At 73.8% G+C, this 55,446-nt stretch carries 51 protein-coding genes, 4 tRNA genes and 1 pseudogene (1 of these 56 only partly in view); 26 read left to right on the top strand and 30 right to left on the bottom strand.

The window, feature by feature from the left end:
* Positions 1–60: 60 nt before the first annotated feature.
* Entirely contained in the window at positions 61–588 is a 528-nt protein-coding gene (locus ABD350_RS33780; protein ID WP_030618650.1) for a universal stress protein, read from the bottom strand.
* Between the two features lie 315 nt (positions 589–903).
* Between ABD350_RS33780 and ABD350_RS33785 the strand changes: the two genes are divergently transcribed.
* The 4 genes from ABD350_RS33785 (at position 904) to ABD350_RS33800 (ending at position 3,682) form a co-directional block, all read left to right on the top strand.
* Positions 904–1,173: a hypothetical protein gene (locus tag ABD350_RS33785; RefSeq protein WP_344352868.1), complete on the top strand. Its 270-nt coding sequence runs from the start codon at positions 904–906 to the stop codon at positions 1,171–1,173.
* A gap of 379 nt (positions 1,174–1,552) precedes the next feature.
* Positions 1,553–2,776 (top strand): helix-turn-helix domain-containing protein, encoded by a 1,224-nt coding sequence (locus ABD350_RS33790; RefSeq protein ID WP_344352870.1) that lies wholly within the window; start codon positions 1,553–1,555, stop codon positions 2,774–2,776.
* Between the two features lie 123 nt (positions 2,777–2,899).
* Complete coding sequence (gene orn, locus ABD350_RS33795; protein ID WP_344352871.1) at positions 2,900–3,502, top strand: oligoribonuclease; 603 nt, start codon at positions 2,900–2,902, stop codon at positions 3,500–3,502.
* 107 nt (positions 3,503–3,609) lie between these two features.
* Positions 3,610–3,682, top strand: a tRNA-His gene (locus ABD350_RS33800).
* Between the two features lie 109 nt (positions 3,683–3,791).
* Here the strand turns inward: ABD350_RS33800 and ABD350_RS33805 are convergent.
* From ABD350_RS33805 to ABD350_RS33825, 5 genes are all read right to left on the bottom strand, one after another.
* Positions 3,792–4,847 (bottom strand): LacI family DNA-binding transcriptional regulator, encoded by a 1,056-nt coding sequence (locus ABD350_RS33805; protein WP_344352873.1) that lies wholly within the window; start codon positions 4,845–4,847, stop codon positions 3,792–3,794.
* A gap of 85 nt (positions 4,848–4,932) precedes the next feature.
* Positions 4,933–6,375, bottom strand: coding sequence for a GH1 family beta-glucosidase (locus ABD350_RS33810; protein ID WP_344352875.1), 1,443 nt, complete (start codon positions 6,373–6,375; stop codon positions 4,933–4,935).
* A 359-nt stretch (positions 6,376–6,734) separates the two neighbouring features.
* Positions 6,735–7,658, bottom strand: a complete 924-nt coding sequence (locus ABD350_RS33815; RefSeq protein ID WP_344352877.1) for a carbohydrate ABC transporter permease — start codon at positions 7,656–7,658, stop codon at positions 6,735–6,737.
* Positions 7,659–7,672: 14 nt separating this feature from the next.
* Entirely contained in the window at positions 7,673–8,665 is a 993-nt protein-coding gene (locus ABD350_RS33820) for a carbohydrate ABC transporter permease (RefSeq protein ID WP_344352879.1), read from the bottom strand.
* 404 nt (positions 8,666–9,069) lie between these two features.
* The gene (locus tag ABD350_RS33825; RefSeq protein WP_344352881.1) at positions 9,070–10,392 is read right to left on the bottom strand and encodes an ABC transporter substrate-binding protein; all 1,323 of its coding nucleotides are present in this window, start codon (positions 10,390–10,392) and stop codon (positions 9,070–9,072) included.
* 493 nt (positions 10,393–10,885) lie between these two features.
* Between ABD350_RS33825 and ABD350_RS33830 the strand changes: the two genes are divergently transcribed.
* Entirely contained in the window at positions 10,886–11,935 is a 1,050-nt protein-coding gene (locus ABD350_RS33830) for a LacI family DNA-binding transcriptional regulator (protein WP_344352883.1), read from the top strand.
* 120 nt (positions 11,936–12,055) lie between these two features.
* Entirely contained in the window at positions 12,056–13,480 is a 1,425-nt protein-coding gene (locus tag ABD350_RS33835; RefSeq protein ID WP_344352885.1) for a GH1 family beta-glucosidase, read from the top strand.
* A gap of 311 nt (positions 13,481–13,791) precedes the next feature.
* Here ABD350_RS33835 and ABD350_RS33840 read toward each other — a convergent pair whose 3' ends face one another.
* Positions 13,792–14,655: a spermidine synthase gene (locus ABD350_RS33840; RefSeq protein ID WP_344352887.1), complete on the bottom strand. Its 864-nt coding sequence runs from the start codon at positions 14,653–14,655 to the stop codon at positions 13,792–13,794.
* Between the two features lie 164 nt (positions 14,656–14,819).
* A complete protein-coding gene (locus tag ABD350_RS33845) occupies positions 14,820–15,227 on the bottom strand; it encodes a hypothetical protein (RefSeq protein WP_344352889.1) in 408 nt (135 codons plus the stop codon).
* Positions 15,228–15,501: 274 nt separating this feature from the next.
* Between ABD350_RS33845 and ABD350_RS33850 the strand changes: the two genes are divergently transcribed.
* Positions 15,502–16,977 carry an NsdA family TPR-like regulatory protein gene (locus ABD350_RS33850; protein WP_344352890.1) on the top strand — a complete coding sequence of 492 codons (1,476 nt, stop codon included), beginning with the start codon at positions 15,502–15,504 and terminating at the stop codon, positions 16,975–16,977.
* A gap of 68 nt (positions 16,978–17,045) precedes the next feature.
* On the opposite strand, the gene ABD350_RS33855 is transcribed toward ABD350_RS33850, so the two are convergent.
* Positions 17,046–17,642, bottom strand: coding sequence for a histidine phosphatase family protein (locus ABD350_RS33855; RefSeq protein ID WP_344352892.1), 597 nt, complete (start codon positions 17,640–17,642; stop codon positions 17,046–17,048).
* Between the two features lie 249 nt (positions 17,643–17,891).
* Between ABD350_RS33855 and ABD350_RS33860 the strand changes: the two genes are divergently transcribed.
* The 5 genes from ABD350_RS33860 to ABD350_RS33880 all read left to right on the top strand — a co-directional run bounded on the left by ABD350_RS33860 (position 17,892) and on the right by ABD350_RS33880 (position 24,348).
* A complete protein-coding gene (locus tag ABD350_RS33860) occupies positions 17,892–18,836 on the top strand; it encodes a phosphatase PAP2 family protein (RefSeq protein WP_344352894.1) in 945 nt (314 codons plus the stop codon).
* Positions 18,733–19,968: a hypothetical protein gene (locus ABD350_RS33865; RefSeq protein WP_425584212.1), complete on the top strand. Its 1,236-nt coding sequence runs from the start codon at positions 18,733–18,735 to the stop codon at positions 19,966–19,968. The genes ABD350_RS33860 and ABD350_RS33865 overlap by 104 nt, the downstream gene beginning before the upstream one ends.
* Positions 19,959–21,548 (top strand): hypothetical protein, encoded by a 1,590-nt coding sequence (locus ABD350_RS33870; protein WP_344352896.1) that lies wholly within the window; start codon positions 19,959–19,961, stop codon positions 21,546–21,548. Before ABD350_RS33865 ends, ABD350_RS33870 begins: the two co-directional genes overlap by 10 nt.
* On the top strand, positions 21,545–22,882 hold the full coding sequence (locus ABD350_RS33875; protein WP_344352898.1) for an AAA domain-containing protein: 1,338 nt from the start codon (positions 21,545–21,547) through the stop codon (positions 22,880–22,882). The genes ABD350_RS33870 and ABD350_RS33875 overlap by 4 nt, the downstream gene beginning before the upstream one ends.
* A gap of 368 nt (positions 22,883–23,250) precedes the next feature.
* Positions 23,251–24,348, top strand: a complete 1,098-nt coding sequence (locus ABD350_RS33880; protein ID WP_344352900.1) for an LLM class flavin-dependent oxidoreductase — start codon at positions 23,251–23,253, stop codon at positions 24,346–24,348.
* Here ABD350_RS33880 and ABD350_RS33885 read toward each other — a convergent pair.
* Complete coding sequence (locus tag ABD350_RS33885; RefSeq protein WP_344352901.1) at positions 24,327–26,135, bottom strand: putative bifunctional diguanylate cyclase/phosphodiesterase; 1,809 nt, start codon at positions 26,133–26,135, stop codon at positions 24,327–24,329. The genes ABD350_RS33880 and ABD350_RS33885 overlap by 22 nt on opposite strands.
* 322 nt (positions 26,136–26,457) lie before the next feature.
* Between ABD350_RS33885 and ABD350_RS33890 the strand changes: the two genes are divergently transcribed.
* Positions 26,458–27,717 carry a M6 family metalloprotease domain-containing protein gene (locus tag ABD350_RS33890; RefSeq protein ID WP_344352903.1) on the top strand — a complete coding sequence of 420 codons (1,260 nt, stop codon included), beginning with the start codon at positions 26,458–26,460 and terminating at the stop codon, positions 27,715–27,717.
* Positions 27,718–27,794: 77 nt separating this feature from the next.
* On the opposite strand, the gene ABD350_RS33895 is transcribed toward ABD350_RS33890, so the two are convergent.
* The 4 genes from ABD350_RS33895 to ABD350_RS33910 all read right to left on the bottom strand — a co-directional run bounded on the left by ABD350_RS33895 (position 27,795) and on the right by ABD350_RS33910 (position 29,781).
* Positions 27,795–27,868, bottom strand: a tRNA-Lys gene (locus tag ABD350_RS33895).
* A complete protein-coding gene (locus ABD350_RS33900) occupies positions 27,859–28,440 on the bottom strand; it encodes a bifunctional DNA primase/polymerase (protein ID WP_344352905.1) in 582 nt (193 codons plus the stop codon). The genes ABD350_RS33895 and ABD350_RS33900 overlap by 10 nt, the downstream gene beginning before the upstream one ends.
* A 135-nt stretch (positions 28,441–28,575) precedes the next feature.
* On the bottom strand, positions 28,576–28,944 hold the full coding sequence (locus ABD350_RS33905) for a hypothetical protein (RefSeq protein WP_344352906.1): 369 nt from the start codon (positions 28,942–28,944) through the stop codon (positions 28,576–28,578).
* 105 nt (positions 28,945–29,049) lie between these two features.
* Complete coding sequence (locus ABD350_RS33910) at positions 29,050–29,781, bottom strand: maleate cis-trans isomerase family protein (RefSeq protein ID WP_344352908.1); 732 nt, start codon at positions 29,779–29,781, stop codon at positions 29,050–29,052.
* A gap of 205 nt (positions 29,782–29,986) precedes the next feature.
* On the opposite strand from ABD350_RS33910, the gene ABD350_RS33915 reads away from it, so the two are divergent.
* The 8 genes and pseudogenes from ABD350_RS33915 to ABD350_RS33950 all read left to right on the top strand — a co-directional run bounded on the left by ABD350_RS33915 (position 29,987) and on the right by ABD350_RS33950 (position 36,561).
* Positions 29,987–30,940, top strand: coding sequence for a D-2-hydroxyacid dehydrogenase (locus ABD350_RS33915; protein WP_344352910.1), 954 nt, complete (start codon positions 29,987–29,989; stop codon positions 30,938–30,940).
* A gap of 30 nt (positions 30,941–30,970) precedes the next feature.
* Positions 30,971–32,371 carry an amidase gene (locus ABD350_RS33920; RefSeq protein ID WP_344352911.1) on the top strand — a complete coding sequence of 467 codons (1,401 nt, stop codon included), beginning with the start codon at positions 30,971–30,973 and terminating at the stop codon, positions 32,369–32,371.
* A gap of 109 nt (positions 32,372–32,480) precedes the next feature.
* Positions 32,481–33,395, top strand: a complete 915-nt coding sequence (gene ehuB, locus ABD350_RS33925) for an ectoine/hydroxyectoine ABC transporter substrate-binding protein EhuB (RefSeq protein WP_344352913.1) — start codon at positions 32,481–32,483, stop codon at positions 33,393–33,395.
* Positions 33,392–34,039: an ectoine/hydroxyectoine ABC transporter permease subunit EhuC gene (gene ehuC / locus ABD350_RS33930; RefSeq protein ID WP_344352915.1), complete on the top strand. Its 648-nt coding sequence runs from the start codon at positions 33,392–33,394 to the stop codon at positions 34,037–34,039. The genes ehuB and ehuC overlap by 4 nt, the downstream gene beginning before the upstream one ends.
* Entirely contained in the window at positions 34,036–34,686 is a 651-nt protein-coding gene (ehuD, locus tag ABD350_RS33935; protein WP_344352917.1) for an ectoine/hydroxyectoine ABC transporter permease subunit EhuD, read from the top strand. The genes ehuC and ehuD overlap by 4 nt, the downstream gene beginning before the upstream one ends.
* Positions 34,676–35,458, top strand: a complete 783-nt coding sequence (ehuA, locus tag ABD350_RS33940; protein WP_344352919.1) for an ectoine/hydroxyectoine ABC transporter ATP-binding protein EhuA — start codon at positions 34,676–34,678, stop codon at positions 35,456–35,458. Before ehuD ends, ehuA begins: the two co-directional genes overlap by 11 nt.
* A 188-nt stretch (positions 35,459–35,646) precedes the next feature.
* A pseudogene (locus ABD350_RS33945) lies at positions 35,647–36,391 on the top strand (IclR family transcriptional regulator).
* 96 nt (positions 36,392–36,487) lie between these two features.
* Positions 36,488–36,561, top strand: a tRNA-Lys gene (locus ABD350_RS33950).
* A gap of 46 nt (positions 36,562–36,607) precedes the next feature.
* On the opposite strand, the gene ABD350_RS33955 is transcribed toward ABD350_RS33950, so the two are convergent.
* The 3 genes from ABD350_RS33955 to ABD350_RS33965 all read right to left on the bottom strand — a co-directional run bounded on the left by ABD350_RS33955 (position 36,608) and on the right by ABD350_RS33965 (position 39,844).
* Positions 36,608–37,213 carry a lytic polysaccharide monooxygenase auxiliary activity family 9 protein gene (locus tag ABD350_RS33955; protein WP_344352921.1) on the bottom strand — a complete coding sequence of 202 codons (606 nt, stop codon included), beginning with the start codon at positions 37,211–37,213 and terminating at the stop codon, positions 36,608–36,610.
* Between the two features lie 122 nt (positions 37,214–37,335).
* On the bottom strand, positions 37,336–38,472 hold the full coding sequence (locus ABD350_RS33960; protein WP_344352922.1) for an SPFH domain-containing protein: 1,137 nt from the start codon (positions 38,470–38,472) through the stop codon (positions 37,336–37,338).
* A 97-nt stretch (positions 38,473–38,569) separates the two neighbouring features.
* Positions 38,570–39,844, bottom strand: a complete 1,275-nt coding sequence (locus ABD350_RS33965) for a peptidoglycan-binding protein (RefSeq protein ID WP_344352924.1) — start codon at positions 39,842–39,844, stop codon at positions 38,570–38,572.
* Positions 39,845–40,030: 186 nt separating this feature from the next.
* Between ABD350_RS33965 and ABD350_RS33970 the strand changes: the two genes are divergently transcribed.
* Positions 40,031–40,104 (top strand) — tRNA-Lys (locus ABD350_RS33970).
* Between the two features lie 76 nt (positions 40,105–40,180).
* Positions 40,181–40,870 carry a FadR/GntR family transcriptional regulator gene (locus tag ABD350_RS33975; RefSeq protein WP_344352925.1) on the top strand — a complete coding sequence of 230 codons (690 nt, stop codon included), beginning with the start codon at positions 40,181–40,183 and terminating at the stop codon, positions 40,868–40,870.
* A 4-nt stretch (positions 40,871–40,874) separates the two neighbouring features.
* On the opposite strand, the gene ABD350_RS33980 is transcribed toward ABD350_RS33975, so the two are convergent.
* The 13 genes from ABD350_RS33980 to ABD350_RS34040 all read right to left on the bottom strand — a co-directional run bounded on the left by ABD350_RS33980 (position 40,875) and on the right by ABD350_RS34040 (position 53,559).
* Positions 40,875–41,546 carry a class F sortase gene (locus tag ABD350_RS33980; RefSeq protein WP_344352927.1) on the bottom strand — a complete coding sequence of 224 codons (672 nt, stop codon included), beginning with the start codon at positions 41,544–41,546 and terminating at the stop codon, positions 40,875–40,877.
* 6 nt (positions 41,547–41,552) lie between these two features.
* Positions 41,553–42,110 carry a hypothetical protein gene (locus tag ABD350_RS33985; RefSeq protein ID WP_344352929.1) on the bottom strand — a complete coding sequence of 186 codons (558 nt, stop codon included), beginning with the start codon at positions 42,108–42,110 and terminating at the stop codon, positions 41,553–41,555.
* Between the two features lie 98 nt (positions 42,111–42,208).
* Complete coding sequence (locus ABD350_RS33990) at positions 42,209–42,988, bottom strand: HAD-IIA family hydrolase (protein WP_344352931.1); 780 nt, start codon at positions 42,986–42,988, stop codon at positions 42,209–42,211.
* 88 nt (positions 42,989–43,076) lie between these two features.
* Positions 43,077–44,606 (bottom strand): alkaline phosphatase family protein, encoded by a 1,530-nt coding sequence (locus ABD350_RS33995; protein WP_344352933.1) that lies wholly within the window; start codon positions 44,604–44,606, stop codon positions 43,077–43,079.
* 66 nt (positions 44,607–44,672) lie between these two features.
* On the bottom strand, positions 44,673–45,725 hold the full coding sequence (locus ABD350_RS34000) for a 2-aminoethylphosphonate ABC transporter substrate-binding protein (RefSeq protein WP_344352935.1): 1,053 nt from the start codon (positions 45,723–45,725) through the stop codon (positions 44,673–44,675).
* 46 nt (positions 45,726–45,771) lie between these two features.
* On the bottom strand, positions 45,772–46,569 hold the full coding sequence (locus ABD350_RS34005) for an ABC transporter permease (protein WP_344352937.1): 798 nt from the start codon (positions 46,567–46,569) through the stop codon (positions 45,772–45,774).
* Positions 46,556–47,404: a 2-aminoethylphosphonate ABC transporter permease subunit gene (locus ABD350_RS34010; RefSeq protein ID WP_344352938.1), complete on the bottom strand. Its 849-nt coding sequence runs from the start codon at positions 47,402–47,404 to the stop codon at positions 46,556–46,558. Before ABD350_RS34010 ends, ABD350_RS34005 begins: the two co-directional genes overlap by 14 nt.
* The gene (locus tag ABD350_RS34015) at positions 47,394–48,446 is read right to left on the bottom strand and encodes an ABC transporter ATP-binding protein (RefSeq protein WP_344352939.1); all 1,053 of its coding nucleotides are present in this window, start codon (positions 48,444–48,446) and stop codon (positions 47,394–47,396) included. Before ABD350_RS34015 ends, ABD350_RS34010 begins: the two co-directional genes overlap by 11 nt.
* A gap of 1 nt (position 48,447) precedes the next feature.
* Positions 48,448–49,182, bottom strand: a complete 735-nt coding sequence (locus ABD350_RS34020; protein WP_344352940.1) for a phosphonatase-like hydrolase — start codon at positions 49,180–49,182, stop codon at positions 48,448–48,450.
* A gap of 7 nt (positions 49,183–49,189) precedes the next feature.
* Positions 49,190–50,314: a TIGR03364 family FAD-dependent oxidoreductase gene (locus ABD350_RS34025; RefSeq protein WP_344352941.1), complete on the bottom strand. Its 1,125-nt coding sequence runs from the start codon at positions 50,312–50,314 to the stop codon at positions 49,190–49,192.
* A gap of 135 nt (positions 50,315–50,449) precedes the next feature.
* The gene (locus ABD350_RS34030; RefSeq protein ID WP_344352942.1) at positions 50,450–51,205 is read right to left on the bottom strand and encodes a GntR family transcriptional regulator; all 756 of its coding nucleotides are present in this window, start codon (positions 51,203–51,205) and stop codon (positions 50,450–50,452) included.
* 93 nt (positions 51,206–51,298) lie between these two features.
* Positions 51,299–52,117: a hypothetical protein gene (locus tag ABD350_RS34035; protein ID WP_344352943.1), complete on the bottom strand. Its 819-nt coding sequence runs from the start codon at positions 52,115–52,117 to the stop codon at positions 51,299–51,301.
* Between the two features lie 305 nt (positions 52,118–52,422).
* Positions 52,423–53,559, bottom strand: coding sequence for an ROK family transcriptional regulator (locus tag ABD350_RS34040; protein WP_344353080.1), 1,137 nt, complete (start codon positions 53,557–53,559; stop codon positions 52,423–52,425).
* Between the two features lie 83 nt (positions 53,560–53,642).
* Between ABD350_RS34040 and ABD350_RS34045 the strand changes: the two genes are divergently transcribed.
* The 3 genes from ABD350_RS34045 to ABD350_RS34055 form a co-directional block, all read left to right on the top strand.
* On the top strand, positions 53,643–54,716 hold the full coding sequence (locus ABD350_RS34045) for a Gfo/Idh/MocA family protein (protein ID WP_344352945.1): 1,074 nt from the start codon (positions 53,643–53,645) through the stop codon (positions 54,714–54,716).
* Positions 54,716–55,195, top strand: a complete 480-nt coding sequence (locus ABD350_RS34050; protein ID WP_344352947.1) for a heme-degrading domain-containing protein — start codon at positions 54,716–54,718, stop codon at positions 55,193–55,195. Before ABD350_RS34045 ends, ABD350_RS34050 begins: the two co-directional genes overlap by 1 nt.
* Positions 55,196–55,290: 95 nt before the next feature.
* A protein-coding gene (locus ABD350_RS34055; protein ID WP_344352948.1) for an LLM class F420-dependent oxidoreductase crosses the window boundary here: on the top strand, positions 55,291–55,446 show its 5' end (the start). 711 nt of this gene lie beyond the right edge of the window; the window shows 156 of its 867 coding nt (coding positions 1–156); its start codon is at positions 55,291–55,293; the stop codon falls past the right edge of the window.

The following is a 55,446-nucleotide window of genomic DNA, read 5'->3' on the forward strand; positions in this document are numbered from 1 at the left end:
GCCGGACTCCACCTCGCCGCCATCTTCATCTGGTCGGCGAGGTGATCCGAAGGAAACGGCCTAGGGGATGACGATCACGGGCCGCCGCGCCCGCTTGGCGAGCCGTCCGGCGACGGAGCCGAAGATCCGGCCGACGATGCCGTGCGTGGAGCCGACCACGATCGCGTCGGCCTCGTACTCCCGCCCGACCTCTTCGAGTTCGTGGCAGATGTCCCCGCCCCGCTCGACCAGGATCCACGGGACCTCGGCCAGATAGTCCGCACAGGCCAGTTCGAGCCCCAGGACCTCGGTGCGGTGGTCCGGCACGTCGACGAAGACGGGCGGTTCGCAGCCGGCCCACACGGTCGTGGGCAGCCGGTTGGCGACATGGACGATGATCAGTCCCGAGCGGGAGCGGTGGGCCATGCCGATCGCGTAGGCGAGGGCGCGCTCACTGGAGGTGGAGCCGTCGAAGCCGACGACGACTCCGTGCCGGAAGGCGGGGTCGCAGGAAGGACGTGACTCTTCCGCCGCCAGGGGATCGGCCGCCGTGGGGTCGGCGACCGGCCGCTTGCGGTCCGCTGGTTCGAAGAATTCGTGACCGGCCATGGCTGTCTCGGCGTTGTGATCCTTTATGGGAAGGGACGACAGTGTGCGGCGGAGCTGTGTCCGGGAAACATCTTCCCAAGCCCATACCCCCAAGGGTACGGCGGCACGCCTCCTGAGCCCAGATCCCGCGCACGCTCCGTAAGCGGTCCCCCGACATCCGTAGGGGTTCACCGGAGCATGCACGAGCCGCGCCCGTAACGCAATGGTTGCTGTCCCGTACAGGCGGTTTGCACACCGTTCACAGATGTACGGTCGGTGACCGGCCGGTCGAACGCGCGTTGAACCGGGGTGAGCCACCGCCACAGGGAGTACGAGATGCCCGGACCTCGATCCAGCACCGAGTCCCGCCCCGCGCAGGACACCGTCGGCGAGGTGATCCGGTGGGCGGCCTTCAGCTGCGTGCTCGTACCGGTCGTCCTGCTCTGGTACGGCACCTCGCTGGCCGGCGCCGCCGGCACCGCGCTGGGTCTCACCGCCGTCACGGCCGTCTGCCGACTGCTCCTGCGCCGGTCGGAGCGGTGTGCCGCGCGTTGCGCCACGCAAAGAGGCGGACGTCACACCCGGGGCCAGACACCGGTCGACTGACCTGTTTTCGCGCCTCCGAACGCTGCTTTTCAGCCAACTTCTGGATATCGACCCAGAGGGCTCCGACCCACCCTCCAATCGCCGTTCGACCTGCAAGGAAAGGGTCCGCGAGCCGTCGCGCACCCTATGCGGTTTGGCCACGACGACAAGGCGCACTTCCCTGCACGCCTCGTGAGTGCAACGCTTCGTGATCGAATGCTTCACGCCAAGTTGTCATGTCGACAATGTCCGGCGTGTCGAACTGGCCACCGCGTGTTCGCGGGAACCAGTAAATTCGATCTTGACTGTCTTTACGGCGGGGGACTCGTGCAGGACCGAGGGGAAACGTGCAGGAGCGACACAACCGAGGAGCCGCGACCACCGAGGGGGGCTTAGCAGTATGAGCCACGACTCCACTGCCGCGCAGGACGCCGCAGCCCGGAAACTGTCCGGGCGACGCCGTAAGGAAATCGTCGCGGTGCTGCTGTTCAGCGGCGGCCCCATCTTCGAGAGTTCCATTCCGCTTTCGGTGTTCGGCATCGACCGCCAGGACGCCGGCGTACCGCGCTACCGGCTGCTGGTGTGCGCGGGCGAGGAGGGCCCGCTGCGGACCACAGGGGGCCTGGAACTCACCGCACCGCATGGGCTGGAGGCGATCTCCCGCGCCGGGACGGTCGTCGTGCCGGCCTGGCGGTCGATCACCTCGCCGCCGCCGGAGGAGGCGCTCGACGCGCTGCGCCGGGCGCACGAGGAGGGTGCCCGCATCGTCGGGCTGTGCACCGGTGCCTTCGTGCTCGCGGCGGCCGGGCTGCTGGACGGCCGCCCGGCGACCACCCACTGGATGTACGCGCCGACGCTGGCCAAGCGCTATCCGTCGGTGCACGTCGATCCGCGGGAGCTGTTCGTCGACGACGGCGATGTGCTGACGTCGGCGGGCACGGCGGCCGGGATCGACCTCTGCCTCCACATCGTGCGGACGGACCACGGCAACGAGGCGGCCGGCGCGCTCGCCCGGCGCCTGGTGGTCCCGCCGCGCCGGTCGGGCGGGCAGGAGCGCTACCTCGACCGGTCTTTACCCGAGGAGATCGGCGCCGACCCGCTCGCCGAGGTCGTCGCCTGGGCGCTGGAACACCTCCACGAGCAGTTCGACGTGGAGACGCTGGCGGCACGCGCCTATATGAGCCGCCGCACGTTCGACCGCCGGTTCCGCTCGCTCACCGGGAGCGCGCCGCTGCAGTGGCTGATCACGCAGCGGGTGCTCCAGGCGCAGCGGCTGCTGGAGACGTCGGACTACTCGGTGGACGAGGTGGCGGGCCGCTGCGGCTTCCGCTCCCCGGTGGCCCTGCGCGGCCACTTCCGCCGTCAGCTCGGCTCCTCCCCCGCCGCCTACCGGGCCGCCTACCGGGCCCGCCGGCCGCAGGGCGACAAGCCGGGCGAGCCGGAGCCGGCGATGCCGGTGGCCGGCCCGCAGGGCACCCCCACGGGGCTGTCCGGGCCGGGACCGGTGAGCGGCCCCGCCCCCGCGCTGCTCCACGAGCACCGCGACGGCGGAGTACCGCTGCAGAGCCGCCGCGCCCCGGCCGGCGCGGTGGGCCTGCTACCGGGCCCGCGCAGCGGTAACTGAGGGCACTGGAAGGGGGCGGACTGTCCGCCCCCTTCCGGTTTCCGGCCGGGCGGCGCCCTTCTCCCGCCCTTTCCGCGGAGCACCGGTCGCCTGAAAAGCTCAGGTGCGCTTTAGGGTGGTCGCATGAACGATCGCATGGTGTGGATCGACTGCGAGATGACCGGCCTCTCGCTGTCCGACGACGCGCTCATCGAGGTGGCCGCCCTCGTCACCGACTCCGAGCTGAACGTACTCGGCGAGGGAGTGGACATCGTCATCCGTCCGCCGGCCCGCGCGCTGGAGACGATGCCGGAGGTGGTGCGTCAGATGCACACCGCGTCCGGGCTGCTCGCCGAGCTGGAGCGGGGCACGACCCTGAAGGACGCCGAGGAGCAGGTCCTGGCGTATGTGCGCGAGCACGTGAAGGAGCCCGGCAAGGCCCCGCTGTGCGGGAACTCCGTGGGCACCGACCGCGGCTTCCTGCTGCGGGACATGCCGACCCTGGAGGACTACCTCCACTACCGGATCGTCGACGTCTCCTCGGTCAAGGAGCTGGCCCGCCGCTGGTACCCGCGGGCGTACTTCAACAGCCCGGAGAAGAACGGCAACCACCGGGCCCTCGCCGACATCCGCGAGTCGATCGCCGAGCTGCGCTACTACCGCGAGGCCATCTTCGTGCCCCAGCCCGGCCCGGACTCCGACACCGCCAAGCAGATCGCCGCCCGGCACGTCGTACCCGCGCCGTAGCCGCCCCGTGGCGGCCCGCGCGAAAACGTGTGCGCGAGCACCCCTGAGAACCCTGTAGACTTCTTCTCGGCCGGTCGGGGAAACGACAAGTTCCACCGCCGGTCGTGGTGGGTGTAGCTCAGCTGGTAGAGCACCTGGTTGTGGTCCAGGATGTCGCGGGTTCGAGTCCCGTCACTCACCCTGAGTGATCAGCCGGTGACTTACGTCGGAAGACGTAAGTCACCGGCTGATTCGTTTTCCCGTCCCTCCACCGGCCGGGGTCCGGTCGGAGCCCGGCCGGTGAGCCGCGTCACGACGACGCCCGCACCACCAGCTGCACCGGCAGCACCGCCCGGCGGGGGGCGGTGTCCCGCGACGCGGCCGGGCCCCGGCCGGCGATCTCCGTGAGGAGCAGGTCGATCATCGCGCGGCCCATCTCCTCGATGGGCTGCCGGACGCTGGTGAGCGGCGGGTCCATGTGGCGGGCGATGGCCGAGTCGTCGTAGCCGACCAGCGCCACGTCCTGGGGGATCCGGCGGCCCGCCTCGCGCAGCACCTGGCGGGCGCCGGCCGCCATCACGTCCGAGCCCGCGAACACCGCGTCCAGGTCGGGGTGGCGGGACAACAGCGTGGCCATCGCGCGCCGGCCGCCCTCCTCCGTGAAGTCACCCGGCTCGATGAGGAGTTCATCCGCCGGGCGGCCCGCGTCGGCGAGGGCGTCGCGGTAGCCGTCGGCGCGCCGCTGGGCGCCGTAGACGTCCAGCGCGCCGGTGATGTGCGCGATCCGGCGGCGGCCCCGGGACAGCAGGTGCTCCACGGCCGCGCGGGCACCGGCGTAGTTGTCGGAGTCCACCGAGGTGAGCGACTCGGCCGCCGAGCGCGGGCCGCTGATCACGGCTGGGATCTCCAGCTGGGCCAGCAGATCGGGCAGCGGGTCGTCGGCGTGCACGCCCACCAGCAGGACGCCGTCCACCCGGTGGGCGGCCAGATACTGGGCCAGCCGCTGCCGCTCCCGGTCGCTGCCCGCGAAGATCAGCAGCAACTGCATCTCGGTGTCGGACAGTTCCGCGCCGACCCCGCGCAGCATGTCGGAGAAGTACGGCTCGGCGAAGAACCGGGTCTCCGGCTCGGGGACGACCAGCGCGATGGCGTCGGTGCGGTTGGCCGCGAGGGCGCGGGCGGCGGTGTTGGGGACGTAGCCCAGCTCGGCGACGGCCGCCTCGACGGCGGCGCGGGTGGCGTCGCTGACCCGGGGCGAGCCGTTGATGACCCGGGAGACCGTGCCCCGTCCGACCCCGGCCCGGGCGGCGACCTCCTCCAGGGTCGGCCGCCGGCCGCCCCGGCCCCTCACACCGCTGCCTGCCATGGTCGCCGCCTTCCGTTCACCGGTCAGGCCAGGAATGTAACAGCGTGACGGCGGCGCCTTCGATTCCGCGGGCGACGGGGGACCGTCAGGCGGGCAGGGCGTTGTTGCGGATCACCTCGGCGTACCAGCGGGCGCTGGCCTTGGGGATGCGGCGCTGGGTGGGGTAGTCGACGTAGACGGCGCCGAAGCGCTTCGAGTAGCCGTAGGACCACTCGAAGTTGTCCAGCAGGGACCACAGGAAGTACCCGCGCACATCGGCTCCGTCGGCGATGGCGCGGCGGACGGCGTCCAGGTGGGAGTGGAGGTAGGCGATCCGCTGCGGGTCCTCGACCCGTCCCTCCGGCGAGACGTAGTCGTCGAAGGCGGCGCCGTTCTCGGTGACCATCAGCGGCAGTCCGGGGTACCGGGCCGACATCCCGGTCAGCAGGGTGTGCAGTCCGCTCGCGTCGATGGCCCAGTTCATGGCGGTCAGGTCGTCGTTGGCGAGGTGGAAGGCGACCTGCTCGGAGCCGGTCCACGGGGAGTGGTCGCTCGCGCCGTGGCCGTCGTCGCGGGTGCTGGCGGCGCCGTCGGCGGGCAGGGAGACCACGGTCGGCGCGTAGTAGTTGACGCCGAGCACGTCGAGGGGGCGGGAGATCTCCGCGAGGTCCCCGGCGCGCACCAGCTCGTCCCAGTCGACCAGGTGCGCGGTGTCGCGCAGCAGGTCCTCGGGGTAGGCGCCGTCCAGCAGGGGGCCGGTGAAGATCCGGTTGCCGACGGCGTCGATGCGGCGGGCGGCCTCGGCGTCCTCGGGGCTGCCGGTGAGCGGGCGCACCTGGTGCAGGTTCAGGGTGATGGAGACCTGCGCCGAGGAGGGCAGGTTGGTGCGCAGGGCGCCGACGGCCTCGCCGTGGGCCAGGTTCAGGTGGTGGGCGGCGCGCAGGGTGGCGGCCGGGTCGGTCCGGCCCGGGGCGTGCACGCCGGAGCCGTAGCCGAGGAACGCCGAGCACCAGGGCTCGTTGAGGGTGGTCCACATCCCGACCCGGTCGCCCAGGGCGCGGGCGGCGAGGGCGGCGTAGTCGGCGAACCGGTGGGCGGTGTCGCGGTGCGGCCAGCCGCCCGCGTCCTCCAGCTCCTGCGGCAGGTCCCAGTGGTAGAGGGTGGCGACCGGGGTGATGCCCGCCTCCAGGAGGGCGTCGGTCAGGCGGCGGTAGAAGTCCAGGCCGCGCTCGACGGCGGGGCCCCGGCCGGTGGGCTGGACCCGGGGCCAGGAGATGGAGAACCGGTAGGCCTTGAGGCCGAGGTCCTTCATCAGCGCCACGTCGTCCCGGTACCGGTGGTAGTGGTCGGCGGCGATGTCACCGGTGTCGCCGTTGCGGACCTTGCCGGGGGTGTGGCTGAAGGTGTCCCAGATGGAGGGGGTGCGGCCGTCCTCGGTGGCGGCGCCCTCCACCTGGTAGGCGGCGGTGGCGGCACCCCAGACGAAGCCGGTCGGGAAGGAGGTGTCCGAGGCAGGCTGGACGGTGGTCTCGGGTCGTACGGCGGTCATGACGAGAGCGCTCCCAAAGCGAAGAGTGACGGGACCCCGGACGGCGGTCCGGCGGTGCGGCAGAGGGGGTACGGCCCCGGCGGGGCCGGGGGGTGCCCGGTCCGGTACGGCCCGCTGCGGGGCGGATGGAGGGCTGGGCGGTACCGGACCGGGCACGAGGGGCGGGCCGGCGGTGGGACGCGGTTCCGACGGTGGGACGGGGACGGCGGGCCAAAGCATGGGCCGGCCGAACGGGGCGGTGCGGTGGGCCGGTGAGGCCTGCTGGGCCAGTGCGGCCTGATGGGCCGGTGAGGCCTGGCGGGCCGGACCGGCGGCGGGGTGCCGGCCCCCGCGGCGGGGGCCGGACCGGCGGCCGGGGCTCAGCCCTTGACCGCGCCCGCCATGATCCCCCCGACGATCTGCTTGCCGAAGATCACGAAGACCACCAGCAGCGGCAGGGTGCTGATCAGCGCGCCGGCCATGACGATGCTCTGGTCGGGCGTGTAGGAGGCGCTGAGCTGGCCGAGCGCCACCTGGATGGTGGGGTCCTGCGGGCTCAGCGCGAGGAAGGGCCAGAAGAAGTCGTTCCAGGCCTGGACGAAGGTGAGCATGCCCAGCACCATCATCGCGGGCCGGGCCACGGGCAGCACCACGCTCCACACGATGCGGATGTTGCTCGCCCCGTCCACCTTGGCCGCCTCGATCAGCTCGTACGGCAGCGCCTCGATGAGGTACTGGCGCATGAAGAAGACGCCGAACGCGCCGACCAGGGTCGGGAAGATCACCGACTCCAGCTTTCCGCCCCACCCGATGTCCGACATCATCATGAACAGCGGGACGACGCTGAGCTGGGGCGGGATCGTCAGAGTGGCGATGACCGCGGTCATCAGCACGTTGCGGCCACGGAAGCGCATCTTGGCGAAGGCGTAGCCGGCAAGGGTGCAGAAGAACAGGGTGGCGACGGTGATGCTGCCGGCCACGATCACGCTGTTGACGATGGCCTTGCCCAGGTGTGCCTGGTCCCAGGCCGCCTGGAGGTTGCTCCACAGCCGGCCGCCGGGCACCAGCGGCGGCGGGCTGTCCAGCACCCGCTGCTGGTCGTGCGAGGCGGCCACCAGGGTCCAGTACAGCGGGAAGACCGAGCCGAGGCCGACGACGATCAGGGCGGCGTAGGTGAACGGGCCGCCCCGCAACTGCTGGCCCGCGCCCATGCGGAGGCGGCCCCGGGCCTTGCCGGGGGCGGCGGGAGACGGTGCCGGGACGAGGCCCGGCGACGAGGTCTTGGTGGGACTGGTCGTGGTCATCTATGTCGCTCCCGTCAGGCCGCGTTCTTGCGCACGAACCGGCCGACGATCCAGTTGATCAGGGCGATCAGCAGCAGCAGGACGAGCATGGCCCAGGCCACGGCCGCCGCCGGTCCCAGATGACCCAGCTTCCAGCCGTAGTTGAACAGGTAGATGCTGAGCGTCTCGTACTGGTGCTCGCTGCCGCCGATCGAGCCGAGGGTGCCGCCCTGGAGCAGCAGCGGCTCGCCGAACAACTGCATCGAGCCGATGGTCGAGATGACGATGGTGAACAGGATCGTCGGCCGCAGCGAGGGAATGGTCACCTTGCGGAACTGCTGCCAGCGCGACGCCCCGTCGATGGAGGCGGCCTCGTACAGATCGGTGGGGACCGCCTGCATCGCGGCCAGGTAGATGAGGGCGTTGTAGCCGGTCCACCGCCAGATCACGATGACCGAGATGGCGATCTTGGAGGTCCAGTTCCCGTTGCCCCAGTCGATGTTGCCGACGCCGAAGAAGTGCAGCACCCAGTTGAGGATGCCGCCGTCGGCGCGGAAGACCAGCGCGAAGACGAGGGCGGCGGTGGCGACCGAGGTGGCGTACGGGGTGAGGATGACGGTCCGCCAGAAGGTGCTGGCGCGCAGCTTGTAGTTGAGCAGGTGGGCGAGGCCGAGGGCCACCAGCAGCTGCGGCACGGTGGAGATGACACCGATGACGAAGGTGTTGAAGACGGCCGTCCAGAACTCGGAGTCCTGGAGGATCCTGGCGAAGTTGTCGAAGCCGACCCACTCGGACTGGTCGAGGCCCGTCATCTCCACCCGGTGCAGGGCGATCCAGCCGGTGTAGAGGAGCGGGTAGAGCCCGAAGGCGCCGAAGATCAGGAAGAAGGGGGCGATGTAGGCGTACGGCGACGCCTTGTCGTCGAAGCGCCACAGCCGGCTGCGCCATGTGCCGCGTCCGTTCGACGCGGCACCGGAGCCGCCGGACGGCGGGGTGTAGGCACCCCGGGCGGGGGTTGTCGTTGCCACGGAGGGAGTCCTTCCCTGAAGGTTTCGGCCGGTGGGGCGTACGGCGCGGTCCGGACCGGGACCGGTCCGCCGCTCCCCGCGCGGATCGGTACGGTGGCGGACGACCCGTGCCGCGGCCTGACGTGCGTGTGGGGCGGAACCCGGCCGTCGGCCGCCGGTCCCCGCCGGTGACGCCGCGGCGGTGCCCTGTGCCGGGCACCGCTCCACGTCGTCGGGCGCTCACCCGCACGGGCCCGGGTCCTGTCGTCGGGCTCCCGTCGCCGGCGCGGAGGCCGGGCCCGGCGGGAGTGGGACGACCGGGCCGGGATCCCCGTGCCGCGCGCCGGTCTGCGCTGCCGGCGGCGGAAACGGGGTGCCCGTGCGGGCGGGGTGCGGGCGACCGGGGCCGCCCGCACCCGGGCCGGTCAGCCGATCGCCTTGTCGAGCGTCTCGGTCGCGGCGTCCCAGGCCTCGTCGGGCTTGGTGCCCCGCTTCTCCATGTTGTTGATCTGGGTGGAGATGGTGTCCTTGATGACGCCGTCCTTCGGGCCGAGCACCGCCTCGGGGATGGACTTGGCCTCCTCGGCGTAGATCTGGCCGATGGGGGCGTCGCTGAAGTACGGGAGCTTGGCGTTCTTCACGTCGGCCAGTTCGTAGGCCTTCTGGTTGGACGGGAAGATACCGGCGGCCTTGAACACCGCGGCCTGCTGCTCGGGCGCGGTCAGCCACTTCACCAGCTCGGTGGCCTCCTTGACGTGCTTGCCGCTCTTGGGAACGGTCAGGAAGGAGCCGCCCCAGTTGGCCGCCGTGGAGCCGGGCGCGCGGGAGATGTCCCACTTGCCCTTGTAGGTGTCACCGGAGTAGGTGACGATCTGCGTGGACATCCAGGCGGGGCAGGCCACGGTGGCCACGCTGCCCTTGCGCAGCGCCGCGAACCAGGCGTCGGTGAACTGCGGCAGGCCCTGGGAGAGCTTCTTCTCGGCGGCTTCCGCGGCCAGGTTCCAGCCCTGCTTGACGGACGGACTGTCCTTGTAGACGGGCTCGCCGTCGGCGTCGTAGTACTGCTGGGAGGACGAGGAGACGACCGCGTTGTACATCGCGGAGGCGGAGTCCATGAAGTAGGTGCCGGACGGCGCCTTCTTCTGGTACTGCTCGCCGAGCTTGAGGTAGTCCTCCCAGCCGCCGGCGACGGCCTTGGCGACGGCCTCGCGGTCGGTGGGCAGGCCGGCCTTCTCGAAGAGGTCCTTGCGGTAGCACAGGGACATCGGGCCGATGTCGGTACCGGCGCCGATCACCGCGCCGTCCTTGGTGGTGGCCTGCTTGGCCTTCCAGGACACCCAGTCGCCGACGTTGATGTCCTTGCTGAGATCGGTGAACTTGTCCGCCTGGGTGTCCACCACCTCCTTGATGCGCCCGACCTCGATGCCGGTGACGTCCGCCAGGCCGCTGCCCGTGTTCAGCTGCTGAAGGAGCTTCGGGTAGTAGTCCTGCTCGCTGGCGGTGGTCTCTTCCTTGACCGTGATGTTCGGGTGCAGCTCGTGGTACTTCTCGAACAGCTTGGCTTCCTTGTAGCCGAACTGCCCGTAGTCGGCGACCGTGAGGGTGATGTTGCCGTTCGCGTCCGCGCTGTCGGAGTCGCCGTCGTCGCTGCTGCAACCGGTCAGCAGCAGGGCGGAGGCGGTCAGGGCCGTCGTGGCCACGATCGCCGCTCTGCGGCCGTGGCCACCGCCGGTACGGGTGATGCGCATTCCACTACTCCTTGTTCCAGTGGGGAACGGGACCTCAGGATTCGGACCGCCGGGCCGGGCGGTGTGGACCTGCCCTCTCGGATCGAGCAGCGGCTAGCCAACAGCACACGGTGTGCGATGGAAACGTGCTGGTCAACGGTGTGCCATGCAAGGTAGAGGGGAAGGCCATGGGTGGTTTCGTCCACACGGAAGAGAGCCACGGTCACCCCGTGGGACCGCTCCCACGCGGCATGCCGGAAGACTCGTCGGTGCCGGGGCCGGGTGTCAAGACTTGAAGACGGCGTTGTTGCGCAAGCGTGTTCCGTACGTCACGGGAACGTGTCGCCCCGCTCACCTCGGCGGGCCCGTCATCCGGCCGTTGAGGCCGGCGTAGGCCCAGGTCACCCGCGGTCCGGCCGCTCTACCCGGTCATCTGCCCGCCGCCGTGGGGCGGTTGCGGGAATTCCTGGGCCAGAATGAAGCGCCCCCGACCCGGACCGCCGGAAGGTGAACGATGAGTTCTGCCGAACAGCCGCAGCCGCGCCGGACGGCGGACGCGCGGCGACCGACCCTGAACGCCGTGGCCGCCCGCGCCGGCGTGGGCCGCGGCACGGTCTCCCGGGTCATCAACGGCTCCCCCAAGGTCAGCGACCGCTCCCGGGCGGCCGTCGAGCGGGCGATCGCGGAACTCGGCTACGTCCCCAACCCCGCCGCCCGCTCGCTGGCCACCCGCCGCACGGACTCGGTGGCGCTGGTCGTGCCCGACGCCGAGAGCCGCCTGTTCGCCGAGCCGTACTTCTCGGAGATCATCCTCGGCGTGTCCGCCGGGCTCTCCAGCGCGGGGATGCGGTTGCTGCTGGTCCTCACGGGCGACGAGACCGAGTACGGCCGGCTGGCCGGCTACCTGGCCGCGCAGCGGGTGGACGGGGTGCTGCTGATGGCCGTGCACGCCGAGGACACCCTGCCCGACCGGCTCGCGGAACTCGCCGTGCCGACCGTGCTCGCCGGGCGCCGCGGCGAGGCCGAGCGGCTGGGCCACGTCCGCGCGGACAACCGGGGCGGGGCCCGGCTCGCCGTACGGCACCTGCTGGCGGGCGGGCGGCGGGCCGTCGCCACCATCACCGGCCCGCTGGACATGGACGCGGCGCGGGCCCGGCTCGACGGCTACCGGGACGCGCTGCGGGAGGCCGGGGTGGCCGTCGCCGAGGAGCTGATCGCGGCCGGCGACTTCACCGAGCAGGGCGGGCGCGCGGCCATGCGGGAACTGCTGCGCCGGCGCCCGGATCTCGACGGCGTCTTCGCCGCCTCCGACGTGATGGCCTCCGGCGCGGTGCAGGAACTGCGCGCGGCGGGCCGCCGGATACCCCGGGACGTGGCGCTGGTCGGCTTCGACGACTCCATCGTGGCCCGGCACATCGATCCGCCGCTGACCAGCGTCCGCCAGCCGCTGGCGGAGATGGGCCGCACGATGGCGAGCCTGCTGCTGGAGGAGATCGCGCAGCGCGGCACGGGGCAGCGCGGGGTGGTGCTGCCCACGGAACTGGTGGTGCGGGAGTCGGCTTGACGAGGGGCGCCCGCACTCTCGCGCGCCCCCCTGTCGCCACCACGCCACCGCACGTTCCCCCTTCCATCGTGGGAGCGCTCCCATGCATAATGCGTGCACTCGACCCCTGGGAGAGCCTCCATGCCCGAACCGATGACACAGACCTTTCCGCCCGCCTTCCTCTGGGGCGCCGCGACCTCGGCGTACCAGATCGAGGGGGCGGTGGGGGAGGACGGCCGCACCCCGTCGATCTGGGACACCTTCAGCCATACGCCGGGCCGCACGGCCGGCGGGGAGACCGGGGACATCGCGGTCGACCACTATCACCGCTACCGCGACGACGTGGCGCTGATGGCGGAGCTGGGCCTGACCGCGTACCGCTTCTCCGTGTCCTGGACCCGGGTGCAGCCGACGGGCCGGGGCCCGGTGGTCCAGCGCGGCCTGGACTTCTACCGCCGGCTGGTGGACGAGCTGCTGGAGCACGGCATCAAGCCGACGCTCACGCTCTACCACTGGGACCTGCCCCAGGAGCTGGAGGACGCGGGCGGCTGGCCGGAGCGGGACACCGCGTTCCGGTTCGCCGAGTACGCGCGGCTGGTCGGTGAGGCGCTCGGCGACCGGGTGGAGCAGTGGATCACCCTCAACGAGCCCTGGTGCAGCGCCTTCCTGGGCTATGGCTCCGGGGTGCACGCGCCCGGCCGCACCGACCCGGCGGCCTCCCTGCGTGCCGCCCACCATCTCAACCTCGGGCACGGGCTGGCGGTGTCCGCCCTGCGCGCGGTGATGCCGGCCCGCAACCGGATCGCGGTCAGCCTCAACTCCTCGGTGGTGCGCCCCCTCAGCCAGGACCCGGCCGACCTGGCCGCCGTCCGCCGGATCGACGATCTGGCCAACGGGGTCTTCCACGGGCCGATGCTGCACGGGGCGTACCCGGAGTCGCTGTTCGAGGCCACGCGCTCGGTGACGGACTGGAGTCACGTCCTGGACACCGACGTCCGCACGATCAACGCGCCGCTGGACGCGCTGGGCCTGAACTACTACACGCCGGCGCTGGTCTCGGCCGCGTCCGGCGAGACGAAGGGTCCCCGGTCGGACGGGCACGGCGCCAGCGAGCACTCCCCCTGGCCGTGCGCCGACGACATCGTCTTCCACCAGACGCCGGGCGAGCGTACGGAGATGGGCTGGACCATCGACCCGACGGGCCTGTACGACCTGATCACGCGCTACGCGCGCGAGGCGCCCGGCCTGCCGCTGTACATCACCGAGAACGGCGCGGCCTACGACGACAAGCCCGATCCCGACGGCCGCGTGCACGACCCCGAGCGCATCGCCTATCTGCACGGCCACCTGTCGGAGGTGCGCCGGGCCATGGCCGACGGCGCCGATGTACGCGGCTACTACCTGTGGTCGCTGATGGACAACTTCGAGTGGGCGTACGGCTACGGCAAGCGGTTCGGTGCGGTCTACGTGGACTACGCGACGCTGGAGCGGACCCCGAAGTCGAGCGCCCTCTGGTACGGCGAGGCGGCCCGCACGGGCGCGCTGCCGCCGCTGCCGGCCGCCTGACCCGAAGGGCGCGGCCCGTCGTGGGGGGCGGGCCGCGCCCTTCGCCGTCCCCGGCGGGGGACGCGGACGTCAGGCGATCGCTTCGAGCTTCGAGCTTCGAGCTTCGAGCTTCGAGCGCGGAGTACAGCACGCAGAGGAGGGCCGGGAGGGCTCCGGCGAGCCCGGCCGGCGCCGCGATCACCACGGGCAGCCGGTGCCCCGGCTTCAGCGCCCGGGCGGGACAGGCCACGCGTGCACGAGGGCGCCGCGTCGGCGCCGGCCTCCTGACCCGGCACCGTCCCGCGGTGGCCCGCGCCTGCCGAGCCGCCGCCCTAGCGGAACACCGAGGGCGGCGGGGCCGGGGACGCCACCGCGGCCGCGTCCGTCACCGGCACCGCGCCGCCGGTGAAGTCGGTGAGCGCCCGGCCGTGTTCGACCCGGCCGGGGTGCGGGTCGGAGGCGGCGCGGCGGGTGAGTTCGGCGAGCGGCAGCGGGGCGTCGGAGGCGACCAGGACGGCGTTGCCGAAGCGCTTGCCGCGCAGCACGGCCGCGTCGGCGATCAGCGCGAGTTCGCCGAACCGGGCGGCGGCGGTGGCGATCTGGCCGCGCAGGTGGGCGAGCGGCGGGCCGTCGGCGAGGTTGGCCGCGTAGCTCCCGGAGGGTTTCAGGGCCCGGCGGACCTCGTCGAGGAACTCGGTGGAGGTGAGGTGGGCGGGGGTGCGGGCGCCGCTGAACACATCGGCGACGACCAGGTCGGCCCAGCCGTCCGGCACCTTGGCCAGACCCGCCCGGGCGTCCACCGCGCGCACCCGGACGCGCGCGTTCGAATCCAGCGGCAGCTCGCGGCGGACCAGCCCGACCAGGCTCGCGTCACGCTCCACGACCTGCTGGGTGGAGCGGGGCCGGGTCGCGGCGACGTACCGGGCGAGAGTGAAGGCGCCGCCGCCGAGGTGCACGGCGTGCACGGGCCGGCCGGGCGGGGCGGCGAGGTCGATGACATGGCCGAGGCGCCGCTGGTAGTCGAAGGAGAGGTAGGCCGGGTCGTCCAGGTCGACGTGCGACTGGGGCGCACCGTCGATCAGCAGCGTCCAGGCCCGGCCGCGATCGGGGTCGGGGACGAGCTGTGCGAGACCGCCGTCGACCGGCTCCTCGACGGTTGCGGCCGGCCTGCGCCGGGTGTTCCTGGACCTGCCCATCCGCCCATTTTCGCAGGTGTCACGGGAGGGCGCGGCAGCGGTGGCGGCGGCCGGTCAGGGCGCGGGGCACGCCCTTCCGGCAGCACGTGCGCCCGCACCCCGGCAGCACGTGTGCCCGTACCCCGGCAGCACGTGTCCGGCACCCCGGCACGCGTGCACGCGCCTCAGCAGCACTTGTCCGCCACCTCGATCAGCCGGGCCGCCTCCCCCAGGGCCCGGCGCAGTACCGCCGGGTCCGTGGCGGGGTCGGCCTCGCCGGGGGGCAGCAGCCAGTCCGAGCCCGCCACCGGGGGGCCGGGGTCCAGGCGCAGTCCGCGCCCGTCCGTCTCGGTGCAGGTGCTGCCCGGCACGTCCCAGCAGGCCGCCGTGCCGGCCGGCACCAGGAAGCCGAGGGTGTCGCGGTCGTCGTCGTGCAGAACGGGCCCCACCGCGTCCGCTCCCGCGCGCCGCAGGATGTCGACCGCCTCCAGCCCCTGCCGGGCCGGTACCGTCACGAGGTCGCATGCCGGGTCGCCCGCGCACGGGGACGACGACGGCGACATACAAGGTTCGTTGCTCTGGCTGGTCTCCATGCCGGCCTCCACACAGCCCTGTTGCGGTCCATGGGGTTCAACGCGCGAGCACGTCAACGGGCACGGCCCAAGTGCGCCGTAAAGGATGGCACTTCATGGCAGATCGCGCGGGAGTTATCCGGTTCGCGGCCAAACACCGCGTGCCGGACCCCGTACAGCGGGTACGTTCGTGCCCGCCGGAACCGGAGCGCCACCCAGGCTTTCGGTCCCGGTACCGCCCCGGAACCGCCCCGGTCCCGGCATGGTTCGACGGTTCGCACGAGAGGACCCGGCCATGGCGTCGTCAACGGTGACCTCGTCACAGCCCGACCGGCCGCCCCGGCCGAACCTCGCCTTCCGCCGGCTGCGGGGCCCGCGCTCCCCGGCCGAGTTCGCGGCCCTGGTGCGGCGGGCCGCGCGCGAGATCGGCGAGCGGGTGAGCTGTGACGCGCGCTACATCGGCCGGGTCGAGGCGGGCGAGATCCGCTGCCCCAACTACGCCTACGAGCGGGTGTTCCTGCATATGTTCCCCGGCCGCGCCCTCACCGACCTGGGCTTCGTGCCCCGTTCGTCCGTCCGCGGCCGGGCGGCGCGTACGGCCGTGGCGCCTTTCCGGGGGCCCGCCCCCGAGGAGATCCCCGAGGAGACCCCCGGTGAGTCGCCGGGGACCGCCGGGCCGTACGACCTGTGGGGCCCCCGGCAGAACGACCCCCTGAACCACGAGGAGAGCGACGTGCTGCGTCGCGCATTCATGACCGGCGGAGGCGCCACGGTGGCCGCCGCCACCCTGGCCCCGCTGGGGCTCACGCCGTCCGCCGCGGCGGCGGACCGGCTGCCGCCGCGCGCCGGACTTCCCGAGGCCATGGCCCTGGAGGAGGCCGTCCGCCGCATCCGGCTGCTCGACGACCGGCACGGCGCCGACGGCCTGTACCGGCGCGCGGCGGCCCCGCTGCGCGCCGCCTACGCGCTGCTCGACGCCGGAGCCACCCGGCAGACCACCGCCGACCGGCTGCACGCGGGCGCCGGTGAACTCGCCATCTCCGTGGGCTGGCTGGCCCACGACTCCGGCCGCTTCGACGACGCGCGCTCGCACTACGCGGAGGCGCTGGCCACCGCCCGGATGACCGGGGACGCGGGGCTGGAGGCGCACGCGTTCTGCAACACCGCCTTCCTCGCCCGGGACGCGGGCCGCCCCCGGGAGGCGGTGCGGGCCGCGCAGGCCGCGCAGCGCGCCGCCCGGCCGCTCGGCTCGGCCCGGCTGCTGTCCCTGCTGGCGCTGCGCGAGGCGGGCGGCTGGGCGGGGCTCGCCGACCGCACCGGCTGTGAGCGGGCGCTGGCGCGCGCCCAGGCCCTGTTCGAGCGGGGCCGCGCGGACGCCGACCCGGAGTGGATGAGTTTCTACGGCGAGGCCGAGCTGGCGGGCCTGGAGGCGCAGTGCTGGTCCGCGCTGGGCGACTGGCGGCGGGCGTCCCGGCAGGCCCGGCGCGCCGCGCAGGCGCAGGATCCGCACTTCACCCGCAACATCGCGCTCTACACCGCCGAGCTGGCCGACGACCTCGCCCGCGAGGGCCGCCCCGACGAGGCGGCGCAGGCGGGGCTGCGGGTGCTCGCGCTGCTGGACCAGGTCCAGTCCTCGCGGATCCAGCAGATGCTGGCCGGGACGGCGCGGGTACTGCTGCCGCACCGGCGGGCCTCGGGGGTGGCGGATTTCCTGGACCGGCACGCGGCGTACAAGGGGTCGAAGCCGGACCGGGGCGGGGGGCCGGTGTAGTCACCGGTCGGCTCACCCTCCGGTCCCCCGCGCCCGCGCCGCCCGCACCGCGTCACCGCGTCACCGCGTCAGCCGGTCAGGTGCCCCACGTCGTTCCAGTTCTCGATCGCCGGTTCGCCGTACGCCCAGCCCAGGACGGACAGGGACGTGGGGTTCAGCCGGATGCGCGCCGCGAAGTCCAGCCCCAGCCCCAGCCACCGCGCCCCGATCGACCGCAGGATGTGCCCGTGGGCGAAGACCAGGACGTCGCGGTCGGCCGAGCGGGCCCAGGACACCACCTCGTCCGCGCGCGCGGCGACCTCGGCGACGGACTCGCCCCCCGGGACCCCGTCCCGCCAGATCAGCCAGCCCGGGCGGACCGCCTGGATCTCGGCCGGGGTCATCCCCTCGTACGCGCCGTAGTCCCACTCCATGAGCGTGTCCCAGCGCTCGGCCCGCTCGCCGAACCCGGCGAGTTCGCACGTCTCGCGCGCGCGGGAGAGCGGGCTGGTGCGTATCTCCACGTCCGCCAGCCCGTCCAGCGGAGCCCGGTGCAGCCGCTCGCCGAGCAGCTTGGCCCCGTGCCGGCCCTCCTCCAGCAGCGGCACATCGGTCCTGCCGGTGTGCTTGCCGGACAGCGACCAGGCCGTCTGCCCGTGCCGGGCCAGCAGGATGCGCGGTGCCATGGGAGACCTCTCCGGACGGGGCGGCGCCCCGGAGGGGCGCCACGGAAACTACGACTGTTTTCGGTCTCCCCATCATCGCTCACCCCACCGACACGCAACCCCGCGGGCAGTCCCGGCGTCTTCCAGCAACGTGTACCCGGGGCCTGGCCGACGGGCCCCTCTCGGGCGCGGTAGGGACACCGTAAAGTGGCACGGTCGCCCGCCGGGGGCGCGCGTACCGCACACAGCAGAAGGGGGAGGGCGATCGGATTGCCGCAGACCGAGACACCGGGCACCGAGGTGGCCCTCCGTCCCCGTCCGCGCTGGTGGACCGAGCTGCCGCTGATCCTGCTGGTCTACGGCTGCTACTCGGCCGGCCGGCTCCTCGCGCGCGGTGACGTCGCCGGCGCCGTCGACCACGGCCTGGCGCTCCTGCGCATCGAGAAGGCCCTGCACCTGAACGCCGAGCACCCGCTGAACCGGCTGTTCACCCGGGAGGCCTGGCTCGGCGTGCCGGCCGACTTCTGGTACGCCTCGCTGCACTACCTGGTCACGCCCGCCATCCTGGTGTGGCTCTTCCGCGCGCGTGCCCCGCACTACCGGGCGGCCCGCACCTGGCTGCTCGCGTCCACCTTCATCGGCCTGATCGGCTTCACCCTGCTGCCGACCTGCCCGCCCCGGCTGCTCGACGCGAGCCACGGCTTCGTGGACACCATGGCGCAGTACAGCTCGTACGGCTGGTGGGGCGGCGAGGCCAGCGCCCCGCGCGGCATGGGCGGCATGACCAACCAGTACGCGGCGATGCCGAGCCTGCACGTGGGCTGGGCGCTGTGGTGCGGGGTGCTGCTGTGGCGCCACGGCGGCACGCGCCTGACGAAGGTCCTCGGCGTGGTCTATCCGCTGGTGACCGCGATCGTGGTCATGGGCACCGCCAACCACTACTTCCTGGACGCGGTCGCGGGCGTCGCCGTGATGGGCGTCGGCTACCTGCTGGCGCCGCCCCTCATGCGGGCGGTGGAGCGGCTTTGGACCCGGATGGCGCGCCCCGTCGCACCGGCGGCCTCCGGCTCGGGTTCCCCGATTGTCAGTGCCGGATGCCAGACTTCGGCGGGTGAGCGAATTCCACGGCAGCGTAAGTCGCGGCTCGAACCCGCGGCCGGACCGGACGCCTCCGCCACCGACGCGGGCGAAGGGGCTCCGACACCGGCTCGCTGAGCTGCGCGGCCCCGACGTACCGGCCAAGGCCCTGGACGCGCGCGCCCTCGCGGCGCTCGCCGCGAACCCGGGGTGCGCCCGGCGGGCGATCCTGGACGGCGCCGGGGTGGACAAGGCCCGGCTGGCGACCGCGCTGGGCGCGCCGTCCGGCTTCGGGCAGTCGCAGTTCGCGCTGACCCGGGGCAACGCGTTCGAGGCGCGGGTGAAGGCGGACGGCGGCGCGGAGCTGCTGCGGCTGGTGCACGCCCGGCTCGACCCGGGCGCCGAGCCGCCCGCCGGCGCGGCCGTGCCCGACCTGACCGCGCACGGCCCCGAGGGGCGTACGGCCCGCACGGCGCTGGCGCTGCGCGAGGCCACCCGGGCGGGCGGCTGGACGCTGCTGGACCATCCGATGCTCGCCCTGGACGTGGCCGGTTCGCTCGCCTTCCTGGAGCCGGACGCGGTGGTGGTGCACCCGGACGGCGCCTGGTCGGTGGTGGAGATCAAGTCCTTCCCGATGGTGGACGGCGCCGCGGACCCGGCGAAGGTGGGCGCGGCGGCCCGGCAGGCGGCGGTGTACGTGCTGGCGCTGGAGCAGGTCGCCGCCCGCCTCGACCCCGTGCCCGAGGTGCGCCACCGGGTGCTGCTGGTGTGCCCGAGGGACTTCTCGAACCTGCCCGCGGGCTCCGCCGTGGACGTCCGCAAGCAGCGCGCGGTCACCGCCCGCCAGCTCGCCCGGCTCACCCGGATCGAGGAGATCGCCGGCACGCTGCCCGAGGGCACGTGCTTCGCGCCCGACCGGCCCGCCGAGGAGCTGACGGCGGCGGTGGAGGCGGTGCCGGCGGCCTATGCGCCGGAGTGCCTGTCCACCTGCGAGCTGGCCTTCCACTGCCGGGACCGGGCCCGCGCGGCCGACGTGGTCACCCGCCTGGGCCGGCCGCTGCGGGCCGAACTGGGCGGCCTGTCGACCGTGGCGGAGGTGCTGTCCGCCGCCCGTGGCGTAAGCGGCGACCCGGCCGACCCGGCGGTGGCGGCGCTGCGCCGCGCGGCGGCCCTGCGCGCGGAGGCCCTGCGGGCGGCCGGCGAGCGGGCGGCCCCGCTCCCGGCCGACGGCTCACCGGTGAGCGCCGCGGGGGTGAGCGCGTGTCCCTGATCACCGCCCTCGCCCGGCTGGAGGCCGTGGACAGCGGCCGGGCCCAGCCGGCGGCGACGGTCCGGCACCGGCATCTGTCCGACCGTCCGCTGGTGTTCGTGCCGCTGACCACCGCCGGTGAGACCGGTGCCCCGCTCGGCGCGCTGGTCGGCACCGACCGGGACGCGCCCCGGCTGCTGGTCGTGCCGCAGCCCCGGGACCGCGATCTGCGCTTCACGTTCCTCGCCGACCTGGCCGGCATCGTGCTGCCGTACATCGAGTCGTACGCGGACTCCGTGGAGGCGGCCGAGCGCACCGAGACCGACCCGGAGACCGGCAAGCGGGTCAAGGTGGCGGCCGAGCTGTGCGCGGACGCGCCCCAGCTGATCGTGCCGAGCCGCACCGGCCTGGACTTCGTACGGCTGCTGGGCCGCTCGATGCGGTTCAGGCGCACCGCCGAGCAGGACCCGGACGCGCCCTACCCGGCGCCGCCCCGGGTGCCGCTGCTCGGCCGCTGGCTGACCCACTACGGCGAGCGGGCCCGGGTCCCCGGCTCCTCGCTGCTGCTGGCCCTGACCGAGGTGCTGTCCCGGCACTGGGCCACCGGCCAGTCCGGCCTGGAGGACGAGCACCTGGGCGCGCTGCTCGCCTGGATCGACCCTCCTCGGGGGCTGACCGGCGCCGAGGCCGCCCGCCGCGCCGAGCTCGCCCGGGACGCCGACGGCCAGCTGCTGTGCCCGCCGGCCGGTCCCGCCACCGACCCGGCGTTCGACAACAAGCTGCTGGCCCCGGCGATCGAGCGCTACGACCGCGCGCGGACGTCTCTGGCCGCCGCCGAGGACCCGCTGACGGCGGATACCCGGCTGGCCGCGCTCACGCGCGCGGAGCGGGAGATCCGCGACCTGGTCGAGAGCCGCACCCGGCCCACCTGGGACGCGGTGTGGCGGGGCCTGGACCTGCTGCGGGCGCTGCCGGCGGGCGCGCACGTGGAGGGGCGCTGGACCCGGGACCGCTGGTCGTTCACCGCGCACCGGGACCGGGTGCGGGCCGGCGAGCCGCCGCAGCCGCGCCGGGACGACGCGGTGACGGCGGCGAACAAGCTGGCCACGCGCGAGCGGGAGCAGGCCCGGCTGGAGGCGCAGGAGGCGCTGGACGATCCGCTGGTGATGGCCGGGCGGCGGCTGGCCGGGGAGGCGTTCGCGGGCGAGGTGACCGATGTCGTGATGGCGTACAGCGAGGGGAAGCGGCCGAGCCCGCGCCCGCTGGTGACCCTCCGCACGGACGACCGGCCGCACCTGGCGGAGCGGGCGCGGGTGTACCGCTCGCTGGACGGCCGTCCGCAGTCGGCCGAGTTCGCCGGGTACGAGGCGGAGGGGGTGCTGACCCTGCGCGTCCTGGACCGGATGGGCCGGGGGAAGGAGCCCGAACCCAATTCGGTGCCCCAGAAGGGCGACCGGATCTGTTTCACGCTGTTCGAGCACGAGCAGCGCGGCGGCGCGAAACTGCCCGACCCGGAGGAGACCCCGTGGACGCACGGCGGTCCGCCGGGCGAACCGGCGCCGGAAGCCCCCGACCCCGTCACCGAGGAGGACGTGCTGTGACGACCGTCGGCTTCGATCCCGGCACCGCGGCCGCCCGCGCCACCGAGGCGATCCTGCGCGACACGCTGCACGGCACCGAGCGGGGTGTGGTGGTGGACTCACCGCCGGGCGCCGGCAAGTCGACGCTGGTGGTGCGCGCGGCCCTGGAACTCGCCGCGGCGGGCCGCCCGCTGATGGTGGTGGCGCAGACCAACGCCCAGGTGGACGACCTGGTCCTGCGGCTGGCCGAGAAGAACCCGGAGCTGCCCGTCGGCCGGCTGCACAGCAGTGACGCCGACGCGTACGACAAGGCGCTGGACGAGCTGCCGCAGGTGCGTACGTCGGCGAAGGCGGCCGACCTCACCGGTCTGCCGGTGGTGCTGTCCACCGCGGCGAAGTGGGCGCATGTGAAGGTGGACGAGCCGTGGCGGCACGCGATCGTGGACGAGGCGTACCAGATGCGCTCGGACTCCCTGCTCGCCGTGGCCGGTCTGTTCGAACGGGCGCTGTTCGTGGGCGACCCGGGCCAGCTGGACCCCTTCTCCATCGTGGGCGGCGACCAGTGGGCGGGTCTGTCGTACGACCCCTCGGCCTCGGCGGTCACCACGCTGCTGGCCCACAACCCGGGCCTGCCCCAGCACCGGCTGCCGGTGTCCTGGCGGCTGCCGGCCTCGGCGGCCCCCCTGGTCTCGGACGCGTTCTACCCGTACACGCCGTTCCGCAGCGGCACCTCCCACGGTGACCGCCGGCTGGCCTTCGCCGTGCCCTCGGACGGCTCCGGGCCGGACCGGGTGATCGACGAGGCCGCGGAGTCCGGCTGGGGTCTGCTGGAGCTGCCCGCCCGGCATACTCCGCGCACCGACCCGGAGGCGGTGCGGGCGGTGGCGACGGTGGTCCGGCGCCTGCTGGACCGCGGCGGCGCGGCGACCTCCGAGCGCTCGCCCGACCCCACTCCCCTGACGGCCGGCCGCGTCGCCGTGGGCACGGCCCACCGCGACCAGGCGGCGGCGGTCCGGGCGGCCCTGGCCGAGCTGGGCGTCCGGGACGTCACGGTCGACACCGCGAACCGGCTCCAGGGCCGGGAGTACGACGTGACGGTGGTCCTGCACCCGCTCTCCGGCCGCCCCGACGCCACCGCGTTCCACCTGGAGACCGGCCGCCTGTGCGTACTGGCCTCCCGCCACCGGCACGCCTGCATCATGGTCTGCCGGGCCGGCGTCCCCGCCCTCCTGGACGACTATCCCGCCACGGAACCGGTCCAGTTGGGCACGCTGGTCAAGTTTCCCGACGGGTGGGAAGCGAACCACGCGGTGCTCTCCCACCTGACCGAACACCGGGTGGCCTGGCGACCATGACCGGCTGCAGCCCACCCCATGACCGGACGGAGTCCGGCACGCCGCCGGAGGCGGCCACAAGACACAGCCCCGACGGGTGGGAAGCGAACCACGCGGTGCTCTCCCACCTGACCGAACACCGGGTGGTCTGGCGACCATGACCGGCTGCAGCCCACCCCATGACCGGACGGAGTCCGGCACGCCACCGGAGGCGGCCACAAGACACAGCCCCGACGGGTGGGAAGCGAACCACGCGGTGCTCTCCCACCTGACCGAACACCGGGTGGCCTGGCGTCCCTGAGCCGGAGGTGCGTGTGCCGGAATAAACGGGGACTCCCTCCTGTTAGCGCCCGGAGGACAGCGCAGTGCTCGGAACAGGAGGCCATACCGTGGCGGCAGACGAGGTAGACGAGATCAGGGGGGTCACACGCGGCAGCGCCCCCGTGCCCCTCTCCGTGCTGGACCTGGTGACCGTCGGCGCGGGCAGCACCGCCTCCGACGCCCTGCGCACCAGCGTCGCGCTCGCCCGGCTCACGGAGTCCCGCGGCTTCCACCGGTACTGGGTCGCCGAGCACCACTCCATGCCCGGCGTGGCCTCCTCCTCCCCCGCCGTGATCCTCGCCCACCTCGCCGCCCACACCGACCGCATCCGGCTCGGCTCGGGCGGCGTCATGCTGCCCAACCACGCCCCGCTGGTGATCGCGGAGCAGTTCGGCACGCTGGAGGCGATGGCCCCGGGCCGGGTCGACCTGGGACTCGGGCGGGCGCCGGGCACGGACGGCGCCACCGCCGCGGCCCTGCGCCGCAGCGACACCCTGAACGAGGGCGCCGACGACTTCCCGCAGCAGCTCGCCGAGCTGACCCGGTTCCTGGACGACGACTTCCCCGACGGGCACCCCTACCGGCGCATCCACGCGATCCCGGGACCCGTGCAGGGCACCACGCCCGGCGGGGTGCAGTCCCCGCACCGCCCGCCGGTCTGGCTGCTCGGCTCCTCCGGGTTCAGCGCCCGGCTGGCCGGCCTGCTCGGTCTGCCGTTCGCCTTCGCGCACCACTTCTCCGCGCAGAACACCATCCCGGCCCTGGACCTGTACCGGGAGACCTTCCGGCCCTCCGCCGTCCTGGCCGAGCCGTACGCCCTCATCGGCGTCTCCGCCCTCGCCACGGACGACGAGCGGGAGGCGCGCCGGCAGACCAGGGCGATGGCGCTGAACATGCTCCGGCTGCGCACCGGACGGCCGGGCCTGTTCCCCGACCCGAAGGAGGCCGAGGAGTACGGGTTCGGCCCGATGGAGGAGGAGTTCATCGCCTCCTGGTCGGCGAACGTCGTGCACGGCACGGCCGACGAGGTGCGCACCGGCCTGGACGCCCTGCACCAGCGCACCGGGGCCGACGAGCTGATGATCACCTCGCACGCGCACCGCGGCGAGCTGCGGCTGCGCTCCTACGAACTGATCGCGGACGCCTACGGGTTGCCGACCGCGTAGGTCCGGGCGGCCCCGAGCAGCTCGGAGATACGATCCGGCGGCACCGGACGGGAGTACAGCCAGCCCTGTCCGGTGTCGCAGCCGATCCGGCGCAGCCGGCTGGCCTGGGCCGAGGTCTCCACGCACTCCGCGGTGACCGTCAGGCCGAGCCGGTGGGCGAGCTGGATCATCGCCTCCACCACGACCTCGTCGGCCGGGTTCGGCATGGCGTCCCTGGCGGCCTCCTCGTACTGGAAGCCCCGGACGAAGGAGCCGTCCAGCTTCAGCGCGGAGACCGGCAGCCGGCTCAGGTAGGCGAGGTTGGAGTAGCCGGTGCCGAAGTCGTCGATGGCGATGCGCACACCCATGTCGCTGAGCGCCTGCAGGGCCTGGAGCGGGCGGCCCGCCGAGCCCATCACCGCGGACTCGGTCAGCTCCAGCTGGAGCAGGTGCGGGGCGAGCCCGGTCTCGGCGAGGGTCTCGGCGACGTCGGCCACCAGGTCGGAGTCCCACACCTGCCGTACGGCCACGTTGACGCTGACGAAGATGGGCGGTTCGCCGGGGCGGTCGAGCTGCCAGCGGCGGGCCTGCCGGCAGGCGGTGACCAGCGCCCAGCGGCCCAGCTGCACGATCGAGCCGTCCTCCTCGGCCAGTCCGATGAACCGATTCGGCGTGAGTGTGCCGAACTGCGGGTGGTGCCAGCGGATCAGCGCCTCGACGCCGTTGAGCCGGCCGTCCTCCATGGCCACCAGCGGCTGGTACTCCAGGACGAACTCGCCCCGCTCGATGGCGGGGCGGAGGGTGGAGGACAGCGCCTGGCGGGTCATGCGGTGGGCGTTGCGCTCGGGGTCGAACAGGGTCCAGCGGGCCTTGCCGTCGGCCTTCGCCCAGTACAGCGTCGTATCGGCGGCCTGCATCAGCCCCGTGGCCGTGGTGCCCGCGGTGTGCCGTTCCACGACGCCGATGGACGCGGTCAGCGACAGCCGCTGTCCGGCCAGGTCGAAGGGTTCCTCCAGGGCCTTGAGCGCGGAGTCGGCCAGGTCGGCGAGTTGTTCGGTGCCGGTGGAGTCCTCCACCAGCAGGGCGAACTCGTCACCGCCGAGCCGGGCCACCAGGGGGGTGGCGGCGCGGGCGTAGCCGGCCGCGTCGGCGACCCGGGTCAGCCGCCCGGCCACGGCCGAAAGCAGCCGGTCGCCGACGCGGTGGCCGAGGGTGTCGTTGACGGCCTTGAAGCCGTCGAGGTCCAGATAGCACAGGCCGATCCGGCCGGTGCCGCCCTGTTCGTACGGCTCCGCCTCCAGCGCGGCCGTCAGCCGCTCGAAGAACAGGGTGCGGTTGGGCAGCCGGGTCACCGGGTCGTGCATCTGCAAGTGCCGCAGCTGCGCCTGGAGTTCACGGCTGTCGCTGATGTCGGTGACCGACATCAGGGCGCCGCCTTCGCCGCCGTTCAGCGGGGCGAGGGTGATCTGCGCCCACACCGAGTTCCCGCCGGGCTGCTTGAGCCGGCGGGTGCAGCGCAGCCGGGCCTGCCGGCCGGTCAGCACCTCCTGGAAGGCGTGCCGGCCGCGGGGGTCCGCGCCCAGGTCCACCAGGTCGGCGGCGGACCGCCCGACGACCGTGTCCGCGTCGATGCCGAGCAGTTCGCCGAGGGCGGTGTTGGCGGTGACGACGAGCCCCTCGGGACCCACGACCGCCATGGCGAGCGGGGCGGCCGCGAAGACACGGTGGTAGGTGGTGTAGTGACTGTCTGTGACGGCTGACCGGTCGAGGTCTGCCGCGGGCGTCGGCCCTTCGGACGTTCCGCTCACCGCTCGCTCCCGCAGTGCACTCGATCTCTGTCCGTGCCGGAAAGTGTGCCGATCATAGAGGCTGGCCCCGGGCCCTTCCAGCCGATGTCCAGTGTCCCGGACGGAGTACAGGTTCTGACAGATCGTTTCTGCCCGCGCCTGGGCAGCTTCTTCAGCCCTCCGACAAGTTGTGACGTTCCGTGAATGTTTCCGGATATCGAGCGCCGGGGCGCGCCCGGCGCTCGACGGGCGCGCGCTCACCCTTCTGGTGCAGACAAACAGGGCATAAACCAATGAATACCAGCAATCTGGGTGCGGGTCCCGCGAACCACACCCGGAGGTCATGTCCGTGCCCAAGCTGCGCAGCACCGCCGCCGTGTTCACCACGATGTCGGCGCTCGCCGCGACCTCGATCCTCACCGGCCCCTCGGCCGCCGAGCCCTTCTCCACGGCCCCCTGCGCGCTGCACCGCACCGAGGCCCACCACTCGGAGGGCGTGGACACCTGGAACGCCGCCTACCCGCGCCCGGCGGGCACCCTCGACGCCGTACTGGTCTTCCTGTCCTTCCCCGATTCCGCCCCGCGCACCACCCCGAAGGAGCTGACGGCCGACCACTTCCCGGCCACCACCGGCTTCTACGCGCAGTCCTCCTACGGCAGGTTCACCCTGCGCCCGCACCCGCTGGAGCGCTGGCTGCGCATGCCGCGCCCCTCGACGTCGTACGCCATAAGGCGGGACTGGAGCACCGAGGACCGGGCCGCCTATCTGCGCGACGCGTTCGCCGTGGCCGACAAGGAGGTCGACTTCTCGCGCTACCAGGTCGTCTATCTCGTCGCCGACCCGGACGCGCCCGGGGTCGACTCGGACGCCACGAAGGTGGTGAACCTCGACGCACCCCTGCGGGCGGACGGCACCGACATCCACCGGGTCGTCACCGTCTTCGAGCACCACCCGCCGGACCGGCTGGTCCTCGCCCACGAGACCGGCCACGTCTTCGACCTGCCCGATCTCTACCACCGTCCGGCCGACGGCAAGGGCGACTGGGACACCCACGTCGGCGACTGGGACCTGATGGGCAGCCAGTTCGGACTCGCGCCCGACCTGCTGGGCTGGCACAAGTGGCGGCTGGGCTGGCTGGATCCGCGCCAGGTGGTGTGCGTGCGCGGTGCCGCGCCGAACCGGCTCACCCTGGAGCCGCTCGCGGCGGGGCCGGGCACCCCGCTGCCGGCCACCGGCGGCGGGGCCGCCTTCGGCCTGGGGCACGGCGTCAAGCTGGCCGTGGTGCGCACCGGGCCGGAGAGCGCCCTCGCCTTCGAGGCGCGCGGCCCGGCCGGCGCCGACCGCGGCGCCTGCCGGCAGGGGATCCTGGTCTACCGGGTGCGCGGCGGCGCCGCCTCCGGTGACGGCCCGGTCCAGGTGGTGGACGCCCATCCGCGCACCGAGGCCTGCTGGGAGAACTCGGTCTACCCGCCTCTCGCCGACGCGCCGGTCTTTCTCGGCGAGAGCTTCACCGTGCCCGGGGAGGGCGTGCGGGTGGAGGCGGCGGGGAGGACGGCGTCGGGGGCGTGGACCGTGACGATCACTCCGGGGGTGCGCGGCTGAGCCGCCCGCCGGACCGGTTCGTATACGAAAGCAGCGGGCCGAATTCTTTCGAATTCGGCCCGCTGCCTTGTTTCGCGTGCGCCGCCAGGGACTCGAACCCCGGACCCGCTGATTAAGAGTCAGCTGCTCTAACCAACTGAGCTAGCGGCGCCTGCTGACGTCGTAGACATTAGCACCCTGGTCGCGGTGAGGAGAAATCGAGGACCGCGGGGCGGTCCGGGCGGCCCCCACGGCCGCCCAGAGCAGCACCTCCGGGCCGGGCAGCCAGGGGTGCCGGCCGTCCGGGGCGACCAGCCAGCGGGCCACGCCGGGGGCGTCGTCGCAGCTCACGGGCGTCAGCGGGGGCACGGTCACGGCGTCGCCCGGGCCATGGCACAGCAGCGGCGGCACCTCCCGCGCCCGCCGGGTGCCCCACTCCTCCCAGGCCAGCAGGGAAGGCAGCCGCTGGGCGGTGCCGGGCGCGGCGAAGAACAGCGTGCGGCCCCGGAACACCGCGACCGGGCCCGACCGCGCTCCCGCTCCCCACAGCCGGTCCAGCATGCGGCGCCCGAACACCACCGGGGCGCTGACCACGTCGAAGGCGGTGCCGCAGGGCAGCACCACCGGGGCGTCCGGGTGCTCCTGCCACAGGGCGAGCGTGCTGCGCGGGTAGGTTCCCGCCGAGGCGAGCCAGGCGACGGCGCCGGGGCTGTCACAGGTCACGTTCGGGGCACTGGTCGTCATGACACCCAGATGTACAGGGTGTCAGCGAGCGGTTCCGCTGAGTTGCGGAAAACCGGGACAGGGCGGCCGAGGAGGAGTATCTTGCCCGCCCGGCATATGCCCCTGGCCCCGGTGGACCGCCCGCCGCGCCGCGCGCTACAGAGGTTCGGCCGACGTCCGCCCCTCGCCCTCGCCCCGCATCAGGTCCCGCCCGAACTCCACCATCTTCTTGGCATAGTCCTCGGTCCACTCCGCCCGCTCGGCGATGTCCGCCGGGGTCAGCCGGTCGAACCGGCGGGGGTCGGCGAGCTGCGCGGCCGCGACGGCCTGGAACTCCACGGCCCGGTCGGCCGCCGCGCGGAACGCCTGGGTCAGCTCCGTGGCCCGGGACAGCAGCTGCCGCGGATCCTCGATCGACTCCAGGTCGAAGAAGTGCTCGGGGTCCGAGGCCGCCTCCGCGGGCTCGAAGAGCAGGGGCGCGGGGCGTAGCCGCGGTTCGTTGCGACGCGGCGTGGGCTCCGCCATGTCTTGTCTCCTCCTCGTACGGTTCGCCGGCACCGCCTTCGGGTGGGCCACCGTCCATTGTCCCGCGCCCGCGCAAGGGGCCGCCGCGACGAGGAGGACCCGGCGCTACACCTGCACCAACGGCTCCCGGGTGAACAGGCTGCCCAGGGTCGGCGCGTTCACCCGGCGGTCCGCCAGCCGCAGCCCCTCCCAGACCGTGACCTGGCTGGCGGTGAGGACCGGCTTGGAGAGGGCCTTCTCCAGCAGGCCGAGGTGGGCGGCGGTGTGCAGGGCCGTGTCGGGCAGCAGGACGGCCTGGGCGTCGGGGGTGTCCGCCGCGCGCGCCAGGGTGAGCACGTCCTCCTCCCCCCAGCCGGCGACCTCGGCCGGGGTGGCGGCCGGCGAGGAGCGCAGGCCGGTCACCTCCAGGCCGCCGGCCCGCAGGAAGTCGGCGAACAGCGCGGTGACGTCCTCCGGGTAGGCCGCGCCGACGGCGACCCGCCGTACGCCCATCTCGCGGGCCGCGTTGACGAAGGCGAAGGAGGTGGACGAGGCCGGCATCCCGGCCAGCCGGGCCAGGGTGCGCACCTGCTCCATGGCGCCCTCCCAGCCGTGGACGAAGCCGCCGCCGGTGCAGGCCCACACCACCGTCTCGGCCCCGGTCAGCCGCAGCGCCTCCGTGCCCTCGGCGAACCGCCCGGCGGAGCCCAGCTCGCGCAGCGCCGCCACCCGGTGGGGGTCCTCGCCGGGTTCGCTGTGGATCAGGTCCACCCGGATGTCGCTGCCCAGGAGCTGCTCGATGCGCGGATAGTCGTCCTCGGCACGGTGGCCCGGGTAGAGGAATCCGAGTGCGGTCATGTCCAGCCTTCCTGATGGTTGTCCGGCGGTACGGGCCGCCCCCGGGCGGCCGTGCCCGGCGGAGGGCCCACGGCACGGGTACCCCGTCGGCGCGCCGACGCCCCTGCCGGCGGGCCGCGGCCGTGTTGACGACGCCGGGCCCGGGTGCGAGCGTGGTCGGTCCGTGCACGGTCCGCGCAGGTCAGACCTTCGGGAGCCGCCCCGCATGACACCGTTACCCCCCACCGTGCTGGTCCTCGACGCCGATCCGCCGCCCCGGCTCGGCCGCCTCACCGGACGCGCCCGGATCGTGCGCACCGACGCGGCGCACCTGGCGGAGCGGCTGCCCGCCGCGGATGTGCTGCTGGTGTGGGACTTCGCCTCGCACGCGGTGCGCGAGGCGTGGCCGGGGGACGGTCCCCGGCCGCGCTGGGTGCACACGGCGAGCGCGGGCGTGGACCATCTGATGTGCCCGGAGCTGGCCGCGTCGCAGACGGTGGTGACCAACGCGCGGGGGATCTTCGAGGAGCCGGTGGCCGAGTACGTGGCGGCCCTGGTGCTGGCGGTCGCCAAGGATCTGCCGCGCACCCTGGCCCAGCAGCGGGAGCGGAGCTGGCGGCACCGGGAGACCCGGCGGGTGGCGGGCACGCACGCGTGCGTGGTCGGCTCGGGTCCCATAGGCCGGGCGACCGTGCGGGTGCTCAAGGCGCTGGGGGTGACGACGGCGCTGGTCGGGCGGGTGCCTCGGACCGGGATACACGGCCCGGACGACCTGGACCGGCTCATCGCCCGCGCGGACTGGGTGATCGCGGCGGCTCCGCTGACCGAGCGGACGTACCGCATGTTCGACACGCACCGGTTCGGTGTGATGCAGCCCTCGGCGTTCTTCGTGAACGTCGGCCGGGGCGGCCTGGTGGACGAGGAGGCCCTCGCCCGGGCGCTGGAGCGGCGCTGGATCGCGGGCGCGGCACTGGATGTGTTCGCCGCCGAACCGCTGCCCGCCGACAGCCCGTTGTGGGAGCTGCCGGGGCTGATCGTGTCCCCGCACATGAGCGGCGACACCTTCGGGTGGCGCGATCAACTCGGTGCGCAGTTCGTGGAGTTGTACGAGCGGTGGGTGGCGGGCAGGTCTCTGCCGAACGTGGTCGACAAGACGCGCGGCTATGTGCCCGGTCATTGAAAGCCCCGTCACCGATCCTCTGGAGGGTGCATGCAGCTCACCGACCTGACCGCCGTACGGCTCCTGGAGGGTTACCGCGCGGGCGAGTTCAGCCCGGTGGAGGTGACCGAGCAGGTGCTGGAGCGGGCGCGGCGGATCCAGCCGGAGGTGAACGCGTTCGTCCGGCTCACCGAGGAGGACGCGCTTGCCCGGGCCCGGGAGTCGGCGGCCCGCTGGCGGCGCGGGGAGCCGGCCGGGCTGCTCGACGGGGTGCCGGTGACGGTCAAGGACCTCCTGCGGCTGCGCGGCCATCCCACCCTGCGCGGCAGCACCACCGTGTCCGAGCAGGGGACGTGGGACGAGGACGCGCCGCCGGTGGCCCGGCTGCGCGAGCACGGCGCGGTGTTCCTCGGCAAGACGACCACGCCCGAGTACGGCTGGAAGGGCGTCACCGACTCCCCGCTGACCGGGATCACCCGCAACCCCTACGACACCTCGCGCACCGCGGGCGGCTCCAGCGGAGGCAGCGCGGCGGCCGTCGCGCTGGGCGCGGGCCCGCTGTCGCTGGGCACGGACGGCGGCGGCAGCATCCGCATTCCGGCCGCGTTCTGCGGGATCTTCGGGCTGAAGCCGACGTACGGCAGGGTGCCGCTGTATCCGGCGAGCGCGTTCGGCACGCTGTCGCACACCGGGCCGATGACCCGGGACGCGGCCGACGCGGCCCTGCTGCTCGATGTGATCGGCACGCCCGACGCGCGGGACTGGTCGGCGCTGCCGCCCGCGCCGGGCTCGTTCACCGAGGCGCTGAAGGGGGGTGTGCGGGGGCTGCGGGTGGCGTACTCGCCGTCCCTGGGCGGGCAGGTGGCGGTCCGGCCCGAGGTCGCGGCGGCGGTGCGGCAGGCGGTGGCCCGACTCGCCACACTGGGGGCGTACGTCGAGGAGACCGACCCCGACCTCAGCGACCCGGTGGACGCCTTCCACACCCTGTGGTTCACCGGCGCGGCCCGGCTGACCCAGGGCCTGTCGCCGCATCGGCGGCAGTTGCTGGAACCGGGGCTGCGGGAGATCTGCGCGCTCGGTGCCCGGACGAGCGCGCTGGAGTATCTGGCGGCGGTGGACGTCCGTGCGCGTCTCGGGCGGCGGATGGGCCGGTTCCACGAGCGGTACGACCTGCTGGTGACGCCGACGGTCCCGGTCACGGCGTTCGCGGCGGGCCGGGAGGTCCCGGAGGGCTCCGCGCACCGCCGCTGGACGGGGTGGACGCCGTTCACGTACCCGTTCAACCTGACCCAGCAGCCGGCGGCGAGCGTGCCGGTGGGGACGGACGGGGACGGCCTGCCGGTGGGAATGCAGATCGTCGCGGCCCGGCACCGGGACGATCTGGTGCTGCGGGCCGCGCACGCGCTGTACGAGGCCCGGGCGGTGGCACCGGCCGCCACCGCCGTGGTCTGACACCGGCCCGGGCGGGGCACATCACGCGGTCCGGGCGAGACGGTGACGAATCGCCCGGCCGGCAGAACCGGGGTGCATAGCCGGATTGCGTCTGGGTAGCCGCGCCGCCATGGCTGCACCTGGGAACGACGCACACACCATACGGCCGGAACGCAGACACACCCGGCGCTCCGTACTGGCGGGCCTCGCGGCGTTCGGCGCGCTGGGCGCGGCGGGCTGCACGCGGGTGGCGTCGGCGTCCGGCGAGGACGGCGGCGACCTGCTGGAGCGGCTGCGCGCCCAGGGTGTCGTACGGCTCGGGATCGCCGGTGAGGTCCCCTTCGGGTACATCGACCGGGACGGGAATCTCACCGGGGAGGCGCCCGAGCTGGCCCGGGCCATCTTCACGCGGCTCGGGGTGGAGCGGGTGCAGCCGGTGCCGACCGAGTTCGGCTCGCTGATCCCGGGGCTGAACGCCCAGCAGTTCGACGTGGTGGCCGCCGGGATGTACGTCACCCCGGACCGGTGCGAGCAGGTCATCTTCGCGGATCCCGACTACCGGATGCCGGACGCGTTCATCGTCCGCAAGGGCAATCCGCTCGGGCTGCGCACCTACGCGGACGCGCTGCGCCGGCACGCGAAGATCGCCACCGGCACCGGGTACGCGCAGATCCAGCACGCCGTGGAGGCGGGCTTCAAGGAGAACGACCTGGTCATCGTCCCGGACCAGGTGGCCGGGCTGAACGCGGTGGAGTCCGGGCGGGTCGACCTGTTCGCGGCCACGGCCGTCACCGCGCGGATGGTGGCGCGGGGCTCCGCCAAGGCCGAGTCGACCAAGCCGTTCGTCGCGCTGGTGGACGGCAGGCCGAAGGCGGACGGCGGCGCGTTCGCGTTCCGGCCGACCGAGACCCGGCTGCGGGACGCCTTCAACGCCGAGCTGCACAAGATGCGCCGCAGCGGGGAGCTGTACCGGATCGTGCGGCCCTTCGGGTTCACCGAGGCGGAGATGACGACCCTGACCGCGAAGGAGCTGTGCCGCCGATGACCGCGGGGCTGTGGAAGATCATCCTGCAAGGCGTCGGCATCACCCTCCAGCTGCTGGTGTACAGCGCGCTGCTGGCCGCCGCGATGTCCTTCGTGGCCGGTGCCGCGCGCACCCACCGCTCCCGGCTGGTCCGCTTCGCCGCGGGCCTGTACACCGAGGTGTTCCGCGGCACCTCGGCACTGGTGATGATCTTCTGGGTGTTCTTCGTGCTGCCGGTCGCCTTCGGCTGGCAGCTGGTGCCGATGTGGGCGGGCACGCTCGCGCTGGGCCTGACCTACGGCGCGTACGGCGCCGAGATCGTGCGCGGCGCGCTGGTGGCGGTGGACCCGGCGCAGCGCGAGGGCGGGATCGCGCTCGGCTTCACGCCCTGGCAGCGGCTGCGGCTGATCCTGCTGCCGCAGGCGGTGCCGGAGATGATCCCCTCCTTCTCCAACCTGCTGATCGAACTGCTCAAGGGCACCGCGCTGGTGTCCATCACGGGCATGGGCGACCTGGCGTTCAGCGGGAACCTGGTGCGGCTCGCCCTCCAGCAGAGCGCCCAGATCTACGCGTACCTGCTGCTGATCTATTTCGTGATCGCGTTCCTGCTCACCCGCGGGATGCGCGGCCTGGAGCGCCGGCTGAAGGCGGAGGTGGCCCGATGACCTGGGACTGGGGAGCGGTCGCCGACTTCCTGCCGTACTTCGGCAAAGGGCTGGTGGTCACGCTGGAGGCGCTGGCCCTGGGGTCGCTGATCTCGTTCGGGCTGGGTCTGGTGTGGACGCTGCTGATGCGGGCGCCGACCCGGTGGGTGCGCTGGCCGGTGGGGGTCTTCACGGAGTTCGTGCGGGACACCCCGCTGCTGGTGCAGCTGTTCTTCCTGTTCTATGTGCTGCCCGAGGCCGGGGTGACCCTGTCGCCGCTGACCACCGGGGTGCTCGGGCTCGGGCTGCACTACTCGACGTACACGATGCAGGTCTACCGGGCCGGCATCGAGGCGGTGCCGGCGGGCCAGTGGGAGGCCGCGACGGCGCTGAGCCTGCCGGTGCGGCGCACCTGGACGGCGGTGGTGCTGCCGCAGGCGGTGCGCCGGGTGGTGCCGCCGCTCGGCAACTACGTGATCGCGATGCTGAAGGACACGCCGATGCTGATGACGATCGGCGTGCTGGAGATGCTGGGCCGGGCTCGGCTCGTCTCCCAGCAGCACTTCCAGTTCACCGAGCCGCTGACGGTGATCGGGATCGCCTTCGTCGTCGTGTCGTATCTGGCCTCCCTTCTTCTGCGCACCCTGGAGCGACGCCTTGTCCGTTGAGACCCGCAAGCAGCCGGCCCCGGCCGGCACCCGGCCGACCGAGCTGATCCGCATCGAGGGGGTGACCAAGCGGTTCGGGGAGAACACCGTCCTGGACGGGCTGGACCTGTCCGTGGACGCGGGCCGGCACGTCACCCTGATCGGGCCCTCCGGTTCCGGCAAGACCACGATCCTCAGACTGCTGATGACGCTCGCCAAACCGGACGAGGGCACGATCACGGTGGCCGGGCAGCGGCTGTTCCCGGCGCCGGAGAAGCAGGTCCGCGAGGTCCGCAAGAAGATCGGGATGGTGTTCCAGCAGTTCAACCTGTTCCCGAACATGTCGGTGCTGCGCAACATCACCGAGGCGCCGGTCCGGGTGCTCGGCCTGTCGAAGGACGAGGCCGAGGCGCGGGCGCGGGAGCTGCTGGACCTGGTGGGCCTGGCCGACAAGTGCGACGCGAAGCCGACCCGGCTCTCCGGCGGGCAGCAGCAGCGGGTGGCGATCGCCCGGGCGCTGGCGATGCGGCCCCAGGTGCTGCTGCTGGACGAGGTGACCTCCGCGCTCGACCCCGAGCTGGTCGCGGGCGTGCTCGACCTGCTGCGGGACATCGCGCGCAGCACCGACATCACGATGCTGTGCGTGACCCACGAGATGGGGTTCGCCCGGGACATCTCCGACCAGGTGCTGATGTTCGACGCGGGCCGGGTCATCGAGGCCGGACCGCCGGAGAAGATCTTCGGCGATCCGGAGCGGGAGCGGACCCGGGAGTTCATCAGCGCGGTCCTGTGAGCGGGGGCCACGGGCGGGGACCGGCGGAACGTCGGGCCCGGAACATTCCTCTGGCATATGCCAGCGGATCTCTCCGCCGGTGGGGGCGCGCATCCGGAGGGCGTCAACTCGCCCACACCCTCTTCCCCGGGGTCCCCGCGCGGCTATCGTGGACACGATCCGACCCGGATCGCGGCCGAGGGGGGCCCATGAGTTTCAAGCCGACCGCCCCGTACCACTGCGCCCAGGAAGCCCTGCGCGTGCTGGAGACCGTGTCCCGGCACCCCGCCGGCGTCACCGCCACCGAGCTGGCCCGCCGCACCGGCCTGGGCCCCGGGCGGCTCACCGGCCTGCTGCGGATGCTGCGCCGCGAGGGCTACGTCCAGGAGATCGCCGACGGCGCGTACGTCACCGGGGAGACCCTGCGCCGGCTCGGCTCCGCGCAGGACCGGGAGGGCGCCCCTGCGCGACAGGCTCCAGCAGACCCTGGACCGGCTGCGCGACGCGGTCGGCGCGGCCGTCTACCTCAGCCGGTATGTCGACGGCGAGGTCCGGGTCACCCAGTACGCCGCCGGGCCCGCCACCAACGAGTGGGTGGACTTCCGCTACTCCGCGCACGCCACGGCCGTCGGCAAGAGCCTGCTGACCCAGCTGGACCCGCACGCCCGCCGCGACCACCTGGCCCGGCACAAGATGGCCCGGCTCACCTCGCGCACGATCACCAGCGACAAGCTGCTGCTGTCCCGGCTGGAGTCCCAGCCGCCGTCGGCGCCGGTGCTCGACCTCCAGGAGTACGCGGTCGGCACGGTCTGCGCCGCCGTACCGGTCACCGCGGGCTCCACGGTCGGCTGCCTGGCCCTGTCGCTGCCGGTGCGGGACGCGCACCGGCTGAAGCGGGCCGCGGACGCCCTGAACCGCAACGCGGCGCCGGTCCTGCTCTCGCTGGCGATCTAGGCCCGCCGGGGTGGTCACGAGCACCCCTTCGGACCAGGTAGTATTTTTCCCGTCGCCGGCCGCGGGGAGGAAAAACCCCGGGCAGGCGGGAGTCACGCGCCGCTAGCTCAGTTGGTTAGAGCAGCTGACTCTTAATCAGCGGGTCCGGGGTTCGAGTCCCTGGCGGCGCACCTGGGAAGGGCCCCTCGCCTCGGCGGGGGGCCCTTCGTCTCGCGCTCAGAAGGTGACGTCCGAGCAGGCGTAGAACGCGTTGCCCGTGTCGGCGATCGTCCACACCGAGACGATGACGTGGTGCCCGCTCAGGCCGGACGGCAGGGTGCCGCTGTGGCTGAGCGTGGACGGCGGCTGCTGGCCGCCGTAGGGCACCGTCAGGAACGGCGTGAGGTTGAGGTCCGAGCGGGCGAGGTTGTGGTTCTGGTTCCAGCCCGGCTTGGTGATGTAGTACTTGAAGTCCGTCGTGGCGTGCCTGGCGGTGAACTGCCAGCGGAACGCGTAGGACTGGCCGCCCGTCACCTTGGTGGTGGGCCAGGCCGCGCCGGACGGCGTCCTGGGCGCGCTGAGCGGGGCGAACTGGCCCAGCCCGGCGTTGCAGATCTGGCCGTCGGCGGGTCCGCCGGCCGGGAAGCCCTTGGGGCCCTCGACGCTCTGCGGCTCCCACTGGATCTGGCCGCAGTTGGTCACGGTGCCGTTCTGACAGAGCTTCTGCCTGCTGATGGGGAGGTCGGTGTAGCCGTGGCCGCTGGCACCGCCGGTGGAGAGCGCGAACGCTCCGGCGGTCACCGCGCCCAGTACGACCGCGGACAACTTGGTCTTGGTGCGCATGCTGCCGCTCCTGGGGAACGTGGGGAGTTCGGTGAGCTGTGCAGGTAGGTCTAGACCAAGTCACAGATTATTGCCGTTAGTTGAACGTGTCCATACCATGCGCGCACGCGTCCGCCCCGCCGTTACACCGGCTCCCCGCGGCCCGAGCAGAACGCCACGGTCAGGTCCCGGACCAGCACCTTGCGGTCGTAGTCGTCCAGTTCGACCAGGCCGCGCGTGGTCAGCCGGGTCACCGTGTCCTCCACCGAGTCCACCACCGAACCGAGCACGCTGGCCCGCTGCCGGGCGTCCAGCGCGGCGATCCGGCGCCGGTGCACCGCGGCGGCCACCTCGGGGGCGTAGTCCACCCGGACCGGCTGCACCGAGAACACCTCCACCCCCACCGGCGCGGTCTCCTCGGCCACCAGCCGGGTCAGCGCGTCCCCGGCCGCCGTCGTCCCGCCCCGGGCGCCGCCCGCCGGCTCCACCGGCACCCGGGCCAGCGCCGCCTCCACACACTCGCGCACATACGTCTCGTGGTCGTCGATGGCGAGCAGGGCCCGCGCGGTGTCCCGCACCCGCCACACCACCAGCACCACCACCCGCAGCGCCATGCCGTCCGGATCCACCGCCGGCATCGCCTCGCTGCGCCAGTGCCGCAGCCGCACATCCACCCGGCGGCGCGGCAGCAGCGGATTCACCCACAGCAGCCCGGTGCGCCGGACCGTCCCCCGGTACCGCCCGAACAGCCCCAGCACCCAGGCCCGCCCGGTCCGCCCCCGGGCCAGCCCGCCGAACCCGGCCGCCCCCAGCAGCCCGGCCCCGGCGTACGCGGCCCAGTGGGCCAGACCGGGACCGGAACCGGGGTACCCCGGCAGCCCGAACGCCCGGGCCGCGGGCGGCGGCAGCAGCCCCGCCCACCAGGTGGTGACCAGCGCGCCGGTGAGCCCGCAGGCGCCCGCGAGCAGCCCGGCCGCCCCGGGCAGTACCCGCGCCGGGCGCTCCGCCAGCTCCGGGTCGACCTCCGGCAGCGGCCGGCGGCGCACCGGCGCCGGGCGCCCGGGCCGGGGCTGCTCGCCGGTGCCCCGCCGACGGGCCACCACGGCCGGCGCGAGCGGCACCCGCACCGGATCGGGATCGTCCCGGAAGAGCAGGTGGACGGGGATCTCGGTGGTCGCCTCGTTCCGGATCAGCCGGGCCGGCCGGACACCGGACCCGCCGGCGGAACCGTCCGACTGCCCCTCGGACTCGGGCGGGGTGTGGGATGTGGTCGTACTCATGCGTGCTCCAGCCTCCGCGCCAGACGCGTCATGAACAGGGGGATGGACGAACGTGCCCGGCCGGCCGGTGGTCCGGGGCCGGGGAAGAAAAGTGGGGTCAGGCGAACAGGCGGCGCCAGGTCTCCGGCCCCGGGTAGCCGTCGGCGGCGCCGCCCCGCCAGCCCTGGGCGCGCTGGAACGCCTCGACGGCCCTGCGGTCCGCCTCGCCCCAGTGCGGGCCCGGACCGTGGGCGTAGAACCGGCCGTAGCCCTTCTGCGCCAGCCGGGCGCCGAGCCGGGTGACGTGGTCGTTGACCGCGCCGGGCCGGAAGAAGGCCCGACCGGGATAGCCGGGTACCCCGTGCGAGGACGGGCCGATGTCCTTGCCGCGGCCGGTGACCAGCAGCTCCCAGGTGGTGCGGCCGGGCAGCCCGTCGGCTTCGGCACCGGTCCAGCCCTGGGCCCGCTGGAACGCCTGGGTCGCCCTGCGGTCCGTCTCGCCCCACACCGGGCCCGGGCCCGAGGCGTAGTACGCGGCCGCGCCCCGGGCGATCAGCATCCGGCCGAGCCGGGTGACATACGCGTTGTCGGCGCCGGGCCCGAAGAAGGACGCGCCCGGATAGGGCACCGCCGTCTTCGCCTCGCCCGCCGCCTGGGCGCCGGCCGCGCCCTGGGGCAGGCCCTTGTAGCGGTAGGGGACGTACTTGGCGGAGTTGCTCCAGTAGGCGTAGGGAGTGGCCTGGCGCCGGGCGTGCGGGGGTGTCTGTTCGTAGGCCGTGTAGGTGGTGTGCGTGTCGTCCGTCCAGCCGCCGAAGATCACGACGTGGGAGCCCTTCTCGGGGTTGTCGGGGTTGTGGAACAGCAGGATGTCCCCCGGTTGCAGCTCCCCCTTGGTGATCTTCACGCCGAACTGGCCGAGGCTGCCGGTCCACTCGTTGTTCGGCAGGCCCCAGGCCATGGAGACGTAGCCCGAGCAGTCCTGCCGGTAGCCGTCGGACCAGAAGGAGGTCATGCTGTACGGCACCTTGGCGTCCACCCAGGTCTTGGCCCGCTTGATGATGTCGGTGCGGGTGGTGGCCGGGATCGGCTCGGCGGGTGCCTTCTCGGGGCCGCCCGGTCTGCCGTACAGCGGGCCCCTGGGGCCCTGCGGGGTGGCGGACTCGCCGTCGCCGGGCAGCGCCTCGCGGTGCGGGGCCTGGCCGGGGGCGGCGACGGCGGCGGCCGGGGGGAGCGCGCCGAGGGCGGCGCAGGCGGCGGCCACCACCACGGCACGGCGGGCCGCCGGGTGGGCGCGGCCGGGGCGCGGGCGGGACGGGGTCTGCCGGGCAAGGCGGCAGCCTGGACAGAGGCAGTCGCTCGCGGGGTCGACTTCCTCGAACATCGGAACGGTCATGCGATCTGCCTCACATTCGGGGGGATGTGTCCGCGAGTGCGCACGTTGATCAGTTTCCCAACGGCCTTGGATTCGCGCATTCTGACGGTCCGAACGATGTACGCGGACCCGCCGGGCGGGGTACGGGCCACCCGGAGGTGGTCGGGAGCACCCCCGGAGGTCCGGTAGAGTTTTCCCTGTCAGCAGGCGCCGCTAGCTCAGTTGGTTAGAGCAGCTGACTCTTAATCAGCGGGTCCGGGGTTCGAGTCCCTGGCGGCGCACCGACGGAAAAGCCCCTCGCCTCGGCGAGGGGCTTTTCGTCTGCCCGGGATGCGGACGGCCGGTTACGCTCTGGCCATGGCAGCCCGGGACCTTCAGGAGCGGATCAAGAAGCTGATCGTGGACCGGCGGCTGCCCTCGGGTGCCCCGCTGCCCACCGAACCGGAGCTGATGCGGCTGCTCGGGGCGAGCCGGAACTCGGTGCGGGAGGCCCTGAAGGCGCTCCAGGCGATGGGCATCGTGGAGATCCGGCACGGCTTCGGGACGTACGTCGGCCCGATGTCGTTCGCACCGATGATCGAGGGGCTGGCCTTCCGGACCGTGGCCGGCCACTACCGGGGCGAGGACTCGCTGCTCCAGCTGCTGGAGCTGCGCGAGGCCGTGGAGACGGGACTGGTGTCACGGCTGGCCGGACGGCTGCCGGAGGCGGACCTGGCCGAGCTGGACGCGCTCGTGGACCGGATGGAACGGGAGGCCGCCGAGGGCGGCGGGCTCGCCGAGACCGACCGCGCCTTTCACGCCACGCTGTACCGGGGCCTGGACAACGTGCTGCTCGGCGAGGTGCTGGAAGCGTTCTGGGACGCCTTCCACCGGGTGCGGTGCGACCTGGCGGCAACGCCGCAGGACCCCCGGGTCACCTGCCGCCAGCACCGGGAGATCCTGGACGCGGTGCGCTCCGGGGACTCCCTGCGGGCCGAGCGCGCCATAAGGGAGCACTTCGGCAACCTGCGCGCCCGCCTGTCCCACACGCCGACGGCCGCCTCCTGACCGCTCACCCCGCCACGCCGGTCAGGTACGACGAGACGACCACGTTCGCCGTGTAGCTGCCGCTCGCCCGGTCGAAGGAGCCCCCGCAGGTGATCAGGCGCAGCTCGGCGCGGCCGGGCCGATGGGGGCCGTAGGCCTGGTGGGCGTCGAAGCCGTCGCGGGGCAGGACGCGGATGTCGTCCACGGTGAACTCGGCGACCTTGCCGTCCGCGCGGACGACCCGGACGGTGTGCCCGGGCTTGAGGGTGCTGAGCCGGTAGAAGACGGCCGGCCGGGTCGTGGTGTCGACATGGCCCACCAGCAGGGCCGCCCCGGCGGCGCCGGGCTTCGGGCCGGCGCCGTACCAGCCGACCACGCCCGGCTGGTCGTAGGGCGGCGGGTCGACCGCGCCCCGGGCGTCCAGGCCGCGGCTGACCACCGGGGCCTGCACGTCCAGGGCGGGGATGTCGACGCGCTGGGGCACCGCGTCGGCCAGCGGCCGGACCGCGCCGGGCAGCCGGGCCGGGTCGCCGGTGCGGCCCGCGGCGAAGACGTCGCCCGTGGCGGCGCCGTCCGCGCCCCGCGGCACGCCGGTCACCTCGCGCCCCCACAGCCACAGTCCGCACAGCAGCAACGCCCAGGCCAGGGCGGTGACCGCCCGCCCGGTGGCGCCGCCGCGCCCCTGCTCGTCGGACACCGGCGGTCAGCGGGTGGAGCGGGCGCGGCGGGCGCGCAGCCCCACGGCGAGCGCGGCGAGGCCGGCCAGCGCCAGCCCGGTCACCGCCTGGCCGGTGTCGGGGCCGGAGCCGCTGGTGGCGACCGTGGCGAAGTGCGCGGTGCCGCCGCCGCCCGCGGGGACCGGGGCGATCGGGGAGGCGGCGGCGGTGACCGGGGCGACGGGCGCGGCGGAGCGGGCGCCGTCCGGCCCGCCGACCGTGAGGCTGCCGGTGAGCACGCGGTCGCCGCAGACGGCCTTCACGGTGTAGGCGCCCGGCTCCAGGCCGGAACGGACCCGGGTCTCGCCGGTCAGGGCGCCCTGACCACCGGTCAGCCGGGCGTCGGAGACGAAGGCGGCCGAGGCGGCGGTGCCCTGCCCGCCCGCGCAGCCCTCGGTGCGCACGGTGAGGTCGGCGCCGGGCGCCGGGGAGGCGGGGGACACGGCGACCGAGCCGCCGCCGTCCGCCGCGTGGGCCGCGGGGGCGGCCGCGGTGACCGCGGCGGCGAGGATTGCGGTACAGACAGTGAGGCGTGGTGAGCCCATCGTGAACCTCCAGTTATCAGGAGGCTCCCCCGCACCGGGCGCCTCCGCATCCTCGGGAGGCGCCCGACTGCTCCGGACGGGTGATACGGGGTTTCGGCTCAGACCAGATCGACCAGGTCCGCGATGGAGTCGACGACCTGGGACGGGCGGAACGGGTAGCGGTCGATGTCGGTGGGCTGGGTGACGCCCGTCATCACCAGGAAGGTGCGCATCCCGGCCTCCAGGCCCGCGAGGACGTCGGTGTCCATCCGGTCCCCGATCATCGCCGAGGTCTCGGAGTGCGCGCCGACCGCGTTCAGCCCGGCCCGCATCATCAGCGGGTTGGGCTTGCCGACGAAGTACGGCTTCTTGCCGGTGGCGGCGGTGATCAGCGCGGCGACCGAGCCGGTGGCGGGCAGGTCGCCCTCGGTGGAGGGGCCGACGTTGTCGGGGTTGGTGGCGATGAACCGGGCGCCGTTGTTGATCAGCCGGACGGCCTTGGTCAACGCCTCGAAGGAGTAGGTGCGGGTCTCGCCGAGGATCACGAAGTCGGGGTCGTGGTCGGTGAGGATGTAGCCGATGTCGTGCAGGGCGGTGGTCAGGCCCGCCTCGCCGATGACGTAGGCGCTGCCGCCGGGCCGCTGGTCGTTCAGGAACTGGGCGGTGGCCAGCGCCGAGGTCCAGATGTTCTCCACCGGCACGTCCAGACCCATACGGCGCAGCCGGGCGTGCAGGTCGCGGGCGGTGTAGATGGAGTTGTTGGTGAGCACCAGGAAGGGCCGGCCGGACTCGCGCAGCTTCTTCAGGAAGGCGTCGGCCCCGGGAATGGGCACGCCCTCGTGGATGAGGACACCGTCCATGTCGGTGAGCCACGACTCGATGGGCTTGCGGTCTGCCATGTGCTGCGTCTCCTGGCGTATGTACGGGTCTGTACGGGTCGGACAACAGGGGCGCCGGAACCACGGCGTACCGACGCCCCCAGCCTAGTCAGGACCGGCCGATCCGGACCCCGTCGATCACCCAGTACCAGTTGTTGCCGCCGGTGTAACGGAACCGGACCCGGGCGCTGGTGGCGCCCGCCGGCACCTGGAGGGTGAGCGTCTCGGTGCGCGAGGGCACGTCGGCGGTGTACGTCCGCAGCGTCACCGGGGTGCCGTCGTCGTAGGAGACGAGGACCTCGCCCTTCTGCGGGGACTCGTGCCGGTAGTAGGTGGTGTACGTGAGCACGGCCGTGCCGCCGCCGGTGACCGGGTAGGCGGGGCTGACCAGGGTGGAGTCGAAGGTGCCGGTGTAGGTCTTGTCGGTCCACTCGTCGCCGTCGGCGACGGCGAAGACGCCCCGGGCGCGGATGTTGCCCTCGCGGTTCTGGTCGCGCTGGGCCTGGGTCCAGAACTCGTCGGTGGTGAAGGACCAGCCGCGCCATTCGGTGACCCCGCCGCCGCCCATCGCGGAGTTGTCGACGAACCAGCCGGGCGGCGGGGTGTGGGTGAAGCCCACGGTGGCCGCCGGGATGCCGGTCTCGTCCACGCGGGTGGCCAGCGCGCCGCGCAGGGCGTCGAAGTCGTCCGGGACGGGCTTCTGGACGGGCCGGCCGTCCAGCTCCCACGCGGGATCGAGGGCGATCTGGAGGTGGGCGAGGGCGGAGGCGGCGACGTCCGGCATCTTCACGTCGTGGCGCACCGAGCCGGGCGCGAGCGTGGGCCCGGTCGCGATGAGGAACGTCTGGCGCTCCTGGAGGGTGGAGCCGCCGTGGCCGCCGGCGTCGGTGTGGCCGTGGTCGGCGGTGACCATGATCAGCCAGTCCTCGGCGGCGTACGACGGCCGGGCCTTCACCGCGGCCACGATCTGCCCCACCTGGGCGTCCGCGGCGTGGATGGCGTCCAGGTACTGCCGCGAGGCGGCGCCGTAGGTGTGTCCGGCGTGGTCGATGTTGTCCAGGTGGACGAAGACCGCGTCCGGGTCGCCGTCCCGCAGCCGGGCGACCGCGCGGGAGGTGGTGCCGGTGTCGTACTCGGCGCCCGGGGTGGAGACACGGGTGTCGACCTTCGCGGAGAACACCGTGTCGGTGAGCGGCGCCCAGGAGGCGACGGCGTACGTCGACAGGGCGGGGTTCGCGGTCTCGGCGCGGGTGAGGAAGTCCGGGTACCGGGTGAACCGGGCGCCGGTGAAGGCGTTGTCCTTCACGTTGTGCTTGTCGGGCCAGACACCGGTGAGGATCGTCGACCAGCCGGGGCCGGAGAGGGTCGGGGCGAGCGGGTTGGCGTAGATGCCGCTGGGCGCGGTGAGCCCGGCCGCCATCAGGGCGTCCAGGTGCGGCGCGTCGGCGTCCTTGATCCGGCTGAGCAGGGCGCCGTCCAGGCCGATGACCAGCACCTTCGGGGTACGGGCCGCGGCCCGGGCGAGGGTCGCGAACGGCCCGGAGGACGCGGCCGCGGCGGCGGACACCAGGAGGGAGCGGCGGGAGAGGTGGGGCACGGGATCCTCCGGAGGAAGAGGGACGGACGTGCGTACGGGCATGGCGAGGCCCCCGGTGGTTCCAGGGGCGTCACGGAGTGCAGCGGTGCTGTGCGGCCGGCGGGGAAATCAACTGCCGGTCGCGGACTTCCAGTCCTCGACGTAGGCGCTGAGGTTCTTCTCGATGTCGGTCCAGTCGGGTTCGAAGACCTCGACGCCGTCCATCAGCCGGGCCAGCGCGACGGCGTTGGCGTCGGTGGCCTCGACGTCGCCGCGGGCGGCGAAGCCGCCACCGATCGAGCTGACCTTCTTCTGCTGCTCGCGGGCGAGCATGAAGTCCAGCAGCTTCTTGCCGTTGGCGCTGTGCGGGGCCTTGGTGACCAGGCCGGCCGCGTACGGCAGGGCGAACGTGGTGGGCTTGCCGCCGGGGCCGGCCGGGAACCAGATGCCGAGGTTCGGCATGGTCTTGGTCTGGGCGTGGTTCATCTGCACATCGCCGTTGGCGACGAGGAGTTCGCCCTTGTCCACCTTGGGGGCGAGCTTGCCGGTGGAGGCGGACGGGCCGACGTTGTTGGCCTGGAGCCTCTTCAGATAGGCGAGGGCCCGCTCCTTGCCGCCGAAGTCCTGGAACGCCTTGATCAGAACGGCCGTTCCGTCGCCGGCCACGCCCGGGGTGGAGTACTGGAGCTTGTTCTCGTAGCGGGCGCCGAGCAGTTCGTCCCAGGTCTTCGGGGGCTGCTTCAGCTCCTTCTTGTTGTAGACGAACCCGAAGTAGTTGTTGACGACCGAGGTCCAGGTGGAGTCGGCGGCCTTGCCGGCGCCCGCCACCCGGTCGGCGCCGGCCGGGGTGTACTTCTGCAGCAGGCCCTTGCCGGCGGCCTGCTGGATGAACGGCGGCAGGGTGACCAGCACGTCGGCCTGCGGGTTGCTCCGCTCGCGGACGACGCGCTGCACCATCTCGCCGGAGCCGCCCTCGACGTACTTCACCTTGATGCCGGTCTGCTTCTCGAAGTCCGCGAAGACCTCGTCGTACCAGCCGTCGCCGTTCTCGCCCTTGAGGCCGTCGGCGCTGTAGACGGTGACGGCCTTGGCGTCCGAGTCTGCGGAGGAGCCGCAGGCGGACAGCGCGGGCACGGCGAGCAGGGCGAGGGCCACGGCGAGCGGGACGCGGTTTCTGGGCATGGCGGGGCGGTCTCCTGGCGAGGTGGCGGGGGTGATCCGGGGAGGTTCAGCGGTACGACGCCCGGGTGCGGACCCGGGAGACGGCGAACAGGACGAGCAGGGTCGCGGCCATCAGGACCACGGCGACGGCGGACCCGGTGAACAGGGCGCCCCGGTCGGTGGCCGCGTGGATCAGGACGGGCAGCGGGGTCCAGTCCGGCGGGTAGAGCATCATCGTGGCGCTCAGCTCGCCCATGGACAGCGCGAAGCACAGGCCGGCGGCGGCGGTCAGCGAGGGCAGCAGCAGCGGCAGCCGCACCCGGAACAGGATGGAGGCGGGCCGGGCGCCGAGGGAGGCGGCGGCCTGTTCGTAGGCCGGGTCCAGGCGGGTCAGGGCGGCCGACACCGACTGGTGGGCGAAGGCGGTGACCAGCACGGTGTGGGCGGTGATCAGGATCCACCGGGTGCCGTTGAGCAGCAGCGGCGGCTGGGAGAACGCCACCAGCACCGCGAGGCCCACCACCACGGACGGCACGGCGACCGGCAGCACGAACAGGGCGTCCAGCACCCGGCGGTGGCGTTTCTTCAGGGCGGCGGCGGCCAGCGCGGCCCAGGTGCCGGCGGTCAGCGCGAGCAGGCTGGCGGCGACGGCCGTGAGAAGGCTGGTGGTGAGCGCCTGGAGGGCCTCGCCGCGGGTGGCGGCGCGGTAGTGGTCCAGGGTGGGGCCGGAGGGCAGGGCGCCGGACCAGTGGGTGGCGAGGGAGGCGCCCACGACGACCAGCAGGGGCAGCGCGAACAGCGGCAGGAACAGCACCCAGAACACCGCCCACACGGCCCACCTGGCCTTGCGGCTATGCACCAGCACGACGGCTCACCACCCGGTACAGGCCGTACAGGCCCACGGAGATCAGGACGTTGACGACGGCGACCGCACAGGCGCCCGGGTAGTCGGACTCCAGGATCGCCTTGCCGTAGACGAGCGTCGGCAGGGTGGTGACCCCCTTCGCGCCGGTGAACAGCACGATCCCGAACTCGTTCAGGCACAGCACCAGCACCAGGCTGCCGCCGGCCGCGAGCGCGGGCAGCGCCTCGGGCAGGATCACCTGCCGGACGATGCGGGGCGCCCGCGCGCCCAGCGAACCGGCCGCCTCCAGCTGGGCGGTGTCGAGCTGCGCGAACGCGGCGAGCAGCGGGCGCATCACGAACGGCGTGAAGTAGGTGACCTCGGCCAGCAGTACGCCCCAGGGCGTGGCGAGGAACCGGAAGGAGCCGACGACGCCCGTGCCGCCGTAGAGGAACAGCAGTGCCAGCGTGATGAGGAAGGACGGGAAGGACAGGTAGACGTCGATGAACCGGGCCACCGCCTTCGCCCCGGGGAACGGGACGAACGCGATGACCAGCGCCAGCAGGAACCCCAGGACCAGACAGCCGGCGGTGGCGGCCAGCGCCAGCCACACGGTGGTCCACAGCGCGTGCCGGAACGCCTCGGAGCCGAAGACGTCGGCGTACGCCTGGAGGGAGGTGCCGCCGGTGTCGGGCCGCAGGGACTGGCGGACGACGAGGGCGAGGGGGTAGAGGAAGAAGAGGGCGAGCAGGGCGACCGGGGGCAGCGCCCACAGGTGGGGAACCCACCGCCGTGGGGAGACCTTCCGCCCGGCCGGACGGGCGGGTACGGCCCGCGGCGCGGTGTCACCGGTCATCGCCGGTCACCCCCGCGGGCAGCAGCACGCCGTCGTCGGGGGCGAAGTGCAGGTCCACCGGGTCGCCGAGCGCCGGCGGAGCCTTCAGCTCCCGTACGTCGGCCATCACCGTGTGCCCGTCGACCTCGACGTACAGCCGGTGCGTGGCGCCGCGCCACTGGATCTCCCGTACGGTGCCCGGGAGCCGGTTGGGTCCCTCGCCCAGCCCGACCAGATGCGGCCGTACGCAGAGTGTGGCGCGGGCGCCCACGGCGGCCCCGGCCGTGTCCAGCCTCAGCTCCGTGCCCGCGAAGGACACGCCGCCGGCCGTCACGGTCACCGGGACCAGGTTGGCGCCGCCGACGAAGGACGCGGTGAAGGCGTCGGCGGGCGCCCGGTACAGCTCCCTCGGCGTGCCGCACGCCCGCAGCCGGGCCGAGTCCATCACCGCGATCCGGTCGGCCAGGGTGAGTGCCTCGACCTGGTCGTGGGTGACGTACAGCATCGACACCTCCGGCAGCTCGCGGTGCAGCCGGGCGAGTTCGGCGAGCATCCCGGAGCGCAGCCGGGTGTCCAGCGCGGACAGCGGCTCGTCCAGGAGCAGCACGCGGGGCCGGATGGCGAGCGCGCGGGCGATCGCGACGCGCTGCTGCTGCCCGCCGGACAGCTCGCGCGGGTGCCGGCGGGCGTAGCCGGCCATGCCGGTCAGCTCCAGTGCCTCGGCGACCCGCTGCCGGAGCTCGTCCTTGGGGGTGCGGCGGGCTTTGAGTCCGAAGGCCACGTTCTCGTCCACGCGCAGGTGCGGGAAGAGGGCGTAGCTCTGCACGACCATGCCGATGCCGCGCCGGTACGGCGGGAGGTCCGTCACGTCCTCGCCGCCGAGGTACACCCGCCCGGACGCGGGCCGCACGAACCCGGCGACCGCCCGCAGGGCGGTGGTCTTGCCGGAGCCGGACGGCCCGAGGAGCGCCATGACCTCGCCGGGCTCGACGGTCAGGTCGAGGGAGTCGAGGACGACGTTTCCGTCATAGGCGACCGTGACGGAGTCGAAGCGGATGCCCATGTCAGCGGTCCCCGGCGAGCAGGCCGGGCAGGCCGGCGACGGAGTCGAGGACGTGGGTGGCACCGGCGGCGGTGAACTCGGCGTCGCCGTGCGCGCCGGTGCGCACGCCCGCGACCAGCCCGGCCCCGGCGCGTACGCCGCTGAGCACGTCGTACGACGTGTCGCCGGCCACCGCGATCTGCCGGACGTCCTCGGCGGCCTTGGTGCGGACGAACGCCTCCAGCACCATGTCCGGGTACGGCCGCCCGCGCCCGCCGGCGTCGGCCGGGCACAGGGTGAGCGGCACCAGGTTGCGCCAGCCGAGGGCGTCCAGGATCGCGTCCTGGGTGACCCGGGCGAAGCCGGTGGTCAGGACGACGGTACGGCCGTTCCCGGCCAGTTCCTCGATGGCCTCGCGGGCCCCGGGGACCGGGGCGATCAGGCCCTGGTCGACCAGGTCGCCGTACGCCTCCTCGAAGGCGGTGTTGGCCCGCCGGGCGCGGTCCTCGTCGCCGAAGAGGTGACGGAAGACGGAGATCTTGGACTCGCCCATGGTGGCGCGGACGTAGGCCAGGTGCTCGGCGTGCTCGGCGGAGCCGGGCTCGACGCCCAGCTCGGCGGCGGCAGCGGCGAAGGCGCGCTCGACCAGGCCGCCGTCGGCGACGGTGGTGCCGGCCATGTCGAGGACGACGAGGCGGATGCCGGGGGTGCCGGGGGTGCCGGTCGTGCCCGGCGTCTTCGGGGTGACGGGTGTCATGGGGTGCTCACCAGCCCAGTTCGTTCGCGGTGGTCTCGGCTATCGCGGGGGCGCAGGTCATGCCGCGCCCGCCGGGCCCGGTGACCAGCCACACCCCCTCGTGCACCCGCTGCCGGTGGACGACCTTGCCGGGGTCGGTGCACTGCGCGTACACGCCCGCCCAGCGGTGCCGCACGCGCGGCAGCGGCCGGCCGAGGAGGGAGGCCACGACGCCGGTGAGGTGCTCGTAGGGCTCCTCGACGGTGTCGAAGGCGAAGGGGTGCTCGTACTCGTGGGTGTCGCCGATGGTCAGGCCGCCGTCGGCGCGCTGCACCATGAGCAGCTGCATCCTGTGCGCGGCGGCGGTCCGAGGCTGCGGCTGGCGGGCGTTCAGCTCGTCGAGGGCCGCGGAGGCGTACGCCGGGTAGTAGCGGAAGCTGTCGGCGTCGGCGACGGAGGTGGTCAGCGGCTCGCCGAGCGGGTCGGTCTGCATCATCTGGAGGCGGACGCGGCGCACCGGGAGGTCCGGGCCGGCCAGTTCGCGGACGAGTCCGCCGAGCCAGGCGCCGGTGCACAGCACGACAGCGTCGGCGTGGTGGGTGTCGCCGTGGTCGTCGCGGACGGTGCCGGCGCCGGTCACGTCGCGCACCTCCCGGCCCGGCAGGAAGGTGTAGTTCGGGGACTTCAGCAGCTCGGCGCGCAGGGCGAGCTGGGCGGTGCGGGGCTCCACGGCCGCGTCCCGCTCGCAGTACAGGGCGGCGGTGAAGTCGCCGCGCAGGGCGGGGTTCAGGGCACGGGCCTCGTGCGGGGTGAGCAGCTTGTAGCCGCGGGCGGCGGCGTCCGCGCGGGCCACCGCCGCCTCCGCGACGGCGAGTTCGAGCGGGCCGCGGACCGGGGTGAGGGAGCCGTTGGGGCGGAAGCCCAGCGCCGGCACCCGGGCGCCGATCCCCTCCCACAGCTCCCGCGCCCGCAGGGCGGTCTCCAGCTCTTCCCCACCGGCGCGCCCGCTGACCCAGATCTGCCCGAAGTTGCGCAGCGAGGCGCCGCGCGCCTCGGCCTCGCGCTCGATCTGGACGACCTGGTGGCCGCGCTCCACTGCATGCCAGGCGTGCATGGTGCCCACCACGCCGGCTCCGACGACTGTGACTCTCACGGCGGCAACGCTCCTCGCGATTCGGGAACCGGAGACATCCGGCTGACAACGAGAGCGTGAACGAGCCATCACGTTTGGGCTAGACCCGTTATCTTTTTGTGATATCCGAGGGGGGTGCGGGGTGCCCGGGGCCGCTCAGCCCTGGAGGTGGGTGGTGAAGGAGAAACGGTCGCCGCGGTACAGCGACCGCACCCGCTCCAGCGGGCGGCCCCCGGTGTCCCGGGAGATCCGGTGGATCAGCAGCATGGGCAGGGCGGGCGGGGTGCCGATGAGGAGGGCCTCGCGGGGCGTGGCCAGGACGGTCTCGATCCGCTCGTCCGCGTCGCCGAAGGAGATGCCCTGGGCGGCGAGATAGCCGTAGAAGGAGGAGTCCGGGTCGAAGTCGGCGTCCAGCCGGGGCACCCGGGCGACGGCGACGTACGTGCTCTCCAGGCCCACCCGCTCGTCGTCGGCGAGCAGCACCCGCTCCAGATGCCAGACGGGTTCGCCACGGCTGAGCCCGGTCTCGGCGGCGAGCGGGTCCGGGCACGGGAACCGGTCGAGGGTGACGAGGGCACGGCCCGGGGTGCGCCCCTGCCGGCGTACGCCCTCGGTGTAGCTGGCCAGGGACAGCGGCTGGGCCAGCTTGGGCCCGGCGACCACGGTGCCCCGGCCCCGGCGCCGCAGCCGCCCCTCCAGCACCAGGTCCCGCACGGCCTGCCGCACGGTCTCGCGGGCCACGTCGTACCGCTCGGCGAGATCCCGCTCGGTGGGGATGACGCCGCCCTCCCCCAGCTCCTCCAGCAGCGCGGCGATCCGCGCCTTCACCACGTAGTACTTGGGGATGCGCCCGTGCTCGGGGATACCGGAGCGGACGGGGGCGCCGGGTGCCTGGTCGTTGGGGTAGTCCACGGGGGGATCGTCGCAGACGGGGGCCGGGGGTGGCGGGCCGGGGAGGGGCGTGACGGAAGGGGGCGTGACGGGGGCGGGAGCGGGGCGGCCCGGTCAGCGGCGGCCGCGGAGCAGGAGGAAGGCGCCGCCGGCGGCGGCCAGCAGGGCGAGCAGGGGGGTGAGGACGGTCGCGAGGGGGGCGTGGGCGGGCGCGGTGCGGGCCGGCTGTCCGGCGCGCCGCCCGTCCCCGGGGGCCGGGGCGGGGGTGCCGGGTGGGTGCAGGGCATGGGCTTCCCGCGCCTCCCGCGCGGGTCCGGTGTCCTCCCGCTCCCCCTCGGTGCCGTCCTCCCCGTCCCCGGTGACCGAGAAGCGGTAGGCGTCGGACTCCCCGACCCAGTCCCCGTCCTGGCCCCGCCGCTGGACGACGGCGGCGGTCGCGGTGACCTGTCCGGCCGCGGCGCCGGGGGCGAACGAGAACCGGACCCGTACGCCGACGGTCCGGCCGGGCGGCACGGTGAACCCGGCGAACCCGGTGCCGTCCAGCACGCCGACCAGTTCCCGGGCCTCGGTGGCCTCGAAGGCGACCCGGTGGGCGCGGGAGCCGTCGTAGAAGTCGAGGCGGGGTTGGTCCGGCCGCAGCGCGCGTTCCTCGCCGACGAGGACCACGACCGGGTGGACGCCGGCGCAGGTCCGGTCGGTGGTGTTGGTGAGGTCGATGTACCAGGTACGGGGGCTGCCGCCGGCCGCGTAGGACGCGGGGCCGCCACGGATACGGGCGGCCAGCGGGAACGCGTGGGCGTCGGCGGCGGCACAGGAGGGGGCCGCGGGGGTCTGGGCGTGCGCGGCGGACGGTGACACGGGGAGGACGACGGTGGCTGCGGCTGCGGCTGCGGCTGCGGCGCGGCAGCGGGACAGGGGTGTGCGCGGTCGCATGAACACATGACCTTGCCGGGTGGGCCGGGAGGAACGGCGCCGCCATGCCGGGACCGGGGACGAGGTCCCCTCCGGCAGCGGACAGCGGGCCCGGGAGGCCGGGCGGCGGGGGCGCGGGGCTGCCGGCCGTCCACCGACCGCGGGCGCGCCGTGGCCGGTCGCGGTTCCCCGCGCCCCCAGGGGGTCACGCTGCCGTGCGCTGCATACGGAACGGCGCGACCGACGCCATGGGGTTACCGGCCGCCCGCGGGCCGCGGGCACGCCGTGGCCGGTCGGGCGGCTCCCCGCGCCCCTGCGGGGTGCTGTCACGCATCCCCCCGCCCGAACAGCGGTGCCAGCAGCAGTTGGGCCGCTCCCTCGGCGACCAGGCGTTCGGCTCGTGGTGCGGTCCGGACCGGTACGCCCCCGTCCGCTCCCTCGCGCCGGGCCCGGGCCCCCAGGACCTCGCCGACGCCCCGTACGTACACGTCCGGCGCGCCGGCGACCGTACGTCCTCCGAGCAGCACCCCGTCGATGTCCAGCAGCCCGACCAGGTTCCCGGCCGCCACCCCCAGCACCCGCGCCGCCTCCGCTATCTCGCCCCGCGCCACCGCGCCGAGGCACAGTGCCTCCACGCAGCCCCGGGCCCCGCACTCGCACGGCGGTCCGTCCAGCTGGATCACCTGGTGGCCGAACTCCCCCGCCCCGGTCCGCGCCCCACGGTGCACGCCGCCGTCGATCACCAGCCCGGCCCCGAGCCCCGTACCGAGGTGCAGATACGCGAACGACCGGCCCACCACCTCCTGCGCGCCCCCGACCGCCAGCCCGAGCGCCGCCGCGTTGGTGTCCTTGTCGACCACCACCGGCACCCCCAGCCGCTCCGCGAGCGCGTCCCGCAGCGGAAAGCCGTCCCACTCGGGAAACCCGGTGACCCGGTGCAGGACCCCCCGCGCGTGGTCCAGCGGTCCGGGCAGCGCCACGCCCACCCCGACCAGCGACCCGGTCCCGGCGAGGCTCCCGCCGCCCGCACCCGGCAGGTCCCCCACCACTTCGCGGACCACCGCGCACACCGCCCCCAGCACCGCTTCGGCCCCCGCTCCCAGGTCCAGCCCGGCGCGTCGCCCGGCCACCACGGCCCCGTCCAGATCGACGAGCACCGCGCGCAGTTCGTCGCGGTCCAGGTGCACCCCGACGGCATGCCCCGCCTCCGGTACCAGCCGCAGGACCGTCCGAGGCTTGCCCCCGGTCGACGCCCGCCGCCCGGCCTCCGCCGCGAACCCCTCCGCCCGCAGCCGCGCGGTGATCTTGCTGACGGCCTGCGGGGTCAGCCCGGTGCGCTCGGCCAGCTCCAGCCGGCTGATGCCCTCGGCCCCGGCATCCCGCAGCAGCCCCAGCACCAGCGCCGTGTTGTGGCTGCGCACCAGCCCCAGATTCGCCCCGGCTGCGCCCTTGTCCCCCGTCATCCCCGCCCTCGGCTCGCTCCTGTTCACCCCTCCATTCTCCCCACCGCTTGCACTTTCGCAACAGCGTTGCCAAAGTGGGAGGCATGACTGCTACCCCCCTCCGCGTCGGCCTGATCGGCTACGGCCTCGCCGGCTCGGTCTTCCACGCCCCGCTGATCGCCGCCACCGAGGGCCTCGCCCTGGACACCGTGGTCACCTCCAACCCGGAGCGGCAGGAGCAGGCCCGCGCCGAGTTCCCGCAGGTCCGGATCGCCGCCACCGCCGAGGAACTGTTCGACCGGGCGGACGGGCTGGACCTGATCGTCGTGGCCTCCCCGAACAAGACGCACGTGCCGCTGGCCGGCGCCGCCCTCAAGGCGGGTCTGCCCGTGGTCGTGGACAAGCCGGCCGCCGGAACCGCGGCCGAGGCCCGGGAGCTGGCCGCCCTCGCCGAGGAGCGCGGTCTGCTGCTGTCGGTCTTCCAGAACCGCCGCTGGGACAACGACTTCCTCACCCTGCGCAAGCTGCTCGCGGACGGCGCGCTCGGCGACGCCTGGCGCTTCGAGTCCCGCTTCGAGCGCTGGCGCCCGCGGCCCAAGGGCGGCTGGCGCGAGTCCGGCGACCCCGCAGAGATCGGAGGTCTGCTCTACGACCTCGGCAGCCATGTCGTCGACCAGGCCCTGGTCCTCTTCGGCCCGGCCACCGAGGTCTACGCGGAGACGGACATCCGCCGCCCCGGCGCCGAGACCGACGACGACACCTTCATCGCGCTCACCCACGCCGGCGGCGTCCGCTCCCATCTCTACGTCTCCGCGACGGCCGCCCAGCTCGGCCCGCGCTTCCGGGTGCTGGGCTCCCGCGCCGGCTACGTCAAGTACGGCCTGGACCCGCAGGAGGCGGCCCTGCGCGAGGGCGGCCGTCCCGGCACCGGCGCCGGCTGGGGCGTGGAGGACGAGTCCCTGTGGGGCCGGATCGGCTCCGGGGAGTCCCCGCTGACCGGCGCCGGCACCCCCGTACCGACCCTGCCGGGCGACTACCCGGCCTATTACGCGGCCGTCGCCGACGCCCTGCGCGGCGCCGGTCCCAACCCGGTGACCGCCCTGGAGGCCGCCGCCGCGCTCGACGTACTGGAAGCGGCCCGCCGGTCCGCCCGCGACAAGGTGACGGTGACCCTGTGATGCCCGGGGACACCCCCACCGTGCAGGAGCTGGAGGAGCAGCAGCGGCGCCTGGTCTTCCCGCGGTTCACCCACGAGGACGCCTGGGCCCTCGGCTGCCTCCTGGTCGAGCTGGCCCGGGAGCGCGAGGCTCCGGTCGCCATCGACATCCACCGGGGCGGCCAGCAGCTCTTCCACGCCGCCCTGCCGGGCTCCGCCCCGGACAACGACGCCTGGATCGCCCGCAAGCGCCGGGTGGTGGAACGCTACGGCGCCCCGTCCTACCTGGTCGGCGCCCGGTTCCGCGCCAAGGGCACGACCTTCGAGGAGTCCTCCCGCCTCGATCCGGACACCTACGCGGCGCACGGCGGCTCCTTCCCGGTCACGGTCGAGGGGGCCGGGGTGGTCGGCGCGGTCACCGTCTCCGGCCTGCCCCAGGTGGAGGACCACCGGTTCGTGGTGGAGGCGCTGGAGCGGTTCCTCCGCCGTTCGGCCGGCTGAGGGAACGGCGGGAATCAACCCGGGTCGCCCTCCGGTTGGCAGGACGGAAGACCTGACGATCATGACTCTGTCCACCACCGGAGGGACCACACCCGATGACCACCGCACTGAAGGAGACCATCGGCCGGTACGGCGTCTGGAGCTTCGAGCTGCGCTCCGAGGACCCGGCCCGGCGCGGCGAGCTGGACGAGGCCGCGGCCGAGCTGGAGGAGCTCGGGTACGGCGCCGTCTGGCTGGGCGGCAACAGCACC

This window comes from Streptomyces nogalater, assembly GCF_039532885.1.
In the GTDB taxonomy this organism is placed as follows: domain Bacteria; phylum Actinomycetota; class Actinomycetes; order Streptomycetales; family Streptomycetaceae; genus Streptomyces; species Streptomyces nogalater.

Bases quoted from the DNA above. Each gene is read 5' to 3' on its own strand.
- ABD350_RS34000 (WP_344352935.1), bottom strand. From the start codon at position 45,725: ATGCCCAGAAACCGCGTCCCGCTCGCCGTGGCCCTCGCCCTGCTCGCC.
- ABD350_RS33790 (WP_344352870.1), top strand. From the start codon at position 1,553: ATGAGCCACGACTCCACTGCCGCGCAGGACGCCGCAGCCCGGAAACTG.
- ABD350_RS33835 (WP_344352885.1), top strand. From the start codon at position 12,056: ATGCCCGAACCGATGACACAGACCTTTCCGCCCGCCTTCCTCTGGGGC.
- ABD350_RS33900 (WP_344352905.1), bottom strand. From the start codon at position 28,440: ATGACGACCAGTGCCCCGAACGTGACCTGTGACAGCCCCGGCGCCGTC.
- ABD350_RS33785 (WP_344352868.1), top strand. From the start codon at position 904: ATGCCCGGACCTCGATCCAGCACCGAGTCCCGCCCCGCGCAGGACACC.
- ABD350_RS34035 (WP_344352943.1), bottom strand. From the start codon at position 52,117: ATGCGACCGCGCACACCCCTGTCCCGCTGCCGCGCCGCAGCCGCAGCC.
- orn (WP_344352871.1), top strand. From the start codon at position 2,900: ATGAACGATCGCATGGTGTGGATCGACTGCGAGATGACCGGCCTCTCG.
- ABD350_RS33825 (WP_344352881.1), bottom strand. From the start codon at position 10,392: ATGCGCATCACCCGTACCGGCGGTGGCCACGGCCGCAGAGCGGCGATC.
- ABD350_RS33815 (WP_344352877.1), bottom strand. From the start codon at position 7,658: ATGACCACGACCAGTCCCACCAAGACCTCGTCGCCGGGCCTCGTCCCG.
- ABD350_RS33955 (WP_344352921.1), bottom strand. From the start codon at position 37,213: ATGCGCACCAAGACCAAGTTGTCCGCGGTCGTACTGGGCGCGGTGACC.
- ABD350_RS33985 (WP_344352929.1), bottom strand. From the start codon at position 42,110: ATGGGCTCACCACGCCTCACTGTCTGTACCGCAATCCTCGCCGCCGCG.
- ABD350_RS33960 (WP_344352922.1), bottom strand. From the start codon at position 38,472: ATGAGTACGACCACATCCCACACCCCGCCCGAGTCCGAGGGGCAGTCG.
- ABD350_RS34040 (WP_344353080.1), bottom strand. From the start codon at position 53,559: ATGACGGGGGACAAGGGCGCAGCCGGGGCGAATCTGGGGCTGGTGCGC.
- ABD350_RS33805 (WP_344352873.1), bottom strand. From the start codon at position 4,847: ATGGCAGGCAGCGGTGTGAGGGGCCGGGGCGGCCGGCGGCCGACCCTG.
- ABD350_RS33910 (WP_344352908.1), bottom strand. From the start codon at position 29,781: ATGACCGCACTCGGATTCCTCTACCCGGGCCACCGTGCCGAGGACGAC.
- ABD350_RS34015 (WP_344352939.1), bottom strand. From the start codon at position 48,446: ATGGGCATCCGCTTCGACTCCGTCACGGTCGCCTATGACGGAAACGTC.
- ABD350_RS34020 (WP_344352940.1), bottom strand. From the start codon at position 49,182: ATGACACCCGTCACCCCGAAGACGCCGGGCACGACCGGCACCCCCGGC.
- ehuB (WP_344352913.1), top strand. From the start codon at position 32,481: ATGGCTGCACCTGGGAACGACGCACACACCATACGGCCGGAACGCAGA.
- ABD350_RS33890 (WP_344352903.1), top strand. From the start codon at position 26,458: ATGTCCGTGCCCAAGCTGCGCAGCACCGCCGCCGTGTTCACCACGATG.
- ABD350_RS33780 (WP_030618650.1), bottom strand. From the start codon at position 588: ATGGCCGGTCACGAATTCTTCGAACCAGCGGACCGCAAGCGGCCGGTC.
- ehuC (WP_344352915.1), top strand. From the start codon at position 33,392: ATGACCGCGGGGCTGTGGAAGATCATCCTGCAAGGCGTCGGCATCACC.
- ABD350_RS33845 (WP_344352889.1), bottom strand. From the start codon at position 15,227: ATGGAGACCAGCCAGAGCAACGAACCTTGTATGTCGCCGTCGTCGTCC.
- ABD350_RS33915 (WP_344352910.1), top strand. From the start codon at position 29,987: ATGACACCGTTACCCCCCACCGTGCTGGTCCTCGACGCCGATCCGCCG.
- ABD350_RS33855 (WP_344352892.1), bottom strand. From the start codon at position 17,642: ATGGCACCGCGCATCCTGCTGGCCCGGCACGGGCAGACGGCCTGGTCG.
- ABD350_RS34050 (WP_344352947.1), top strand. From the start codon at position 54,716: ATGCCCGGGGACACCCCCACCGTGCAGGAGCTGGAGGAGCAGCAGCGG.
- ABD350_RS33990 (WP_344352931.1), bottom strand. From the start codon at position 42,988: ATGGCAGACCGCAAGCCCATCGAGTCGTGGCTCACCGACATGGACGGT.
- ABD350_RS33850 (WP_344352890.1), top strand. From the start codon at position 15,502: ATGGCGTCGTCAACGGTGACCTCGTCACAGCCCGACCGGCCGCCCCGG.
- ABD350_RS33810 (WP_344352875.1), bottom strand. From the start codon at position 6,375: ATGACCGCCGTACGACCCGAGACCACCGTCCAGCCTGCCTCGGACACC.
- ABD350_RS33905 (WP_344352906.1), bottom strand. From the start codon at position 28,944: ATGGCGGAGCCCACGCCGCGTCGCAACGAACCGCGGCTACGCCCCGCG.
- ABD350_RS33920 (WP_344352911.1), top strand. From the start codon at position 30,971: ATGCAGCTCACCGACCTGACCGCCGTACGGCTCCTGGAGGGTTACCGC.
- ABD350_RS33975 (WP_344352925.1), top strand. From the start codon at position 40,181: ATGGCAGCCCGGGACCTTCAGGAGCGGATCAAGAAGCTGATCGTGGAC.
- ABD350_RS33965 (WP_344352924.1), bottom strand. From the start codon at position 39,844: ATGACCGTTCCGATGTTCGAGGAAGTCGACCCCGCGAGCGACTGCCTC.
- ABD350_RS34045 (WP_344352945.1), top strand. From the start codon at position 53,643: ATGACTGCTACCCCCCTCCGCGTCGGCCTGATCGGCTACGGCCTCGCC.
- ABD350_RS33830 (WP_344352883.1), top strand. From the start codon at position 10,886: ATGAGTTCTGCCGAACAGCCGCAGCCGCGCCGGACGGCGGACGCGCGG.
- ehuD (WP_344352917.1), top strand. From the start codon at position 34,036: ATGACCTGGGACTGGGGAGCGGTCGCCGACTTCCTGCCGTACTTCGGC.
- ABD350_RS33840 (WP_344352887.1), bottom strand. From the start codon at position 14,655: ATGGGCAGGTCCAGGAACACCCGGCGCAGGCCGGCCGCAACCGTCGAG.
- ABD350_RS33995 (WP_344352933.1), bottom strand. From the start codon at position 44,606: ATGCCCGTACGCACGTCCGTCCCTCTTCCTCCGGAGGATCCCGTGCCC.
- ABD350_RS34010 (WP_344352938.1), bottom strand. From the start codon at position 47,404: ATGACCGGTGACACCGCGCCGCGGGCCGTACCCGCCCGTCCGGCCGGG.